The 53,080-nt window shown below is 66.0% G+C and carries 52 protein-coding genes and 2 pseudogenes; 25 read left to right on the top strand and 29 right to left on the bottom strand.

Going from position 1 to position 53,080, the window contains the following annotated elements:
• The 6 genes and pseudogenes from Q0964_RS01800 to Q0964_RS01825 all read right to left on the bottom strand — a co-directional run.
• Positions 1–589 (bottom strand): annotated as a pseudogene (locus tag Q0964_RS01800) (hydroxymethylglutaryl-CoA reductase); the annotation flags it as partial.
• A complete protein-coding gene (locus tag Q0964_RS01805; protein ID WP_299262825.1) occupies positions 474–1,151 on the bottom strand; it encodes a hypothetical protein in 678 nt (225 codons plus the stop codon). The pseudogene Q0964_RS01800 and the gene Q0964_RS01805, both read right to left, overlap by 116 nt.
• A gap of 176 nt (positions 1,152–1,327) precedes the next feature.
• Positions 1,328–2,464 (bottom strand): ORC1-type DNA replication protein, encoded by a 1,137-nt coding sequence (locus Q0964_RS01810; RefSeq protein WP_299262826.1) that lies wholly within the window; start codon positions 2,462–2,464, stop codon positions 1,328–1,330.
• 52 nt (positions 2,465–2,516) lie between these two features.
• The gene (locus Q0964_RS01815; protein WP_299262828.1) at positions 2,517–3,938 is read right to left on the bottom strand and encodes a PAS domain-containing sensor histidine kinase; all 1,422 of its coding nucleotides are present in this window, start codon (positions 3,936–3,938) and stop codon (positions 2,517–2,519) included.
• A gap of 537 nt (positions 3,939–4,475) precedes the next feature.
• Positions 4,476–6,497, bottom strand: a complete 2,022-nt coding sequence (locus Q0964_RS01820) for a helix-hairpin-helix domain-containing protein (RefSeq protein ID WP_299262830.1) — start codon at positions 6,495–6,497, stop codon at positions 4,476–4,478.
• Between the two features lie 62 nt (positions 6,498–6,559).
• Complete coding sequence (locus Q0964_RS01825) at positions 6,560–7,456, bottom strand: MinD/ParA family ATP-binding protein (protein WP_299262832.1); 897 nt, start codon at positions 7,454–7,456, stop codon at positions 6,560–6,562.
• Positions 7,457–7,579: 123 nt separating this feature from the next.
• Between Q0964_RS01825 and larE the strand changes: the two genes are divergently transcribed.
• Positions 7,580–8,473, top strand: a complete 894-nt coding sequence (larE, locus tag Q0964_RS01830) for an ATP-dependent sacrificial sulfur transferase LarE (protein WP_299262834.1) — start codon at positions 7,580–7,582, stop codon at positions 8,471–8,473.
• 18 nt (positions 8,474–8,491) lie between these two features.
• On the opposite strand, the gene Q0964_RS01835 is transcribed toward larE, so the two are convergent.
• A complete protein-coding gene (locus Q0964_RS01835) occupies positions 8,492–9,130 on the bottom strand; it encodes a histidine phosphatase family protein (protein WP_299262836.1) in 639 nt (212 codons plus the stop codon).
• 66 nt (positions 9,131–9,196) lie between these two features.
• A complete protein-coding gene (gene tatC, locus Q0964_RS01840; RefSeq protein ID WP_299262838.1) occupies positions 9,197–10,525 on the bottom strand; it encodes a twin-arginine translocase subunit TatC in 1,329 nt (442 codons plus the stop codon).
• A 108-nt stretch (positions 10,526–10,633) separates the two neighbouring features.
• Between tatC and Q0964_RS01845 the strand changes: the two genes are divergently transcribed.
• The 3 genes from Q0964_RS01845 (at position 10,634) to Q0964_RS01855 (ending at position 14,285) form a co-directional block, all read left to right on the top strand.
• Positions 10,634–12,853 carry a twin-arginine translocase subunit TatC gene (locus Q0964_RS01845; protein WP_299262840.1) on the top strand — a complete coding sequence of 740 codons (2,220 nt, stop codon included), beginning with the start codon at positions 10,634–10,636 and terminating at the stop codon, positions 12,851–12,853.
• Positions 12,854–13,390: 537 nt separating this feature from the next.
• On the top strand, positions 13,391–13,564 hold the full coding sequence (locus tag Q0964_RS01850; RefSeq protein ID WP_299262842.1) for a ribbon-helix-helix domain-containing protein: 174 nt from the start codon (positions 13,391–13,393) through the stop codon (positions 13,562–13,564).
• The gene (locus tag Q0964_RS01855; protein WP_299262844.1) at positions 13,554–14,285 is read left to right on the top strand and encodes a queuosine precursor transporter; all 732 of its coding nucleotides are present in this window, start codon (positions 13,554–13,556) and stop codon (positions 14,283–14,285) included. Before Q0964_RS01850 ends, Q0964_RS01855 begins: the two co-directional genes overlap by 11 nt.
• Position 14,286: 1 nt before the next feature.
• On the opposite strand, the gene Q0964_RS01860 is transcribed toward Q0964_RS01855, so the two are convergent.
• Positions 14,287–15,045 carry a 23S rRNA (uridine(2552)-2'-O)-methyltransferase gene (locus tag Q0964_RS01860; RefSeq protein ID WP_299262845.1) on the bottom strand — a complete coding sequence of 253 codons (759 nt, stop codon included), beginning with the start codon at positions 15,043–15,045 and terminating at the stop codon, positions 14,287–14,289.
• 383 nt (positions 15,046–15,428) lie between these two features.
• Here Q0964_RS01860 and Q0964_RS01865 point away from each other — a divergent pair, with 383 nt between their 5' ends.
• From Q0964_RS01865 to priL, 4 genes are all read left to right on the top strand, one after another.
• Complete coding sequence (locus tag Q0964_RS01865) at positions 15,429–16,172, top strand: DNA polymerase sliding clamp (protein ID WP_299262847.1); 744 nt, start codon at positions 15,429–15,431, stop codon at positions 16,170–16,172.
• Positions 16,173–16,237: 65 nt separating this feature from the next.
• Entirely contained in the window at positions 16,238–18,067 is a 1,830-nt protein-coding gene (locus Q0964_RS01870; protein ID WP_299262849.1) for a formate/nitrite transporter family protein, read from the top strand.
• Between the two features lie 58 nt (positions 18,068–18,125).
• Positions 18,126–18,734 (top strand): cell division protein CdpA domain-containing protein, encoded by a 609-nt coding sequence (locus Q0964_RS01875; protein ID WP_299262851.1) that lies wholly within the window; start codon positions 18,126–18,128, stop codon positions 18,732–18,734.
• 51 nt (positions 18,735–18,785) lie between these two features.
• Positions 18,786–19,886, top strand: a complete 1,101-nt coding sequence (gene priL / locus Q0964_RS01880) for a DNA primase regulatory subunit PriL (RefSeq protein ID WP_299262853.1) — start codon at positions 18,786–18,788, stop codon at positions 19,884–19,886.
• Between the two features lie 131 nt (positions 19,887–20,017).
• On the opposite strand, the gene Q0964_RS01885 is transcribed toward priL, so the two are convergent.
• A complete protein-coding gene (locus tag Q0964_RS01885; RefSeq protein WP_299262855.1) occupies positions 20,018–20,224 on the bottom strand; it encodes a DUF7472 family protein in 207 nt (68 codons plus the stop codon).
• Between the two features lie 200 nt (positions 20,225–20,424).
• Here Q0964_RS01885 and Q0964_RS01890 point away from each other — a divergent pair, with 200 nt between their 5' ends.
• Positions 20,425–21,027, top strand: coding sequence for an SWIM zinc finger family protein (locus tag Q0964_RS01890; protein ID WP_299262857.1), 603 nt, complete (start codon positions 20,425–20,427; stop codon positions 21,025–21,027).
• A gap of 61 nt (positions 21,028–21,088) precedes the next feature.
• On the opposite strand, the gene hjc is transcribed toward Q0964_RS01890, so the two are convergent.
• Positions 21,089–21,622 (bottom strand): Holliday junction resolvase Hjc, encoded by a 534-nt coding sequence (gene hjc, locus Q0964_RS01895; RefSeq protein WP_299262859.1) that lies wholly within the window; start codon positions 21,620–21,622, stop codon positions 21,089–21,091.
• A gap of 113 nt (positions 21,623–21,735) precedes the next feature.
• Here hjc and Q0964_RS01900 point away from each other — a divergent pair, with 113 nt between their 5' ends.
• Complete coding sequence (locus tag Q0964_RS01900; protein WP_299262861.1) at positions 21,736–22,632, top strand: EamA family transporter; 897 nt, start codon at positions 21,736–21,738, stop codon at positions 22,630–22,632.
• A gap of 109 nt (positions 22,633–22,741) precedes the next feature.
• Here the strand turns inward: Q0964_RS01900 and Q0964_RS18545 are convergent, their stop codons facing one another.
• The 3 genes from Q0964_RS18545 to Q0964_RS01910 all read right to left on the bottom strand — a co-directional run bounded on the left by Q0964_RS18545 (position 22,742) and on the right by Q0964_RS01910 (position 23,704).
• The gene (locus Q0964_RS18545; RefSeq protein WP_422653632.1) at positions 22,742–23,017 is read right to left on the bottom strand and encodes a DUF7351 domain-containing protein; all 276 of its coding nucleotides are present in this window, start codon (positions 23,015–23,017) and stop codon (positions 22,742–22,744) included.
• Between the two features lie 12 nt (positions 23,018–23,029).
• The gene (locus Q0964_RS01905) at positions 23,030–23,401 is read right to left on the bottom strand and encodes a DUF7347 domain-containing protein (protein ID WP_422653633.1); all 372 of its coding nucleotides are present in this window, start codon (positions 23,399–23,401) and stop codon (positions 23,030–23,032) included.
• A 120-nt stretch (positions 23,402–23,521) separates the two neighbouring features.
• Complete coding sequence (locus Q0964_RS01910; RefSeq protein WP_092688234.1) at positions 23,522–23,704, bottom strand: hypothetical protein; 183 nt, start codon at positions 23,702–23,704, stop codon at positions 23,522–23,524.
• 113 nt (positions 23,705–23,817) lie between these two features.
• Here Q0964_RS01910 and Q0964_RS01915 point away from each other — a divergent pair, with 113 nt between their 5' ends.
• Entirely contained in the window at positions 23,818–24,177 is a 360-nt protein-coding gene (locus Q0964_RS01915) for a DUF5658 family protein (protein ID WP_299262871.1), read from the top strand.
• On the opposite strand, the gene Q0964_RS01920 is transcribed toward Q0964_RS01915, so the two are convergent.
• Together Q0964_RS01920 and Q0964_RS01925 are read right to left on the bottom strand one after the other, a co-directional pair.
• Positions 24,169–24,957, bottom strand: a complete 789-nt coding sequence (locus Q0964_RS01920; RefSeq protein WP_299262873.1) for a class I SAM-dependent methyltransferase — start codon at positions 24,955–24,957, stop codon at positions 24,169–24,171. The two genes, Q0964_RS01915 and Q0964_RS01920, sit on opposite strands and share 9 nt — an antisense overlap.
• Positions 24,958–25,000: 43 nt before the next feature.
• Positions 25,001–26,278: an adenosylhomocysteinase gene (locus Q0964_RS01925; RefSeq protein ID WP_299262875.1), complete on the bottom strand. Its 1,278-nt coding sequence runs from the start codon at positions 26,276–26,278 to the stop codon at positions 25,001–25,003.
• A gap of 113 nt (positions 26,279–26,391) precedes the next feature.
• On the opposite strand from Q0964_RS01925, the gene Q0964_RS01930 reads away from it, so the two are divergent.
• Positions 26,392–27,324, top strand: coding sequence for a type IV pilin domain-containing protein (locus Q0964_RS01930; RefSeq protein WP_299262877.1), 933 nt, complete (start codon positions 26,392–26,394; stop codon positions 27,322–27,324).
• A gap of 48 nt (positions 27,325–27,372) precedes the next feature.
• Here the strand turns inward: Q0964_RS01930 and Q0964_RS01935 are convergent, their stop codons facing one another.
• Together Q0964_RS01935 and Q0964_RS01940 are read right to left on the bottom strand one after the other, a co-directional pair.
• Positions 27,373–28,008: a hypothetical protein gene (locus Q0964_RS01935; RefSeq protein ID WP_299262880.1), complete on the bottom strand. Its 636-nt coding sequence runs from the start codon at positions 28,006–28,008 to the stop codon at positions 27,373–27,375.
• A 579-nt stretch (positions 28,009–28,587) separates the two neighbouring features.
• Positions 28,588–29,892, bottom strand: a complete 1,305-nt coding sequence (locus tag Q0964_RS01940) for an amidohydrolase (RefSeq protein ID WP_299262882.1) — start codon at positions 29,890–29,892, stop codon at positions 28,588–28,590.
• A gap of 172 nt (positions 29,893–30,064) precedes the next feature.
• Between Q0964_RS01940 and hisG the strand changes: the two genes are divergently transcribed.
• Positions 30,065–30,913: an ATP phosphoribosyltransferase gene (gene hisG, locus Q0964_RS01945; RefSeq protein WP_299262884.1), complete on the top strand. Its 849-nt coding sequence runs from the start codon at positions 30,065–30,067 to the stop codon at positions 30,911–30,913.
• On the opposite strand, the gene Q0964_RS01950 is transcribed toward hisG, so the two are convergent.
• Positions 30,914–31,303, bottom strand: a complete 390-nt coding sequence (locus Q0964_RS01950; RefSeq protein WP_299262886.1) for a DUF7473 family protein — start codon at positions 31,301–31,303, stop codon at positions 30,914–30,916. It lies immediately after the preceding gene.
• Positions 31,304–31,339: 36 nt separating this feature from the next.
• A complete protein-coding gene (locus Q0964_RS01955; protein WP_092658697.1) occupies positions 31,340–31,903 on the bottom strand; it encodes a TATA-box-binding protein in 564 nt (187 codons plus the stop codon).
• A 154-nt stretch (positions 31,904–32,057) separates the two neighbouring features.
• Between Q0964_RS01955 and Q0964_RS01960 the strand changes: the two genes are divergently transcribed.
• Both Q0964_RS01960 and Q0964_RS01965 read left to right on the top strand, forming a co-directional pair.
• On the top strand, positions 32,058–33,065 hold the full coding sequence (locus tag Q0964_RS01960) for a methyltransferase domain-containing protein (protein WP_299262894.1): 1,008 nt from the start codon (positions 32,058–32,060) through the stop codon (positions 33,063–33,065).
• 45 nt (positions 33,066–33,110) lie between these two features.
• Positions 33,111–33,251 (top strand): rubrerythrin-like domain-containing protein, encoded by a 141-nt coding sequence (locus Q0964_RS01965; protein ID WP_299262896.1) that lies wholly within the window; start codon positions 33,111–33,113, stop codon positions 33,249–33,251.
• A gap of 89 nt (positions 33,252–33,340) precedes the next feature.
• Here Q0964_RS01965 and Q0964_RS01970 read toward each other — a convergent pair whose 3' ends face one another.
• Positions 33,341–34,345: an AAA family ATPase gene (locus tag Q0964_RS01970; RefSeq protein ID WP_299262898.1), complete on the bottom strand. Its 1,005-nt coding sequence runs from the start codon at positions 34,343–34,345 to the stop codon at positions 33,341–33,343.
• A gap of 128 nt (positions 34,346–34,473) precedes the next feature.
• On the opposite strand from Q0964_RS01970, the gene rnz reads away from it, so the two are divergent.
• Together rnz and Q0964_RS01980 are read left to right on the top strand one after the other, a co-directional pair.
• Positions 34,474–35,400 (top strand): ribonuclease Z, encoded by a 927-nt coding sequence (gene rnz / locus Q0964_RS01975; RefSeq protein WP_299262900.1) that lies wholly within the window; start codon positions 34,474–34,476, stop codon positions 35,398–35,400.
• A 363-nt stretch (positions 35,401–35,763) separates the two neighbouring features.
• Entirely contained in the window at positions 35,764–37,740 is a 1,977-nt protein-coding gene (locus Q0964_RS01980) for a DUF460 domain-containing protein (protein WP_299262902.1), read from the top strand.
• Here the strand turns inward: Q0964_RS01980 and Q0964_RS01985 are convergent.
• Positions 37,737–37,931 carry a DUF7470 family protein gene (locus Q0964_RS01985; RefSeq protein WP_299262904.1) on the bottom strand — a complete coding sequence of 65 codons (195 nt, stop codon included), beginning with the start codon at positions 37,929–37,931 and terminating at the stop codon, positions 37,737–37,739. The two genes, Q0964_RS01980 and Q0964_RS01985, sit on opposite strands and share 4 nt — an antisense overlap.
• Before the next feature lie 163 nt (positions 37,932–38,094).
• Here Q0964_RS01985 and Q0964_RS01990 point away from each other — a divergent pair, with 163 nt between their 5' ends.
• The gene (locus Q0964_RS01990; RefSeq protein ID WP_299262906.1) at positions 38,095–39,720 is read left to right on the top strand and encodes a carboxypeptidase-like regulatory domain-containing protein; all 1,626 of its coding nucleotides are present in this window, start codon (positions 38,095–38,097) and stop codon (positions 39,718–39,720) included.
• A gap of 43 nt (positions 39,721–39,763) precedes the next feature.
• Here Q0964_RS01990 and Q0964_RS01995 read toward each other — a convergent pair whose 3' ends face one another.
• Positions 39,764–40,831: a zinc-dependent alcohol dehydrogenase family protein gene (locus Q0964_RS01995; protein ID WP_299262908.1), complete on the bottom strand. Its 1,068-nt coding sequence runs from the start codon at positions 40,829–40,831 to the stop codon at positions 39,764–39,766.
• Positions 40,832–41,037: 206 nt separating this feature from the next.
• Between Q0964_RS01995 and eif1A the strand changes: the two genes are divergently transcribed.
• The 3 genes from eif1A (at position 41,038) to Q0964_RS02010 (ending at position 42,869) form a co-directional block, all read left to right on the top strand.
• Entirely contained in the window at positions 41,038–41,325 is a 288-nt protein-coding gene (gene eif1A, locus Q0964_RS02000) for a translation initiation factor eIF-1A (protein WP_299262910.1), read from the top strand.
• A gap of 61 nt (positions 41,326–41,386) precedes the next feature.
• On the top strand, positions 41,387–42,235 hold the full coding sequence (gene rio1 / locus Q0964_RS02005; RefSeq protein ID WP_299262913.1) for a serine/threonine-protein kinase Rio1: 849 nt from the start codon (positions 41,387–41,389) through the stop codon (positions 42,233–42,235).
• 85 nt (positions 42,236–42,320) lie between these two features.
• Complete coding sequence (locus Q0964_RS02010; RefSeq protein ID WP_299262915.1) at positions 42,321–42,869, top strand: KH domain-containing protein; 549 nt, start codon at positions 42,321–42,323, stop codon at positions 42,867–42,869.
• Between the two features lie 59 nt (positions 42,870–42,928).
• Here the strand turns inward: Q0964_RS02010 and Q0964_RS02015 are convergent, their stop codons facing one another.
• Entirely contained in the window at positions 42,929–43,543 is a 615-nt protein-coding gene (locus Q0964_RS02015; RefSeq protein WP_299262917.1) for a hypothetical protein, read from the bottom strand.
• A 109-nt stretch (positions 43,544–43,652) separates the two neighbouring features.
• On the opposite strand from Q0964_RS02015, the gene thsA reads away from it, so the two are divergent.
• Positions 43,653–45,335, top strand: coding sequence for a thermosome subunit alpha (gene thsA / locus Q0964_RS02020; protein ID WP_299262934.1), 1,683 nt, complete (start codon positions 43,653–43,655; stop codon positions 45,333–45,335).
• 254 nt (positions 45,336–45,589) lie between these two features.
• Here thsA and Q0964_RS02025 read toward each other — a convergent pair whose 3' ends face one another.
• The gene (locus Q0964_RS02025) at positions 45,590–46,411 is read right to left on the bottom strand and encodes a hypothetical protein (RefSeq protein ID WP_299262919.1); all 822 of its coding nucleotides are present in this window, start codon (positions 46,409–46,411) and stop codon (positions 45,590–45,592) included.
• Positions 46,412–46,696: 285 nt separating this feature from the next.
• Between Q0964_RS02025 and Q0964_RS02030 the strand changes: the two genes are divergently transcribed.
• Positions 46,697–47,026 carry a hypothetical protein gene (locus Q0964_RS02030; protein WP_299262922.1) on the top strand — a complete coding sequence of 110 codons (330 nt, stop codon included), beginning with the start codon at positions 46,697–46,699 and terminating at the stop codon, positions 47,024–47,026.
• Positions 47,027–47,332: 306 nt separating this feature from the next.
• The gene (locus tag Q0964_RS02035) at positions 47,333–48,325 is read left to right on the top strand and encodes an ornithine cyclodeaminase family protein (RefSeq protein ID WP_299262924.1); all 993 of its coding nucleotides are present in this window, start codon (positions 47,333–47,335) and stop codon (positions 48,323–48,325) included.
• Positions 48,326–48,385: 60 nt separating this feature from the next.
• On the opposite strand, the pseudogene Q0964_RS18550 reads toward Q0964_RS02035, so the two are convergent.
• Positions 48,386–48,499: pseudogene (locus Q0964_RS18550) on the bottom strand (DUF7535 family protein); the annotation flags it as partial.
• Between the two features lie 191 nt (positions 48,500–48,690).
• Between Q0964_RS18550 and Q0964_RS02040 the strand changes: the two are divergent.
• Complete coding sequence (locus tag Q0964_RS02040) at positions 48,691–48,852, top strand: hypothetical protein (protein ID WP_299262926.1); 162 nt, start codon at positions 48,691–48,693, stop codon at positions 48,850–48,852.
• Positions 48,853–49,028: 176 nt separating this feature from the next.
• Here the strand turns inward: Q0964_RS02040 and leuS are convergent, their stop codons facing one another.
• The 3 genes from leuS to Q0964_RS02055 form a co-directional block, all read right to left on the bottom strand.
• A complete protein-coding gene (gene leuS, locus Q0964_RS02045; RefSeq protein WP_299262928.1) occupies positions 49,029–51,953 on the bottom strand; it encodes a leucine--tRNA ligase in 2,925 nt (974 codons plus the stop codon).
• Positions 51,954–52,115: 162 nt separating this feature from the next.
• Positions 52,116–52,571 carry a peroxiredoxin gene (locus tag Q0964_RS02050; protein ID WP_299262930.1) on the bottom strand — a complete coding sequence of 152 codons (456 nt, stop codon included), beginning with the start codon at positions 52,569–52,571 and terminating at the stop codon, positions 52,116–52,118.
• Positions 52,572–52,608: 37 nt separating this feature from the next.
• Entirely contained in the window at positions 52,609–53,031 is a 423-nt protein-coding gene (locus tag Q0964_RS02055) for an Hsp20/alpha crystallin family protein (protein ID WP_299262932.1), read from the bottom strand.
• Between the last annotated feature and the right edge of the window lie 49 nt (positions 53,032–53,080).

The raw sequence follows: 53,080 nt of genomic DNA on the forward strand, positions 1-53,080 counted from the left end.
TGACGTTGCCCGCGCCGTCACAGTCCAGTATCGCCAGGGCCTCGTTCTGGGTCGGCAGGCCCGTCCCGCCCCCGTAGGTCGCGAGGATGAGTGACGGAATCGTCATCGAGACGTGGACCGAACTGTCCTCGAGTAGGGTGGCATTGACCAGCGCGGCGGAGGATTCGGCAACGTTTGCCTCGTCCTGCCCGGTCGGGACGAACAGCGCCGCCAGCCCGTTTGCCGGGTGTGCGCCGTTCGTGTTCGCTCCCGCCAGCATCGATCCGAGGCTGGCGACCTCGCCGTGGTGGACGAGACTCTCCGGGTCGGCCCCGAGGTGGTGAGTGAACACCCCCTCGGGGATGGTCGCCTCGGCGGTGACGCGCTTGCCCCGGGTCATCGTGTCGTTGACCTGGGAGTGTTTCTCGTCTGTGGCGAAGTTGCCCTCCAGGTAGAAGTTCTCGACGTCGCCGGGGAACTCGCTGAGGACCCAGTTACAGGCCGCGAAGGTGGCCTTCCCGACCGTGTTCTGGCCGGCGGCGGCCCCGGTTTCGAACTCGAGGCGGCGAAAGGCGAGGTCGTTGGTGAGGTAGTCTTCGATTTCGACCAGTTCGGCGACACTCGAGGTCTCCTCGGCCCTCCGTTTTGATAACGCCGTAGTAGTCGAAGACCCAGTCGCGGAAGTCCCGGGCGGTGCGGGCGTCCTCGAAGACGAACACCGGCGCGCGGCTCATCCGGTGGTCGACGACGGTGGCCGTGACGTCGCCGCTGAGGTTCAGGGTCTTCATGCCGCGGCCGTAGGAGGCGACGAGGGTGCCCCCGGTCGTGGCCAGCGGAATCGGGTACTGGCCGTCAGCGTGTTCGCCCTCGAGCTTGGGCGGACCCGCCAGTCCCATCGGCATCTGGGCGACGCCGACGTTTCGAGCGTCACGTCGCCGGGGAGCACCTCGCCACCGGTAATCTCGAGACGGTCGAATCCGCCGAATTCGGCGTCCTACAACCTGTCTTTCCACCTCGAACCGACCGCCGCCGTCGGTGTCCGTAAGACTCCCGTACGTGTGCAGTCGCTTCAACACTTTCTCGCGTACGTCGAGCGAGACGACTCCGTTCCCGCCGACGAGGTTCGCGTAGAGCCTGTCCAGTATCCCGGTGTCTGGCTTCGGAACGACCATTCTATCTTTTTCTCGCCGGAACATAAAATTAAATTTACCAGTTAAACCAAAATCGACCGAACAGACTCCCTCCGAGTGCCGAATAGCCGAATGTATCCGGTCACGTTTCCGTCGCGTCCCGCCGAGCGGTGCCATCGCCGGCCGAACCGTTCGAGACGGGACCTGCCGGACCCGGACTACGTTTCGAGACGGTCCAGGACGGCGTCGGCGTCATAGTTCAGCGTCAACTCTCGCGAGCGTCCGCGGCCATCCACGTCGGCGTAGGTGGCGTCGATGATTCCCAACCGGTCGAGTTTGTTGATGATCTCCGAATACCGGGTGTAGCCCAGGTCGGTGCGGTCGTGGAACGTCTCGTACACTTCGCCGGCCTGCTCGCCGGAGTGTTCGGCGATCACTGTCACCAGCGCGGCTTCGCTGTCCGAGAGGCCACGGAGCGCCCGCGAGAGGTGGACGAACTTCGATTTGTCGTAGGCCCCCTCGACGTCCTCGACGCTGATTTCTCTGGAGGCGCGCATCTCGGCGTTGAGTCCGGCCCGTCGGAGCAGGTCGATCCCGACCCGCAGGTCGCCGTTGGACTCGGCGGTGAGGTCTGCCACGCGGTCGAGTTCCGTCGGCGAGATCACACCGTCGTGAAAGCCCCGCTCGACCCGTTCGCTCAGGATGTCGACGATCTCGCTTTCGCCGTACTGTGGAAAGTACACCTCCTCGGGCCGGAACACCGACTGGACCCGGCCGTCGAGTTCCTCGATCACGTCCAGATCGAGGTCCGAGGAGATGCAGATGACGCCGATTTTCGCGCCGGCGTGTTCCTCGTGGGCGCGCAACAGCGAGTACAACGTGTCCGATGCCTCGTTCTCGTAGAAGAGGTAGTTCACGTCATCAAGCGCCACGACGAGAACTTCCCCGTCGTCGACCAGTCGGTCGGTCACCTGCTCGAACAATCGCTTGAACGAGATACCGGACGAGGGCGGCTCGTAGTCGAAGATACCCTCGAACAGCCTTGAGAAAACGGAGTAGCGGGTGCCGTTGACCTGGCAGTTGACCCGAACCGCTCGCACGTCGGTCGTCTCGGCCCGCAACTCGGTGAACAGCTTCTGGATAGCCGTCGTCTTCCCCGTCCCCGGCGGGCCTCGGGCGATGACGTTCAGCGGCCGCGAGCCTCGGACTGCCGGTCGGAGCGCGTACTTCAGGCTCTCCATCTGGGTGTCGCGGTGGTGGAACGTCTCGGGCAGGTAGTCGATCTCGAAGACGTGTTCGTCACGGAACACCGACTCGTCCCACGAGAGCATCCCCTCCTCGGGGTCGTCGGTCATCAGTTTCACCACGCTCCCCACAGGCCTTAATTGTTCGCCAGTGCTCACACGTTCAGGCGACCGGTAACTCGACGACGAACACGGCGCCCGACCCGTCGCCAGGCCGGTCCTCGACCCAGACCGACCCGCCGTAGCTTTCGACGAGGCTGTACACGAGGTAGAGCCCGATCCCGGACCCCGGACTGTCCAGTCCCTTCTCGCTCTTCCCGAAGATCGCCTTCTTCTGTGTGTCGGGAACACCGGGACCGTCGTCGGTCACGCGGACGCGCACCACGTCGCCGTCGCGGGCCGCCGAAACCGTCACCGTCGGCGACTGACCGTCGTTGTGCTGGACTGCGTTGTTCAGCAGATTCCGGAACACCGACGACAGCATACCGTCGGCCGCGACGCGAGCGTCGGGCAACTCCCCGTCGACCCTGAAGACCGCTTCCGGGTACGACTCGCGTCGCTTCGTGAACTGCGTCCGCAGTACGCCGCCGAGGTCGGTTGGTTCAGGCTCGATCTCGCTGTCGCCGACCACCACGTCGACGTGGTCTCGGACGATGTCTGTGAGTTCGACGACGTGTTCGCTGGCCCGCTCGATCCGGTCGAGAGCGTCGACTCCGTCCTCGTCGATGTGTGCTTCGAGCGCTTCTAACCACGCGAGTACGACGGTCATATCGTTGCGAATGTCGTGGCGAACAACGCGGTTGAGCACCTCCAGTTGCTCGGTCCGGTTGGCCAGCTGTCGCTGGTGCTCGACCCGTTCGGAAACGTCCCGGACCGTCGCGACCACCTTCCGTAACTCCCCGCCGAACCTGACCGCAGACAGCCGGATGTCGATGACGTCGAAGACACCGGTCTGTGACTCGATGTCGATCTGCGCCCGGTCGTCACCGCTCTCGACGAACGCCTCGAAGGCCCGCTCGAACTGCTCGACGGGCTCCGTCCGGGAGACGCCCTCCTCCGTGAAGACCCGCACCGTGTTCCCGACCCAGCGTTCCCGCTCGATACCACTCACCTCGACGATGCGCGGATTGACGTACTCGATGACGCCATCGGTATCGAAGACGTACACGCCGTCGTTCAGGTTCTCCGGGATGGTCTCGTGGACCGTGGCCTCCCGCTTCGAGTTTCTCAGTTCCGAGCTATCCCTGACCCTGGCACAGACCGCCTCGTCGTCGCCCGGGCCGACGACCCAGAGTCCGACTGGCGCCCAGAAACGCGTCCCGTCGCTGTGCTGGTGGTGCCACTCGACCGTCGTCGACCCGGGGTCGCGTGCCCGGTCGACGAGGTCGTCCGGATTCGCTGGCCCTCGCCAGTCTTCGGCCGTCACGTCCGACAGCGTGATCTCACAGACCTGCCCCGCACTGTAACCGAGTAACTCGCAGTATCGCTCGTTGGCGTCGAGAATCTCCCCGCTGTCAGGGTCGAAGACGACGAGCGCGTCGGCGGCGTGCTCGAACAGCGAACGGTAATCGACCTCTCCGGTCATCCGTATATTCTACGCCAATCGGGCATATGACGCTTTTCCCGACCAGAGGGCCCCCAGCGGGACTCGACCCGACGCCTCGCCGGTACCGCCGGTCCGTCACCCGCCTCGGGGCCAGCGACGACTGCCCTGCAGGCTCCAGTCGCAACCGCTCGGCCTCGTGGCTGTAGCGCAATGTCACAGAGAGCGTGCCGCAGTCGGTACGGAGTCGCCACCACGACGGCGAGAGAACCGCGTCACTATCGGCACGTCCGTGGGACGTCGGGGACCAGTACAGTGGGCACTCGTCGTTCCAGCCCTCGGCACCGGTACTGGCGTCACACCGTGAGTCCCCAGTCTCGACCGGGCGACCGCGGTTCCGCGAGCGGTCGCGCCGACCGCCGCCCCGCCGTTGGCGTGTCCGTCGGTGTCCCTGTGTCACCGGCCTGGAGCGCCGGCTGCGGGAGGACTCCTCGACCCCTCGCCGGTCGTACTGCTCTGCTCACCGTCCCCACCGGTCGTCGCTCGCGTTTCGGGGTCCCGCTTCGCTCGACTGCCCCGCTATCCGAACTTCGCCAACAACCGCCTGTAGAACGCCTTCGACCGGTCGTCCCCGTCCTCGGCCAGTTTCTCGACGATCAACTCCGGTGTCGAGCGCGCCAACTCGCCTTTGACTGGCGACCGGTTCACCCGGAGCGCCCCGTCTTCCAGCCCGACGGCCTGAATCCCGTCGACCTGCACGTCGAAATCGGCGGCCGCCCGAATCTCGCGGGCCAGGTGTGAGACGAACACGGCTGTCGCGCCCCGCTCGTCCAGCGCTTCGAGGATGCCGGCCATAATCTTCGCGCTCGCGCCCGGTTCGGTAATCGACTCCAGTTCGTCCACCAACACGAGCTTTCGGGCCGAAGCGGGCGCATCGCCGTTCTCGGCGTCGTCTCCCACGCCGGTCACCAGACCGCCGAACTCACGCAGCGTGGACTCGAACGCCCCCGCGTCGAGAGTGCCCTGTGTCTTCGCGTGGTAGTGTAATTCGGCCAGCCGCTCGACGCGAGCCTCGTCGGCCGGCACCGGCAATCCCATGTGCGCGAGGACGACGACCAGCGCCACCAGGTCGAGCGTCGAGGTCTTCCCACCGCTGTTGACGCCCGACAACAGCGTCACACCGCCGACGCCGTAATCGACCGGCTCGACGGCCTCGAACGGCACGTCCAGCAACGGCGAGCGCCCGCCGTCGATCTCGAACCCGGGTTCGCCGTCCCCGAGCGTCGGCATCGTGCAGTCGAAGTCGCGGGCGAAACGCGCGACCGCCAGCTCCACGTCCAGACTCAACGCGGCGTCGACCAGTTCCTCGGCGGCCGGGCGCACGTCGGCCAGTTCGCCCGCCAGCTCCCGTTTGCGCCGGGTCGCCCGGCGGTCCCGGGCCGCGGTCAACTCCTCGCGGAGTCGAGACACGACGGCCTCGTCGCGTTCGACCGGAAACGTGGGTTCGTCCGGGAACGTCTGGCGGGCGATGCTCTCGGTGTCGCGCAACTGGAGCGCGTCCACGAGGTGGTCGCGGGCGGCCGCTACTGCGTCGGCGTACTCGTCGGCCAACTCCCGGCCCAGAAGCGAGTCGACACCCGCGCCTCGCTCGACCAAGGTGAGCAGGTCCGCGCCTTCGATCGTCACGTCCCGCTCCTCGATAGCCTCACGAAGCTGGTCGTTGGCCACCGACTCTGCGGTCGAGACGGCGGCGTCGAGGTCGTCGACGGCTCTCGTCAGCCGGTCGAGTTCCTCGTCGCCCCGCACCTGGCCGTCGTCGTCGAGGTAGTCGAGAGCGTCGGCCAGAGCGTCCAGGTCGCAGTCGACGTCGAGACCGGTCGCGCGTGCTATGTCGGCCGCCGCTCGGAGACTGTCGCGGTTACGCGCGAAGAAAATCAACACACGCTCGGGCACGACCTCGGCCGGTTCGTCCAGCGCCGTCGGCTCGACGCGGACGTCACCGTCGACCTCCACTCTCGTGAAGTCCTCGTCGAGCGCGATCACGGTGGCGTAACCCCGCGCCAGTTCCGAGAGCTTCCGGGCGCCGTCGACGAGTTCGACGCTGACCTCCGGGATGGCGTCCTGTGCTCGGGCGTAGGTTTCGGCGTCGCCGGTCGCGAGACACCGGTCGCGAATCCGTACGTCACCGGGCGCGTCGAGCGGTTCTACGTCCGCGAGCGCCTCCCGGACGGTCGGGTCCGGGTCGCGCTCCATCGCCTCGACTGCGAACTCGCGGACCTCCTTGATTCGTGACTCGGTGGCGCTCGGATAGATCGTCTCCAGCCGTCGAGCGGCGTAGTCGGTGACCGTCCGCTCCTGAAGCAGGGAGAGCGCCTCGCGGTAACACTCCCTGGCGCGGTCGGTTCCGAGGAAGCCGCCGGGGTCGCCGTGGTCGCGTCTGATCGCACCGCGAGCGATGCGGGCCGCCCGCCCCTCGCTGATACCGGGTGCGCGGGCGATGGCGGCCACGTCCCCCTCCCGGAGCGCACGCTCGGGGTCGTCGAGTTCGGCCAGTCGGTCGGCCGTCTTCGCACCGACCCCGGGAATCGCTTCCAGGTCCATCGACCCCTCCTACCGAACCCGAAGACAAAAGCGTTCCCGGCGCGCGCAGTTGCGGTACACGCTCAGGAGTCGGAGCCGTCCGAGTTCTCCCGTTCGTCCCCGCCGGCCTCGCCGGCGACGGTCCTCGCCCGTGGAATCTCCGCCCCCAGTTGCATCTCCGCCTCCACATCGGCGTCGCTCGCCCCAGCGCCCGTCTGGGTCGCTCCGTCCGCTTCGGCGTCGTCGGTCCCACCTGGCGACGCGACAGTCTCGCTCGCGTCACCGTCGGGAACGACGGCCGTCGCGGTAACAGCGGGAAGGGCCGCGGCGACCTGTCGGTACGCGTCGGCTGCCGCATCGTCGGGTGTTTCGGCCGTGATCGGCCCGCCGGTGGAGTGGTGTGGAACCACCGCCAGCAGGTCGCCGTCCAGTTCGTCGGTGGCCAGTCTGGCCTGCTGTCCCTCGCCGTGAGTCACGACCGTGCCGAGCAGGTCGGCCCCCGCGTCGGCGGCGAGTCGGCCCGCCTTCTCCGTGTCCGCGACGGCGGTCGGTTCGGGTGTCGTCACCAGTGCGACGCCGTCGACCTCTCGGTACGTGATGGCGGACTCGTTCTGGAGGCCCGGAGCCGTATCGACCAGCACTACGTCGTAAGCGACTCTCAGCAGGTTGTACACTTTCGGGAGCCGTTCCGGGCTCGCGTCGGCGAACGACGCGAGGTCCCGGTCGCCCGGAAGTAACGCGAGGCCGCCTGGGCCGTCGACGACGGCCGCCCGGACCGTCGTCTCCCCGGCCAGCACGCTGTGCAGTCCCTGTCCGTGGTCGACGTTCAACCGCCGGCCGACGTCCGCCATCGCGAGGTCGGCATCGACGACGACCACGTCGTATCCGGCCTGTCCCAGAACGACGCCGAGATTGATCGCCGTCGTCGTTTTGCCGACGCCACCTTTGCCGCCGGCAATCGCGTATACTCCGTCCCCCATCGTCTCATGGAGGCGTTTCTCGGTTTATATAGTCGATGCCGCTGCCTGCCGGTGATTTAAACCACCGCACCGATGCCGGCGCGAGACAACGAGCTTTTGCGCCACGATGCTGAAATCGGGGCTATGGCAGCCGAGGACACCGGCGTCGATGCGGACGCGGTTTCTGACAAAACCGCGGCCGTCCGCGACGACCTGGCCGAGATGAACGCCGTATTGATCGCCTTCTCCGGCGGTGTCGATTCGAGCGTCGTCGCCGCCCTCGCCCACGACGCCCTGGGCGAGGACGCCGTCGCCTGTACGGCCAAAAGCGAGACCCTCCCCGCCGAGGAACTGGACGACGCCCACCGGGTGACCGACGAGATCGGCATCCGCCACGAAATCGTCGAGTTTTCCGAACTCGACAGTGCGGAGTTCGTCGAGAACGGCGAAGACCGCTGTTACCACTGCCGGTCGATGCGCCTCTCTGCGATGTACGACCACGCCCGCGAACTCGACATTGGGGTCGTCTGTGACGGCACCAACGCTTCCGACCCCGGCGAGGGCCACCGCCCCGGCCTCCAGGCCGTCGAGGAACTCGACGTCTACTCCCCGCTTCTGGAACACGGTCTCACCAAGCCCGAAGTCCGGGCCGCCGCCCGCGAGTACGAACTCTCCGTGGCCGACAAACCGTCGATGGCCTGCCTCTCCTCGCGGATTCCCACGGGACTCGAGGTAACGGAGGACCGTCTCTCCCGTATCGAGAAGGCCGAACGGCTCCTCCGGACGTGGGGTTTCGACCAATTCCGCGTGCGCGACCACGACGGCCTCGCCCGGATCGAGGTCGCGGAAGACGAACTCGACGTGGCGCTGGACCCGGAGTTCGTACGGGCCGCCCGCGACCACATCGGCGACCTGGGTTTCGACCACGTGACGCTCGACCTCCACGGCTACCAGACCGGCAGCGTGAGTCCCGACGAGACGGACGACGAGCCGCTCGTCGAGGACGTGTTCAGTACGGCGTATCCGAGCGGGGAGTGAACGACCTGCCCGGCCCGGTCACTCGACCAGTTCGGTCTCCTGATACCCCGCGTCGTTCTCCCGTCGAATCGCGGTCTCGCCGGTCTCCTGATCGTGTTCGAGTTCGTTGACCGCACAGTTCGACTGCGAGAAGCTCGTCAGCGCGCCCGGCAGGTCCACGCTTCGGAGGTGGGCAAGCAACACGTAAATCGGGCCGCCGTGCGTCACGACCAGGACCTCCTCGTCGGGGCCGGCCCGCTCCAGCAGGTCACCCCACGCCACGAGGACGCGCTCACGAGTCTGCAACAGGCTCTCGCCGCCCGTCGGTGTGGTTTCGAGCCCGACCATCCCCACCGAGGCCCGGTGTTCGGGGAACTCGCTGAACACCTGTTCGTAGTCGAGTCCCTGAAACGCGCCGAAGGAGCGTTCCCGCCACCCCTCGGTGAACTCGGGCTCGGGAAACGACTCCGCTGAACGGAGATGTGCAGTGGTCTCGCGGGTGCGTCGAAGGTCGGAGGCGACGACACTGTCGAAGTCGTAGGTCCCCGCCAGGTGGCGGCCGGCGGCACGGGCCTGGCGACGCCCCCGTTCGTTCAGCGGCGAGGCAGCCCAGCCTTGGACGCGTCCCGCTCGGTTCCACTCGGTTTCGCCGTGTCGGACAACTACCACCGTCGTCATCGGTGAACCGTTCGACGTGGGGCAAAAAGAGTGTGCAGGGTTTCTGCAGACGGCTCGAAACAGGTGTCACGGGGCCCGTTGCCAGCGCCACAGCACCAGACCGCCCTCGTAGAGGACGACAACCGCACCGACGACGACGGCCGCCTCGACCGTCGAGAGGACGGTCACGTCGACCTGCTGGAGCAGACCCGGGTCGGGACTGGCGAGATAGCCGACGACGACTGCGCCGAACCACACCGGAATACGGAGGCGGGACAGCAGTGTCCTGACCCGGTAATCGTAGGTAAGCCGTCGGACGAGGCGATTGATGCCCTCGAAGACACCGATAATGGCGACTCCGACGACGATCGGCGTGGCGGTGGTCAGCCCCAGAGCGGCGAGGCCGTCAGTCACGACCGGCGGGAACTGGCCGTAGTAGCCCGCCGGCAGCGGAGCCGGACCGAGGACGTAGGCGACGGCCGCAGTGAGCGTGTACACGAGTGGGCGCAACGACGCAACCTGCTTGACCGCCGAGGTGTGGGCGTCCGCCCCGGTCCACCGGAGCAAGCCCAGTGTCCCCTCGAACAGGATAACCATCGTCGCAGCCACCAGAATCGGTGCCATCCCGGTCGGGTCGGGGCTGAAAAAGAAGGCGATTGTGAGGAAGCCACCCCAGAAGTAGATCCGTCGAGCTTCGAGCCAGCGACGCGTCGTGATGCCCATCATGATAGCAAGCATCACGAACAACGGAATCTGGAAAATGAATGCAAACAGGCCGAGCATCATCACCATCAGATTGAACGTCTCGCTCAGGCCGAAAGCGATGACCGCGGCACTTTCCGAGTAGTAGAGAAAGTAGGTGAAAATAGCCGGGAGGACGAGGAAGAACGCGAAGGCGATGCCGACGCCCGCGAGGACCAGACTGGTCGGGACCGCCGCGAGGTAGTATTTCCGCTCGCGGGGGTAGAGTCCGGGACGCATGAACAGGTACGTCTCGTAGACGAACACCGGGAGCGCGACGATGAAGCCGGCCAGCGTCGAAACCTTCAATCGGGCGATCATCAGCGAGAGTGGGTGATACACGCGAGGGCAGGACGAGGCGGTCGCGCCGGCCGGCGGCGGGCACTGCGAGGCTACGCCCGGGAGAAACGAGAACCACAGGAACGTGATCAGACGGTCGGCGAACGGGAAGGCGACACCCCCGACGACGGCCATCGCAAGGACGACAACGCCCAGCCGACGGACCATCTCCTCGATGTGTTCCGTCAAGGGCATCTCCTCGTCGTCAGGCGCGCCTGGCGTCCCGGCTCCGGTGCCCGTGCCCGTGCCCGGTGGCTCGCCACCGGGTGTCGGGTCCGGACGGTCGGGACCCTCGATGTCCACCTCCGAGTAAAGTCCCGGTTCGCCGTCGCTCATGTAGCGGTCAGTAGCTGGTGGGGTGTTGTAAACTTTCTTTTCCCGGGTCCGGCTGACCACACGTATCGAAAAGGTTGATAATGGGGTGTCGGCAACGTTCGCACGACAATGTCCGGGGCGATCGACGAGGACACCCGCCGAGCCGTCAGCAGCGGTCGCCAGACGATTGGAGCGATGCTGTCGGCCGCACAATCACATCTCCAGAAGGTGTTCATTGTCGCCGTACTCGGCCTCATGGGGACCATCTACGCCCTCCGGGAGTTCGGCTGGACCGTCCTGAAACGGGACCTGTTCGCCCGACTGGCCGCGGAGCACCCGGAAGCGTTCGAGTCGACCGAAATTGTCGCCCGAACCCCTTTCGACGTCATTCTGTTACAGGTGAAAATCGGTCTTGTCGTCGGCCTCCTGCTCGCGGTGCCGTTCTTCCTGTGGTATTCGCGGGACGGGCTCAGGCAGCGCGGCCTCTGGCCCGGCGAGCGCGTCGCCCGCTGGAAGGTCGCCCTGACCATACTCATGGCCGTCGGGTTGTTCGCCGTCGGCGTCTCCTACGGCTACCTGATCTTTTTCCCCATTATGTTCGATTTCCTGGCGGCCAACGCCTACAACGTCGGGTTTCAGCCCACTTACTCCATCGTCAAGTGGGCCGAGTTCGTCTTCCTGCTGACGGTCTCGTTCGGGCTGGCAGCACAGCTACCTCTGGCGATGAGCGCGCTGGCATACTCGGGAATCGTGCCGTATGAGACGTTCCGGGACAGGTGGCGCTACGCCGTCCTCGCCATCTTCGTCTTCGGCGCCCTGTTCTCCCCGCCCGAACCGTTCACCCAGATCATGTGGGCGATCCCGCTGCTCGTCCTCTATGCCTTCTCGCTCCAGTTGACCAAGATCGTCGTCATCGCCAAACGGAGCGGGAGCGAGGTGGATGTCCCGGGAGTCGCCCGCGACCGCTGGAACGTTCTGGCGGGCGTGACGTTCCTCGCTGGCGTCGGTGTCTACGCCTTCTTCACCCGTGGCGGCGTCGCCGCGTCCAACCGCGCGGTCGCCGCGCTGCCGTTCGAGACCTCGTTCCGCGTGGCCCGGGCCGGCCAGGTGCTCGGACTCCCGGACGACATCGCGGCGGCGCTGTTCGGGGCCGTCGCTGGCCTGTTCGTGGCCGGCGTCGCGTTGTTCGTCTTCCTCGGACGGGCCCTCGATGCGGCCGACCAGGCGAAGGTCACCGGCCCGGCACCGGCCAGCACCGGCGCGCCTGCGGACATCTCCCTCGAGGCGCTCGATGCAGGCGGCGTCCGGGCGGCCCCGCCGGAAGCCTTCGCCGACCTCTCGGAGGACGACGCCGTCGTCAAAGCTCGCGCCGCCATGGACGCAGACGAGACCGAGAAGGCACAGGCCATCCTCGACCGGTACGACGAGGTACAGGCCCAACTCGAAGCCCGCGAACAATCGACAGAGAGCAACGAAGACGACCCGGCGGACGACGAGTCCGGGACGGCCACGGCGACCGCCGCAGGCATGGTCGACGCCTTCACCGAGGAGGAGACGACAGAGGAGGACCTCGGCGGCTACTACTACGACGCCGCCTTCATTCTGGAGTCGCTGACCTCCAAGGCATTCCGGCTGGTGGGCCTGTTCATGATCGTGTTGGCCGGTTCCTTCGTCTGGCTCTATCGGGGCGGAATCCGTGAGGTGAAAAACACGTTCTTCAGCCAGGTGCCCGCCAGCGTCGGCGGAAGCATCGACATCGTCACGCTCCATCCCGTCGAGGCGCTCATCTTCCAGATCAAGTTCTCGACGCTGCTGGCCGTCGTCACGACGCTGCCACTCCTGCTGTACTACGCCTGGCCGTCGATGAAAGAACGAGGCTGGGTTCGGGGCGACTCCCGCGTGATGCTCGTCTGGGGCGGGTCGCTGGTCGTCGGTCTGGTACTCGGGAGCGTTCTCGGTTTTCTCTACATCGCGCCCGCCATTATCTCCTGGTTGGCCGCCGACACCATCGGCGCGAACATGGTGATCGCCTACCGGATCAACAACTTCGGCTGGCTCGTCATCTACACGACCGTCGGAATCGGCCTCCTGCTGGAGGTCCCCGTCTCGATGGCGCTGTTCCACGTCGGCGGGGTGGCCCCCTACCGCACTCAGCGCAAATACTGGCGGGAGGTCGTCGTCGCGATATTCGGTCTCGCGGCGTTCGTCTCGCCTCGTGGCATGTTCACGATGCTGTTGATGGCGGTCCCCGCCGCACTGGCGTATCTCGCCGGTCTGGGCCTGCTGTGGCTGATTACATTCGGCGGCCGAGGTGGCCGGCCACAGCCGCAGGAACCGCGCGTGGAGTGACCCGCAGGTGAACTCCCCTGCCCTACCGCGCTCGGGACTCCCCGCCCCTCGCTTGTGAGGACAGGGCCTCCTGGTTCTGTGTCGGAATTTATCCCCGACGTGGGCACATTGACTCCGGACTCCGCAGGCGACGTTCCGTCACAGGTGGTTCGGAGTGTCCCACTCATACCGAATGGACACTCGACGACAACCGACAGTTCGCGCTTCTTCTCGCGCTTGAACACCATCGGAGGCGTGACGAGCATCGTCCCAGTCCCACCAACGTCGGCCAGAGGGGTAGTACGGCCATGCCGTGCAGTGAAACTACAACGATGACAGCGCTGTATCCCCGCCCTACTCACTCGCTCCGCTCGTTCCGTGCGGACGGGGGCTTAGTGCCTATAATCAGCTAGCTCCGGACTACCCGGCTGCGCACCGGGACCGGCCACTGACTCGCTCCGTCTGTCGGCGTGCAGTCCACACCCCATAGGAACCGATAGCCCGGTACCGTGAGCACCGGGGAAAACGATTAACCCGTGCTTCCGGTATTATTCCGGTATGCCCAAGATAAGCGTCGAAGTGCCTCAAGAGTTGCTGGCGGACCTGGACGACCACGTCGGAAAAGAGGGGAAGTTCGTCAACCGGAGCGAGGCGATTCGGGCGTCGATCCGGAAGACGCTGGACATGCTCGACGAGATCGACCAGCGACAGGGCCGGCTCGATGACGAGTGAGCGACCACGGCTGGCGGTCCCGCAGGTCGCCCTGCTCGCGCTGTTCGTCACGGCGCTCGTCACCGCACAGGTGACAGCTGCGAAGATACTCGCGTTCTCGCTTCCAGTGTCGTTGCCGGTGACCGGAGCCACGCTCTCCCTGCCGGGGGCGGCGTTGGCCTACGCGCTCACCTTCTTCGCCTCGGACTGTTACGCCGAACTGTACGGCAAACGGGCCGCGCAGGTGATGGTCAACGTCGCCTTCCTCATGAACTTCATCCTGCTCGCGCTGGTCTGGAGCACCATCCTCGCGCCGGCCGCGGCGACCAGCGTTGACCCCACGCAGTTCCGGCAGGTACTGGGTGCGAGCACGAACATCGTGATCGCGAGCCTGGCGGCGTACATCGTGAGTCAGAACTGGGACGTGATCGTCTTCCACCGGCTCCGCGAAGCCACCGACGGCGAACAGTTGTGGCTCCGCAACGTCGCCTCGACGGCCTCCAGCCAGCTGCTCGATACGGTGATATTCGTCGCACTCGGGTTCCTGCTCGTCCCCTCTGTGCTGGGTATCGGCGTCGCGGCCCCCCTGCCAGTGGTCGCCAGTCTGATCGTCGGCCAGTATCTGCTGAAACTCCTGATTGCACTGGTCGACACGCCGTTCGTCTACGCCGTCGTCGCGTTCGTCCGGTTGCGCGAACGGCCGGCCGACCCGGCCCCTGCACCCGACCGCGAGGCACCGTAGCTCACTCGACGGACCGTGCGAAGGCGTACGTCGGTTTGACCTCCTCGACCTGCACGTCGACGGTCGCACCTTCCTCCGCGCCGGAGACGAACAGCGTGTAGCCTTCGATCTTGGCGATGCCGTCGCCCTCGTGGCCCGTATCGACGATGTCGACGGTCACCGTGTCGCCCTCGGCGACGGGCGCGGTGAGTCGCCCCTTTGCCACCAGAAACAACTCCGACGACGCCTCTCGGGAGGCGTCGGGACGGACCTCGCGGACGTACTCGAACTCGGGTTCGATGTCCGCCTGCAGGTCGGCCAGGTCCTGCCCGTCGAACACCTTGGCCACGAAGTCTCCGCCCGGCCCGAGCAGGTCCAGGGCGACTTCGAGCGCCTGCCGGACGAGGTGGACCGACCGGGCGTGGTCAAGGTCGTACTCGCCGGTCATGTTCGGCGCCATGTCCGAACAGACCACGTCGGCCTCCCCGACCATCTCGCGTACCTCGTCTTTGGTCGAGTCCTCCGTGATATCGCCCCGGACAGTTTCGACCCCGTCGAGGGCGTCGATCCGCTGGCGGTCGACGCCGACCACGGTACCGGTGTCGCCGACCGCCTGCTGGGCAACCTGGAGCCACCCACCGGGAGCGGCCCCCAGGTCCACGACCGTTGCGCCCTCGTCGAGCAGGGTCGCCGTCGCGTCGAGTTGCGTGAGCTTGTAGGCCGACCGGGAGCGGTACCCCTCTTGTTTGGCACGGTTGAAATACTCGTCTTTGTGTGTCATCTGATTGTCCGGTGTAACCCATCGAGCGGTTTACGCGTATCGTTCGCCCCGCCCGGTCCGTCGGTCAGGTCCAGGTCGGCGGGCAGGGCCGGTCGGTCCGCAGTCACCCCTCGAAAATACCGAGGCCAGCCGCCCGCACCAGCACCCGCCAGCGACTCGGTACCGACTCGACGAAGCCGACCGGCGTCGATTTCAATCCGCTCGACGGTCTCCGACGGACCGGCGCGACCAGCACCGCTTGATCGGCGGGACGCAAGCGGGTTGGACTGCCGTGGAGCCCGGGCGTACCCTGGTTTCGGGGGCTGAGCTGGGTTACGCTCTGTCCCAGACCGGGAACGGAAAGACGGGACTTTTTAACAAATGGGGGCGTAGCCGGGAGCAAGATGTTCAACGCTATCGTGAGTGCAGACACACTCGGGGCGACGCTCGACTCCGTGAGCGTCCTGGTGGACGAGTGCAAGATCCACCTCACGGACGAGGGGATCGAGATCCGGGCGGTCGACCCGGCCAACGTCGGGATGGTCGACCTCCGGCTCGACGCCACGACCTTCGAGTCCTACGAAACCGACGGCGGGATCATCGGTGTCAATCTCTCGCGGCTCGAGGAGTTCGCCGGCATGGCCGACTCGGGACAGCTGGTCCGGCTGGAACTCGACGAGGAGACCCGGAAACTGCACGTCCAGATCGACGGGCTGGAAGGGACGCTGGCACTGATCGACCCCGACTCGATCCGACAGGAGCCCGACCTTCCCGACCTGGACCTGCCCGCGAGAATCGTGCTCGAAGGCAGGGACATCGACCGCGCGGTCACCGCTGCCGACATGGTCTCCGACCACATCGCACTCGGTGTCGAAACCGACGACGAGGTGTTCTACGTCGACGCCGAGGGCGACACCGACGACGTGCACTTCGAGCTCGGCCGGGACGACCTCATCGACCTCGTATCGGGTGACGCTCACTCGCTGTTCTCGCTCGACTACCTCAAAGACATGGACAAGGCCATTCCGAAGAACGCCGAAATCGAGATGGAACTCGGCGAGGAGTTCCCTGTCAAGATGCACTTCGACATCGCGGAAGGCGACGGTAACGTAACGTACATGCTCGCCCCGCGCATACAAAGCGACTGAACAGGCAACCGACCGGAGTTACCCTCTCAGCTTCCGTCTCTCTCCTCTCCAACTTCTGATCAATCATGGTTACACCCGACGACAGGCCGCCAGAGCACGACCCCGAGACCGAGGAAACAGTTCGCGAGGCCGTCGAGAGCTCCCGGAGCGGCGCGCCGGCGGTCGGCCGGGTCGTCCGCGACCGGTTCTCGACAGACGAGGTGTTTCAGCGCATCATTGCCGCAGCCGACGAGGAGATCACCTCCGGCAGCCGGGAGCTCTTTTTCAGCGGCCTCGCCGCGGGGTTCGCCATCACCATCACCTTCCTGCTCTACGCCTCGCTGACAGCCTCGACCGGTGGGGACACGATACTGAGCGTGATGCTCTATCCACTCGGGTTCATTTATATTATCATCGGCGGGTACCAGCTGTTCACCGAGAACACGCTGCCGCCGGTGGCGCTGACACTGGAGCGGCTGGCGTCAATCCCGGCGCTGTTACGCAACTGGGCCGTCGTGCTGACGGGTAATTTCGCCGGGGGCGCGCTGGGCGCGATTGCGCTGGTGTTCGGCGGTGTCCTCTCGCCCGAGGCGGCGACAGCGGCGACGTCGCTGGCCCAAAAGGGTGTCACGACGGCGTGGTGGCCGCTGTTCACCAAGGCCGCGTTCGCCGGGCTGATCGTTGCCGGGGTCGTCTGGGTGGAGTACGCCGCTCGCGATACGGTCTCACGACTGGTGGTGATCTACCTGGCGTTCCTGGCGATCCCGCTCGGTGGGCTCTATCACTCCGTGGTCTCGTTCACCGAGATGGTGTATCTGGTGGTACGCGGCGACCTCGCCTTCCTGACCGGACTGGTCGACTTCGTCCTCCCGGTCCTCTTGGGCAACACCGTCGGCGGGGTCGTGTTGGTGACGGTCGTCAACTACTTCCAGACGACCGAGACCCGGCTCGAATCGGCCCGGTTCGAGGGCGCGACGCGGCAGCTCTCGGTCCGAGAGTGGCTACTCGGCGGCTCCGTCGGCCGTTCGTACGTCCCCCTGATAGACACAGTCGAACCCGCCACGGAGAACGGCGATCGCCACCGTGTCATCGTACCAATCGCCAACCCTCGGACGGAGCAACACCTCGTCGAACTGGCCTGTATGCTCGCCCGCGGCTACGACGGGGCGACCGTCCAAGTCGTTCACGTCGTGCAGAAACCTGACCAGAGCGTACAGGGGTACGGGGGCTCGAACAGCCGGCAGATTATCGGCGAGTCCGAACAGCTTCTCGACCCACTCCACGAAATCGCGGCGGACTACGACGTCAGGTTCGAGACTTCGACGGTCGTCTCACACCGCTCGTTCGAGGAGCTTTTCGACATCGTCCGGCGCAAGGACGCCGACACCGTGGTGATGGGGTGGAGCGAAGACCGTCTCTGGACGGCGGCCCGGTCGGACCGGTCGCTGAGCGACCTCACGCGCCGACTCCCCAGTGACTTCCTGGTGCTCAAAGACCGCGGGCTGAACACGTCTCGGGTTCTCCTGCCGACCGACGGCGGACAGAACTGTGAGCTGAGCGCGTCGGTGGCGCGCACACTCCGGACTGTCCCGGGGGTGTCGGTGGAGCTGCTCAACGTCGTCGACGGGCCCGAGGAGCGCGAGGCCGGCGAACGGTTCCTCGCCGACTGGGCCGTCGAGCAGGACCTCGCCGGGGCGATGATGACCGTCGACGAGTCCGGCGACGTGGAGACGGCCATCGAGAGCGCGGCCGAGGACGCGTCGCTCGTGATCATGGGCGCGACCGAACGCGGCCTGCTCTCGCGGCTGGTCGCGGACTCCCTGCACATGGACGTGGTCGACGAGGTGGACGTGTCGGTGCTCCTGACCGAGCGCGAGGGTGGCGGGCTCCGTGAGCGGCTGTTCGGCCGTCGGTAACGCCCGTCACACGCGCGTCTGACGCATGGTTTTGTACGAGGAGCGACCACACTGGAGCATGCCGAGTCTCTCGGAGGCCTACACCGACCGACGGAACCGCGGGACGCGTGATCCACGCCGGATCGCACTCGGTGCGGCGGTGTCGTTGTCGGGTGCGGTCGCACTCGTCGTCGCCTTGCTCGTGGTGACGACCCCGCTCGGAGACCTCCTTGGGGCCACCGACTCGGTCGCCGCCAAACACATCGGGGGTGTTCTGGCTGGGCTGGGCGGGCCGGCCGTCCTGCTCGGGGTCGTCGCCGTCCTGCCGTCGAAGCGCCGCCAGCAGATCGGCGTCGTCGCCGGGTCGCTCGTGGCGGTCGCTGGCGTCACCCTCTTTTCGGTCGCCTATCCCGAGCGCTGGGTCTACGCCGCCGACCCGCTGGTCTTCGAGACGGCGGTCGTCTACTTCGTCGGAGGCTTTGCCGCCCTCTGGTACGTCTTCGTCGCCGTCGTGAACGTCCGACGACGCAACGACCCCCACGGTACCGTCACCCTCGAGATCGAGACGGGCGGCGAGACCCGTCGTGTCGAGGTGACGCCCGGCGAACTGCAGGCGTACCGGTCGGAACTCGCTGACCGCGGTTCCGAGGATGTCGTGACCGAAATCGAGCGCCGTGACGAGCGCTGACGCTGCCCGGACCGTCGGTTTTATTCGGACCCGGCGGGAATCAAATGGTCGATGAAGACGCTCCACGCCCGTTACCCGTTTCTATCGGCCGCCCGTGAGGCGGTCGAAACCGCCGGCGTCGACCTGGCCGAACTGGTTGCCAGTGACTCGGCCGCGGTCGAACGCGGCCTGGAGCGCGTCGAGTGGGCGGTCACGGAGGGGTCCGTCGGCGAGCCACACCGCCGTACCCGTGCCGAGTTGCTCTCCTACCCTGTCGCCCGGGTGCTGGTCTCTCTGGTCGACGAACACATCCTGTTGCGCCGGTACGCCCGCGCGGAGGCGGCGACCGCATACGAACGGTTCTCCGCGGAACTGGCTGCGACGGCGGAGTTCCAGAGTACCCGCACCGAGCGGCTGGACCTGCAGGACCTGCTCGTCGAATTCGACCTGACCGGGCACGTCCACGCGACTGTGGGCGACGACGGTGACTATCGCGTGGACGTGGGGACGTACCTCGAGCACACGGCCGGCCAGTGGAGCGACGAGTGGCGGTTGGTCAATCGCCCGCTGGCCGACGGTCAAGTCCCGCTCGACGAGAACGAACTCCTGCTCGTAGTCAGGCAGGCCGTCCGCCGTCGCGTCGCGGACGGACTCCCGCTCTCGGTACCGGAACCCATCGCCACCGAACTCGACGAGGAGGCCGAGCGGATTCGTGAGGTGCTCGCAGACCTCGACCTGACCCGTGACATCGACACGGTCGTCCCGGACCTGTTCCCTCCCTGTATGCGCCACCTGCTCGACAGGGTCCAGAAGGGCGACCACCTCGAACACCACTCTCGCTTTGCGATCGCCGCGTTCCTGACGAGCATCGGGATGAGTACCGACGAGATCGTCGAACTATTCCAGGTCAACCCCGGCTTCGGCGAGGAGGCGACGCGCTACCAGGTCGACCACATCCGCGGGGACACCAGCCCGACAGAGTACTCTGCGCCTGCCTGTGCGACGATGCAGTCCTACGGCGACTGCGTGAACAAAGACGACATCTGTGAGGACGTAATCAACGAGTCACATCCGCTGAACTACTACGAACACCGGCTGGAGGCGGCAGACGAGGGGGAACTGGTAGACTGGCGAGAAGCCGAGAGCGAGGGCGAAGGCGAGGAGGCGGAGTAATCGGGGCCTTGCGAGACGGCGGCGCCGTCTCCGAGTCCCGAACGTCTCCGACTTTCGTGAACCTCGTGGCGCGGCGGTGGCCGGCAGGATGCCCCGAACCGAGCGGAAGACGGGTGCTGACGGGCTCTCACCTACTCTCGGAAGGAGAGCCAGTAGCCCACGAGAGTCATAACGAAGACGAACAGCGTGACCGCACCGAGGACGGCGAGGCCGCCGGTCCCGGAGAGGCCACCGTCGCCTCCGAAGGCCATCCCGACGCCCGCGACGGCCGCGATGAAGACGAGTACCGCCACGAACGAGACGCTCGCTTCGACGACCGTCTCCCGCTCGATATCCATGTGCGCGGCTTTCACCGGCCTGTGCAAAAGGGCTTCGATGCCGCCGCAGCCCCCCGAATTGCGGACTCTCGAAACCGTCGTAAAATGGCTTCTGAGGTCGTCTATGGGCAGTCTGCCGCACAATCCGGCCGTGTCACTTAGGTAGCTCGGGTCCCTTTTTTTCCTGGACGCACCGGAAACTAGCAGCGTCCTGATCGCCGATGCCACGAGCCTCCAAGACCCCGCTCGCGCCCGACCTCCGGGACTGTGACGAGCGGACCGTCCGCGCATGGACCGAACCGATGGCCGTCACGCCGCTTGGCGGCGGTTGTTACCGCGTCGAGACCGACGACGACACATACACGGTCGACGCGTCCGGCCACCGTTGTACCTGCCCGGATTACCGTTTCCGGGGCACGAACTGCAAACACCGCCGACGGGTCGCTATCGAAATCACACGGGAGCGCGTCCCCGCACCCGGCCAGTGCCGCGCCGACTGTGCTCGCTGTGGCCACGAGTCGTTCGTCCCGGCGACCGACGACGTGGCGCTGTGTGGTGACTGCCGTCTCGACGACGGCGAGGTGGCCGTCGACCGTGAGACCGCCGATACGCTCGTCGTTCGGCAGGTTCGGCCCGACCGCGCCGACGAGTACGTCGTCGAGGCCACGAGGCAGACCGTGGCTGCCCACGACACGAACGAGGGGTATCCGCCCGACGACCTCGTGGTCGACGCCGTCTACCTCGGCGATCAGTTGCGCACCGACGACCCCCGCGTGTACGCGTTCCCGTACTCGCGACTCCGGCAGGTCGAAGACGCCGATTGACCCGTCGACCGCCCCGGTCGAGCCATCTGCCGCTCCGTTCCCGGGGACCGGTGGAGGTCGACTAGAGCATCTCCACGGCGTCCTCGACCGCGATATCGCCCCGTTTCAGCGCCGACAGAACCTCGCGGACGGCCTCGTCGTCGGTGTCGTCGTCCCCGCCTTCGGCGGCCTCGGCGGCTTCGGCGAGCGTAATCTTCCGCGTGTCGCCGACGAACTCCGGGAAGTCGGTGCCGTCGGCGAGTGCCGTCTCCTTTTTGACGCGGTAGTTGCCGCCGTCTGTCGTGTAGAGGTCGCCAGGGTGGAAAAAGTACCAGTCCTCGCGGTCGAACCGGACGCCGACGCGCGGTTTCGCGCCGAAGTTCTGAGCGAAGTACAGTAGCGCCTCGATCTCCGCGCCATCGAGATAGATCGGGTCGCCGGATGAAGACTTCGCCTCGATAGCGTGGAACTGCTCCCCGTCGCCGGCCAGCACGTCCGGAAGTTCGCGCTCGGTGGCGCTCCCGCTGGCCGGGGCACGCATCACCGCGAAGCCGGCCTCGTCGAGGGCGTTGACGAGTTCTCGTTCCCTCCTGTCGCCCTTCCGGTTCGAGGACATACCCCTGGGTTGGCCGGGTGGGTGCAAAAGAGACACGGGAACGGGGCAGAACTGAACGGAACCCACTTGAATACCCCACTCGGATGGAGGGGCGTGACTGGAGTGAGTCGTCAGTGACCGGAACGCCGCCCGTCGTGTACGCACTGGCGCTCTTGCCGGCCGTCCTCTGGGGACTCGGGCCGATTTTCGACAAGCGTGGGATGGCCGCCGGCGGGAGCGCGACACAGGCCGCCATCGTCGTCGTCGTCATCGACACCGGACTGTACTGGCTGGCGCTTCTGGCGACGTCCTGGCCGAATCCTCTCTCGGGGCTGACGCTCGACCTCGTCGTCGTCTTCACCGTTGCCGGCCTGTTCGGCACCGCGATAGGTCGAATCCTCGTGTTCGCCGGCGTTGAGCGGGTTGGCGCGAGCATCAACAGCGCCGGTATCAGCACGCGTCCACTCTTCGCCACGCTACTCGCGCTCGGCTTTCTCGGTGAACCCCTCGGTCCGCTCACGGGGGTCGGGGTCGTCGTCCTCGTCTGCGGGCTAATCGTCCTGACGTACTCGAAAGGCGGCGACGTCTCGGGGTGGCGACCCCGGGACGTCCTTCTGCCGGTGAGCGCGGCGGCGGTGTTCGGGACCGGGAACGTCCTGCGTCGCTTCGGCTTCGGCGACACCACGGCGACAGCTCTGCAGGCGGTCACTATCAACGAGACTGCCGCCCTCGTCGCTCTGGCCGCATACGTCGTGGCGACCCGGAAGACGGACGTGCTCAGCGCGCCACGTGCGTCTTACACGCAGTTCGCGGGAAGTGGCCTCGTTACCGCGGTCGCGCTTCTCTCTTTTTTTACAGCGCTCTCGATGGAGGCCGGGCGAGTCGCTATCGTCGACTCACTGGCGGCGACGGCACCCCTGTTCACCACGATTTTTGCTGCTGCCCTGCTCCGGGACGTGGAACGCGTGACCCGCAGTGTGGTTCTCGGGGCACTCCTGGTCGTCGTCGGTGCCGTCCTCGTGACGGTCTGAATCTCAGGATAACATCAAAATCGACTTTGCTAATCGGTTTTACGATGACGTACCGTAGTTCTTCGCTGGCGAGCGCGACGCGGTCGGTCTCGACGACGAACAACAGCGTCTAGAGTCGCTCGTCGCGCACGTCGACGCCGCGGTCGTACAGCGCGCCGACGACGGCAGGGTGAGCGAGTCGGCCGACGTCGCTGGGGATGCCGCTGTAGAAACCCCCAGTGCTGGCAGTCGGTCGTAACGAGGTGGGTTGCTCGCTCCCAAACTGTCTGTCGTAGCGGTCGAGTGCCTGTAACGTCGTGGCGTCCGAGACGAGTCGCGCGTCGGTGGGGCCGGCACAGACCGGGCAGACACCGTCGGTCGCAGAGAGCCAGTAACGGCGCGTCAGGCGGTCGAACGCTCAGACGACGGCGGCGTCACCGCGCCGCTCGAACCCGCCCGGGTCGAAGGGATGGCCGAGGACCGCCTCCTCGCAGCCCAGACACTCGGTGCGGCCGATGAATTCGGCGTACGTGAGCGCGAGCGACCCCGCACAGTCGGGGCAGGCCCCCGACACGTCGATCTCGCTCCCAGAGAGACTCCGGTGGAAGATGGCGCTCTGGACCGCGCCGACGACCCGGTGGCCCGGGTAGAGCAGTTCGTAGCGGTCCTCGACGAGGGCGACGACCCGTCCGGTCAACTGCGAGAGGTGGTAGTTGAACTGTCCGGCGTCGTGAACGCCAACGGCGGTCGCAGCGCTGAGAAGAATAGCGAGTGGCCGTTGGCCGCCCAGAGTGCCCGGAGTGTCTCCAGACTGCGTCCGTGCGCCACCATTGAGAGGGCGCCGGGGGCGTCGGTTCCGGTGTCGCCGTCGTCACGCCCGGGCATCGCCCGGACGCAGGCCCCGTACACATCAGTCCCACTCCTCGACCACGACGGCCTCGGAGCTACAGAGGATACAGGAACCGCCGTGGCGGATGGCCACGACCTGCCCGCCACAGTCGAGACAGTGGAGCAACCGGCGGTGGTCTTTCGACATCTCGGCGCGAATCTCGTCGGTTTGCGGTGGAATCAGCGGCATAGTCGGTGCCGTCACCTAATCTAAGGGCCACACGACTAAGAATTGTCTGCCGACTCGGTGCCCCGAGCGGTTCACGCGTTGATACTCTGGGGACGATTATCTGTTGGCCCCGCCTCTCCACCGACAGGATGGGGTCGGAATCGGGGCCGCCGGACGAGGAGCGCGACGCGCTCGAACGCTTCGAGCGGGACCTGCCCGAGTCCCACGCCGTGCTGTGGACGGTCATCATCGTCGCGGCGGCGTTCGACGTGGTGACGACGCTCGCGGGCCTCTCCGCCGGGTTCGAGGAGGGCAACCGGGTTGCCCGCGCGTTCATAGCGACATACGGCGAGGCCGGCATCGGCCTGCTGAAGTTCGTCGCACTGGTCGTGCTCGTCGTCACGTGGCACTCCCTCCCGGACCGCGCGGCGGAACTGGTCCTGACTGGCTTCGCCACCATCTCGGTGTTCACGGTCGGGCTCAATGCCCTGACGCTCCTGTCACTCTGACCGGACCGCGAGAAATCGAAGCCGCCGGTAGTCCGCTGTCCACGTCTCGCCGTCGAACAGGTCCGGTTGGAGTCGGTTTTCAACGGCTCCGACGACGGCTGCACGCTCGCTGTCGGGCACGCCCGAGAGAAGACCGTCGCCGAACATCCCGAGCCAACTGGCGAGGCCGTCCGCACCGCCGTCCAGCTCCGTCGGCCGGTCGAACAGCCTCGCACGGCGGACCTCGAACCCGTGGGTCTCCAGCCGCGGGGTGTACTCGCCGACGCTCGGGAAGTACCACGGGTGGGTCGCGTCGTAGCCGCGCGCGTCGAGCTCATCGAGCGTCGCGGTGACGATCCGGTCGACGTTGCCGGTCCCGCCCATCTCGACGACGAACCGGCCGCCCGGGCGGAGCGCGTCGGCCATGCCGGCCAGTACCCGGTTCTGGTCAACGTCGGAAATCCAGTGGAACGCGGCGTTCGAGAAGACGGCGTCGAACGGTTCGCGTGCGCTGAACGAACGTGCGTCGGCCTGCTGGACGGACAGGTCGGGGTAGGTCTCGCGCGCCTCCCGGACCATCTCGGCCGACCGGTCGATTCCGACGACGTCGCCCGCCTCGTCCACGGCGGCCGCGATTTCGGCGGTCAGATGCCCCGTCCCACAGCCGATATCGAGGACGCGTTCTCCGGGTTTCGGGTCGAGCAGGTCGACCACGGCCTCGCCGTACTCGGTGACGTAGCCGTGGCCGTCGTCGTAGACAGCTGGGGTCCAGTGGTTCCGCGTCCCGTCGTCCTCTGGCATGTGTTCCGATTTACCGGGCGACACAAAAAATCGACCGGCCGTCCTACGTTCCGTGCTGCCACGAGCCCATATACTCCGTCTGGGTCTCGCTCAGGCCGTCGAAGGCGACGCCCTCGGCGTCGAGTTTGATCTCTGCGACCTCCTTGTCGAGGTCGTCGGGCACGTCGTGGACGCCTGCCTCGTACTCGTCGCCGGACTCGACGAGTTCGCGAACACAGACGGCCTGCACGCCGAAGCTCTGGTCCATGACCTCGACGGGATGGCCCAGCGCCACGGGGGTCGCGAGGTTGACCAGTCTGCCCTCCGCCAGCACGTTCAATTCGCGGCCGTCGGGCATGACGTACGCCTCGATACCGTCGCGGGGCTGGGTGACCTCCGCGGCCAGTTCCTCCAACGCGACGAGATCGATCTCCACGTCGAAGTGGCCGGCGTTGGTGAGCAGTACGCCGTCCTGCATGTTCTCGAAGTCCTCGGCGGTGATCACGTCACGGTTGCCCGTCGTCGTGACGAACACGTCGCCCTCCGCCGCGGCTTCCCGCATCGGCATGACTTCGTAGCCTTCCATGTGGGCCTCCAGTGCGCGACGGGCGTCGACCTCGGTGACGATGACGCGGGCGTTCTGTCCGGCGGCTTTCTTCGCGACGCCGCGACCACAGTCTCCGTACCCGCCGACGACGACGGTCTTCCCGGCGTACGAGAGGTTCGTCGTCATGGCGATGGACGCCAACACGGACTCGCCGGTGCCGTGGACGTTGTCGAACAGACGCTTCATGGGCGTGTCGTTGACGGCGAAGACGGGGTACTCCAGCGCGTCGTCGTCGTCCATCGCGCGCAGGCGGTGAACGCCCGTCGTGGTCTCCTCACAGCCACCGACGATGGTGTCGATGAGCTCCGGATACTCCTCGTGGATGGCGGCGATGAGGTCCATCCCGTCGTCGACGGTGATGGTCGGCTCGTGAGCGATGACGGACTCCATGGCGCCGTAGTAGGCCTCGTCGTCGACGCCACGCTCGGCGTAGGAGGTGACGTTCTCGTGGGCGTTCAGTGCCGCCGATACGTCGTCGTGGGTACTGAGCGGGTTACAGCCGGTGATGGCCACCTCGGCACCGCCCTCTGCCAGCAGTTCCGCCAGCACCGCCGTCTTGGCCTCGACGTGCATCGCCATTCCGATGACCTCGCCCGCGAAGGGCTGGTTGGCATCGAACGTCTCACGGAGTGAGGCGAGAATCGGCATGTGTTCGCGCGCCCAGTCCATCTTCCGGCGGCCTTCCTCGCGTGCTGTCTCGGGGTTATCGAGCCGCTCGCCAATCGACGCGTTCATTACTATATACTAGGTCAGCATCGTGAAAACGCTGCCGGAGCGCGGCGCCACCGGTGTGGGTCGACGACCGAAACGGATGAAAACGACTATCGAGACGAACCTAACAGTCGGTCATGCGAAATATCGGCCGTGACCGGGCACAGTCGGAGGTGATCGGCAGTCTTCTGCTCGTCGCGGTCGGTGTGCTCCTGGTCGGTGTCGTCGCTGTTCTCGGGTTCTCACTCGTCGAAGACACGAACCGTGACCCCACGACGGCGTCGCCCTCCTCGTCTGTCTCCGGGGCGACCCTCACGCTCGGCCACACCGCCGGCAACGCACTGCCGGCTGCCGAGACGGTGATGATTCTGCGCGGCGGCGAGGACACCCGACGCGTCAGGCTCTCGTCGCTCTCGCCCGTCGCCGGTAGCGCCGGCGACGGCGTCTCCGCCGGCGACCGATATCGCCTCCCGCACGACGTAATCCAGGGTGAACTACGCGTTACGGTCGTGGACGAGGAAGGCGGTGCGGTGTTACACGACCAGCAGTTCTGGATCACCGACGGCATCGCCGGCGAACTGATTACCGCCGACGCCGGGACACTCAGTGACTTCGGCGGCAACTACAACGACCCCTCGGCGACGACGACGGTTTCGGACGACGGGCGAACTGTCACGGTGACCGGCAACAAGTGGCAGCTAATCGATAAGAACTACACGGTTACCGAAGACACGGTGTTGACATTCGAGTTCAGAAGCTCGAAAGAGGGCGCCATCCACGGCATCGGATTAGAGAACGCCGGGACTGGCCAGAACAGCGGCCGAGTCGTTCGCCTCTCGGGCGTGCAAAACTGGGGCGTCAACGTCAGCGACTACGGCGGTTCGTACTACCAGACGGGCGACGACTGGACCCGCTACGAGGTTCCCATCGGTGAGGTGTACCGGGACACCAACAACCTCGGCGACGCCGACTCGCTCGTGGTCGTGAACGACTACGACGGGGACGAGGGCGTCAGTTGCGGGTCCCACGATTCGGAGTACTGGAACGTCGTCGGCTCCGAATCCGACTGAGCGGTCCGTACCGTCGTGCGGAATCGTAGCGCCGGGAACGGTCCTACCTCAGCGGCCGGCGTCTGCAGGCGGACCGCCGCCCTTGCCGCCAGCGTTCGCGGGCGGGCCGCCGTCGTCGTCAGTGTCCGTTGGCGGGCTGTCGCCGCCACTGTTCTCGGTCTCCGTCTCGTCGTCACGAACCGGGCCGCGGTCCTCCGGGGGGCCCTGCTGCCGGTTCTCGGGCGGGCCGCGGTTGGTCCCGTTCGTCTCGTTCCCCGGACCGGCGTGTGCGGGTGGGCCCGCGTGCTCGGGCGCGTCTCCGTGGTTGCTCTCCGTGACGAACGCCGCGACCAGGAGTCCGAGCGGCGTGTCGCCGACGTTCGTGCTGTTCGTACCGTTCGTCCTGACTTTGGCGTCCTCGACGAACGCGGACACGAGCCGTCCGAACACGGACTCGGTCTCGTTGTTGTCCGATTCGTCGGTCTCTGTCTCGTTCGTGGCCGCGTCGCCCTGTGTCACGGTTGTTCCCTTTTCTACTGCGGTCGGGGAGCCGGTGGCCACGGCCGGGCCCAACGCCGCGACGACGAGCAGTGCCACAGAGACGAGTGCGAACGCCCTGGCTTTCGATTGCATCTCACTCGGTTCGAGGCGGGTACAGTGATTGACATCCTCCTCCGCGTGAACACGGAGGAATCCCGACCGCATTTGGGAGTTTCAGGTTGGCAGTCTAGCCGAGCATCACCACGGTACGAATCCAGTGGGATGCTCGTGGTCTAAGCGGGGTGGACTGCTGGCGGTGCCAAGCCGCCGTTACATGTATCCTCGACCAGTGTTCGGACGCCGAGTGTTGTTTTGGCCACGAGGCGTCCGGCAGGCGTCAGTGGAGTCCATGGTAGCGGAAGTTCCGCAAGCGCAGTCACCACGTGCCGGATGTTTCGAGCATCAGGTGTTTTGTGACTGCGTTCCAGATATTGCTTGGTTGCTGTGGGCAGGGGCAGGCCGCCTCTGTAGGACGGGACGGAATCCGCTCCGTTCCGACCGATTCCTATCATACTGTTGCTTACCTGTCATTTAAACGTTTCCGTTGGAAACTCACGACAAGCGTCTGAGCGTGGTCTGTTTCTCGGAGTGACGGCGCGTATCCACGGCCTGAAGGCCGTGGTATTTGCCCCTGTTCAACATATAAACCCGGACCCCTGTTCAGGTAATTTATCGCCGTCCAAAATCGCGACAGAGTCCGCTAGAACGTTCAAAAACAGCCGTGGTCGTTTACTTCGCGCCGAGCTACGATTCGGCGCGGTCGACCAGGGCCGTCGCGTGCTCGCGAGCGTCCGCGAGTACCGCCTGTTCGTCCAGGGTCTGTACCTCCCGGTCCCGCATGAGGACCCGCCCGTCACAGACGGTGTGGCGCACGTCGGACCCGCTGGCGGCGTAGGCGAGGTGGCTCACGAGGCCGTGTGCCGGCGTCAGGTGGGGTCGATCCAGGTCCAGTACGGCGAGGTCGGCGTTCGCGCCCGCCTCGATTCGGCCCGATGCCATTCCGAGGGCGTCCGCGCTACCCTGCGTGGCCATCTCGACGACCGTGTCGGCGTTGACGGCGCCGGCGTCGTCGGCCGCGAGCTTGCCGACCATTGCGGCGTCACGCATCTCGTCGAACAGCGAGAGGTCGTTGTTCGAGGCCGCCCCGTCGGTGCCGAGTCCGACGGTCACGCCCCGGTCCCGCATCGCCTGGACGGGCGCTATCCCGCTGGCGAGTTTCATGTTCGAGGCCGGGCAGTGAACCACGGCCGTGCCCCGCTCGGCAAGCAACTCGTGTTCGTCCCGGTCGGTGTGAACGCCGTGAGCGAGAAAGTCGGTGCCGTCGAGCAACCCGACGTCGTCCGCGTATTCCAGCGGTCGCTCGCCGTGTTCGTCGACCAGCGGCTCGACTTCGCCTTCTGTCTCGTTGGCGTGGAAGTGGACCGGAACCCCGGCCTCGCGTGCCTCGGGCACGTACTCCCGGAGATACGCCGCACCGACCGTAGTGAGGCTGTGAGGCATGAACGCCGTGGAGATGCGGCCGTCGGCCGCGCCGTCGTACCCCTCCGCGAAGTCCAGGCCGTCCCGCATCTCCTGGTGTGCGGCTTCGTCGTCGTTGCCGACGGTGATCGAACCGTAGCCCAGCAACGCCCGCATCCCCGATTCCTCGACGGCGGCGACGACCTCCGGCATGAAGAAGTACATGTCCGCGAACGCCGTCGTGCCCGAGCGGATCATCTCTAGCATCCCTAAACGCGTGCCGGCGCGCACGTCTTCGGCGGTGAGTTCGGCCTCGACGGGCCAGATGTTCTCCTGGAGCCAGACGTCGAGCGGTTCGTCGTCGGCGTAGCCCCGTAACAGCGTCATTGCGACGTGGGTGTGGGCGTTGACCAGCCCCGGAATCACCAGTCCGCCCTCGGCGTCGAGGGTGTCGTCGGCGCTCGCGCGCCCCTCGCCTTCGGGTTCGACTGCCAGAATTTCGCCACCCGTCCGGTCGACGAGAACGTCCGCCCGCTCGACGGTGTGGTCGGGTCGGAGAACACGACCGTCTGTGACTTTGAGCGTCGTCATGTCCGGGCGTCCGCGGCCGGGCGATATAAAGACGGGGTCTCGAAGTCGCCGGTCACCCGCGAGCGTCGCGCGCCCGATACCGGTCCCGAGGAACGTAGCCGGACAGGTCGCCCATCCTTTCTGTCCGGCCGGGGTGCGAAAAGCAATTGCCCGCGGGTCTGGAAGTGTCGGTATGCGAATCGCCGTGCCCAACAAGGGACGTCTGCACGATCCGTCGGTCGATCTGCTCGAACGGGCCGGACTCCACGTCGTCGACGGCGCGGACCGGAAACTCTACGCCGACACCGTCGACCCTGACGTGACGATTCTCTACGCTCGAGCAGCCGACATTCCCGAGTACGTCAGCGACGGCGCCGCCGACGTGGGAATCACCGGCCTCGATCAGGTCCGGGAGTCCGCGACGGACGGCCTCGTCGACCTGCTGGACCTGGAGTTCGGGGCCTGCCGACTCGTGCTGGCGGCTCCCGAAGACGGTTCCGTCGAGTCCGTGACCGACCTGCACGGTGGGACCGTCGCCACCGAGTTCCCCAACGTCACCCGTGCGTACCTCGACGAACAGGGCGTCGACGCCGAGGTCGCGGAGGTCTCGGGCGCGACCGAACTGACGCCACACGTCGACATCGCCGACGCCATCGTCGACATCACGAGTACGGGAACGACGCTCCGAATGAACCGCCTGGCCGTGATCGATGACGTGCTTTCGAGTTCCGTGCGACTGTTCGCCCGCGAGGACGTAGTCGACGACCCGAAAGTCCAGCAGGTGCAGACGGCACTCTCCTCTGTCAAAACCGCCGAGGGAAAGCGCTACCTGATGATGAACGTTCCCGAGTCGAACCTCGACGAAGTCAGGGACGTCATCCCCGGGATGGGCGGCCCGACCGTGATGAATATCGCGGGTGAGGACCTGGTGGCGGTCCACGCGGTCGTCGATGAGCGGTCGGTGTTCGAGACGATCAGCAACCTCAAAACAAAGGGTGCGACAGACGTGTTGGTGACCGAAATCGAGCGGCTGGTGGAGTGATCAGAGCAGACCGAAGATGTTGTTCAGGGCCACGCCGAGAACCGCGGCGAACCCGAAGTGAAGCAGCGTGAGCGGAAGCGCCGACGACCACTGCAGCCGGTAGATATAGCTAATCGCGATGGCGTCGGCGGCCAGAATCGCCAGGATGGCGACGCCGGCCGCGAGACTCGGTGAGAAGGGACCGAACCCACGCACGCCCCACTGCTGGAGCAACAGCGAGGCCAGCGCCGGGGCGGGGGCGACGTAGGCGGCCCGCTGGCTCTGTACGTCACCAATAAAGAAGGTCGCAGCCAGATGGAGGGTGGCGGCGTAGAAGGCGGCGACGAGCAGGAAGGTGACGACGATCGCCAGGGGTCCGCCGCCCGTCGCGTCGATCTGAAGCGGGAGCATGACCGCGCTTCGTGTGGGGCCGGTATGTAGCCTGTGTTATCCGTCGAGCAGACCGAGTTCCTCGAGTCGGGAGACGATCCGGTCGACGGCTTCCTCGGCATCCTCGGGTTGTTTACCGCCCGTAATCACGAGCTTGCCCGAGCCAAAGAGGAGCGCGACCACGTCGGGGTCGTCCAGCCGGTAGACCAGGCCGGGGAACTGCTCCGGTTCGTACTCGATGTTCTCCAGACCGAGTCCGATTGCGATGGCGTTGAGATTGAGATTCCGACCGAGGTCGGCCGAGGTAACGATGTTCTGCACGACGATTTCGGGGTCCTCGTCCACCTGAATGTTCAGATCACGCAGTTTGTCGAAGACGATCCGCAGGCTCTCGTGCACGTCGTCCGTGCTTTTTGCGCCCGTACAGACGATCTTTCCCGACCGGAAGATGAGGGCCGCCGACTTGGGTTCCTGCGTCCGGTAGACCAGACCGGGGAACTGCTCGGGGTCGTAATCCGCCCCCTCGAGGTCCATTGCCACGCTCTGGAGGTCCAACTCCTGCCCGATGCCGGTCGAGGCGACGACGTTCTCAATATTGATTGTTTCCTTGGGGTCAACCATGTCTCGACTTAAAACACGTATTTAAGATTTATAAAGTTTGGTACCCGTCGATGATAGGTCACTCCGCTTACCACTCACGGCTGGGTCGCTCTGCGGGCCGGTCCAACCCCGCCCGACCGGAAGGTGTATAGGCCACAGGACGCCACCTGCGGGCGTGTACCTGCTGGAACTGGCCGGCGAGGACGACGCGTTCGCCGCCCGGGAGGCCGCGGCTGTCGCCACCGACGTGACGCGGTTGGCGCCGGGCCTGGCGACTGCGCGTGGCGTCGACACTGGCACCCGCGGCCTCGCGTACACCCATCGCGTCAGCGAGTACGTCGGCCGCGCCGACCCCGCCGTCGAGAGCGCTCGGGCGTTGCTGAAGGCGGCCTCCGTCGAGCGGTCGGGAACGGTCGCTGTCCGGGCTCGCGACGTACGCGGCCTGGCCGGCGTCGACACCCGGGCGGCAGAGCGCGACCTGGGTTCGGTGCTGGTCGACCGCGGGTTCGCCGTCGACCTCGACGACCCGGACCACGAACTCCGGGCCGTGTTCGCGGCCGACGTGTGTGTGCTCGGCTGGCTCGACGCGGAGAGCGTCCGGAATTTCGGCGACCGCCAGCCGACCGACCGCCCCTTCTTCCAGCCCGGGAGCATGGACCCGCTCCTGGCCCGCGGGCTGGCGAACATCGCGGGCGCTGGCCCCGGAGCGACGATTCTGGACCCGATGTGTGGCACTGGCGGCGTGTTGATTGAGGCCGGGTTGGTCGGGGCCGACGTCCTCGGCGTCGACGCCCAGCCGAAGATGGTCCAGGGTGCGGCCGAGAACCTCAAGCGATTCCTCACGCCCGCACAGTCGTCCGCCGACCTGCCCGACTCGGGAACTTGGCACACACTCCGCGGGGACGCGACGGCGCTGTCCCTCCCCGACGACGCAGTGGACGGCACCGTCTTTGACGCGCCCTACGGCCGACAGTCGAAAATCGCCAACCAGCCGCTCGACGACCTCGTGGCCGGCGCGCTCGCCGAAGCTCACCGGGTCGCGCCCCGGGCCGTCGTGGTCGCCGACCGCTCCTGGGACGACGCCGCCCGCGAGGCTGGCTGGCGAGTGACCGACCGGTTCGAGCGTCGCGTCCATCGCTCGCTGACTCGCCACGTCCTCGTGCTCGCTCGCGCCAACGGCTGAACTGTGCGAAGAATTAACAAGGGCGTGTGACTTCGAAGCACAGTGATGCCGCTAACAGAACCAACGCCGGACACCGACCCCTATTACGAGTGTCTGGACTGCAATCAGCGTATTACCGAGGAGGTAGACGACCGGCTCTGTCCCGACTGCGGCGGGTATCTCGAAGATTTGACCGTGCCGCGTTGACGCCCGTGGCAGTCGCGTGGTCGTCGGTGACAGCCACTGCACTGCCGTGGCTGCCGTCGAACAGCCGTCGGCTCACCGTCACGGCGATGTCACTCCGCGAGCTTCGACAGCAGGTGAGAGACGTGTAGACGGTCGTTGGTCCCTTCTTTCAGGTCGACGTCGATTTCGCCAGCCAACCGGTGCAGTCGCGCCAACCGGTCGGCCTCGTACCGCGAGCGCGCGACCCGTAACAGGTCCGCCATGACCTCTTCACCGCTGTAGCCCTCGTCGACCAGCAGGTCGTCCAGTGTCTTCCGGGCGTCGGTGAAGTCGCCACTCTCTGCGTCGTCGAGCATCTCCTCGATGCGGTCGTCGGTACCGACATCACCCAGCGCCTCGTAGGCGGCTTCCATCGTGACCGCGTCCTCGGCCTCGGCGGTGGTCTGAGCACCGAGCAGGGCCTTCCGGAGGTCGCCGTCGGCGTAGCCGGCGACGTACTCTAGGCCCTCCTCGCCGTAGTCGGCGGCCGCCGCTTCGACGACCGACCGGAGGACGGCGACGGTCTCGTCGTGGGTCGGTTCGCGCACGGGAACCGGGAAACACCGTGAGCGAATCGGCGGAATCAGCACCGATGGCTGTCGGGTCGCGATGACGAACTGGGTCGCCTCGTAATACTGTTCCATCACGCGGCGCAGTGCCTGCTGAAAGTCCTCGCGGATCGACTCGGCGTTGTCCAGGAGGATGGTCTTGTACTCCCCCGACACCGGTGCGTAACTTGCCGACTCCTTGAGGACGTGATTGATGAGGTCGGCCTTCGAGGAGTTACGGCGGCGCTTTGCGGTGATGAACGAGCTAAAGCGTGGGTCCTCGCTCAACTCTTTTTTTGTCATTCCGAAGAAGTCGTCGACGTTGATCTCTACGAAGTCGTTGTCGGGGTCGGCGTGGGTCTCGCGGGCTAGCGCGCGCACCGCGGCGGTCTTTCCGCTTCCCTTCGGGCCGTGGACGATCAGGTTCAGCGGTTCGTCGACTGCTCGCCACAGCGACTCACGGACCCCGGACTGTGGGAGACCGTCGATCTCCGGCGCGTGTGCCTCGGTCCACAGGGGGGCAAGCATCGATGTTGGGTAGGGGAACCGACGGTAAGAATCGGTCGGTCGCCGTTCCCAGCGACGGGGACGACCCGGACGACACTCCCACGGTCCCTTTCGAAGCGGGTTTACCGCCGCCTGCCGACCGAACGGATATGCATGTGACCTTTCTCGGGACTAGCGGGGCCGTTCCGACGACGATGCGCAACCCGAGTGGGGTGATGGTCCGACGAGAGGGGGAACGCTACCTCTTCGACGCCGGCGAGGGGACACAGCGCCAGATGATGCGCTTCGGGACGGGGTTCGCCGTCTCGCACGTCTTTGTCTCCCACCTCCACGGTGACCACGTTCTGGGCCTGCCGGGCCTGATTCAGACCTGGGACTTCAACGACCGCGAAAACCCCGTGGCGATCCACACCCCGGCGGGTACTCGCCGACGAATCCGTGACCTGATCACGGTACTCGGCGCCGGTCCCTCGTTTCCGGTCCGCATCAACGAGGTCAAACCTGGCGACGTGGCGCTGGACGGCGGAGATTTCGAGGTCCGAGCGTTCGAGACCGACCACCGGACCACGTCGGTCGGCTACGCGATCCGCGAAGACGACCGCAAGGGCCGGTTCGACCGCGAGAGAGCAGAGGAGGAACTCGGCATCGAACCCGGCCCGGAGTACAGCAGGCTCCACAACGGCGAGCCAGTCGAACTCGACGACGGGACCGTCGTCCAGCCCGAACAGGTCGTCGGCCCGCCACGCCCGGGTCGACGACTGGTCTACACCGGCGACACCGCTCCCGCCGAGAGCGTCGTCGAGGCCGCCGCCGACGCTGACCTGCTTATCCACGACGCCACCTTCGCCGAGGACCGACGGGAACGGGCGCGCCAGACAGGCCATTCGACGGTGAAACAGGCCGCCGAAATCGCCAACCGTGCGGCAGCGAAACGACTGGCGTTGACCCACGTCTCGACACGCTACGCCGGCCAGTCCGACCGGCTGGAGGACGAGGCCCGCGAGGTGTTCGACGGCGAGGCCTTCCTTCCCGACGACGGGGACGAACGCGACGTGCCCTTCCCGGACGCGGAGTGACTCGCGCCCAGGGGTCGAGTTCCTCGCATCCGCAAACGGACTCGCGGCTCGAATCGGCCCAGACTAACGCGAGACCCCCCGACGTAGCCTCGTACGCGGGCGTCGCCTCGTCGCCGCCGATCGCGGAGAATCGAGAGGAAAACCCCGCGCTTCAGTTCGGGGAGGATGTCAACACGTCGGCGTGTGCGCTCGCGTCCAGCAAACGTCTCAGGTCACCGGCCAGGCCGGACGACTCGCGATATCCCCGCAGATAACTCATGACTAACGTGTCACCACCCAGAGGAGTACCGGTCCGTCACGCCCTGTCGAGTGGGTCGCTCGGCACGAAGTTTATGCCGCACAGGCTCTTACACTGTGGTAGTTGTGAACGCTCGTACGAGCGCGCTCGACGCAGTCGTCTTCGGCGTGGACGTCCAGAGCGGTGACGTGAGAGGGTCCGCTCCGTCGTACGCCCTCGTTGCCTTCGACGGCGAGTCCGTCGACCGGGACGTGGTCTCCCGGCGGAAACTCCGCCGGTTGATCGCGGACGAGGAGCCCGCAATCGTCGCGACGGACAATATGTACGAACTCGCCGAGGACAAGGACGCGCTGATCCACTTCCTCGGGCAGTTGCCCGACGAGACGAAACTCGTCCAGGTGACGGGCGCGGAGCGGCCGGAACCGCTCTCGCGGGTTGCCGGCCGGCACAACGTCCCCTACGGTAAGGACCCGATGAAAGAGGCCGAGGCGGCCGCGCGACTGGCCGCGATGAACGTCGGGCAGGAAGTGTCCGCCTTCACCAACACCACCCAAATAAAAGTCGCCCGCGGGCGCTCGACCGGCAAGGGTGGCTGGTCGGAGGACCGCTACACCCGTCGGATTCACGGGGCGGTCAAAAAACGCACTCGCGAGGTCGAGTCCGAACTGGACGACGCCGGTCTCGAATACGAACGGGACGCGACCGAGAAGTACGGCGGGTTCTCGAACGCGATTTTCGAGGTCGAAGGCCGGCCGGCGGACATTCCGGTTTCTGCGCACCGTTCCGGCGACGTGCGCGTCGAAATCGAGCGTGAACGTCGTGACGGTATCGAGTTTCAGCCGCTGGTCAAACGCCGGGACCACGTCATCGTCGGCATCGATCCGGGGACGACCACCGCGGCGGCCGTCGTCGACGTTCATGGGGAAGTGCTTGACGTACTCAGCACGCGAACCGCAGACACTGCCGACGTGATCGAGTGGGTCATCGAACGAGGGCGACCCATCGTCGTCGCCGCAGACGTCGAACCGATGCCCGAAACCGTCGAGAAGATCCGGCGGAGCTTCGAGGCCGCCGCGTGGGAACCACACCGTGACCTCCCGGTCGACGAGAAGAAACACCGGACTCGCGAGGAGGGGTACGACGACGACCACCAGCGCGACGCCCTGGCGGCGGCACTGTCGGCGTTCGACGACCACGAGGACCAGTTCGAGCGAATCGCGGAGAAGGTGCCCCCACAGTTCGACCTCGGCGAGGTGCTGGCCCGCGTCGTCGCCGGCGAAGAGTCCGTTGAGGCGGTAATCTCGGACTTGGAGCGTGACCCCGACGAGGACGAAGAGACTACCGAGCACACGCCCCGGGAACTCACCGAGGAAGAAAAGAAGATCAAACGGCTCGAAGCGCGGGTCGAGCGACTGGAGTCCCACGCCGACGACCTGAAAGACACCATCGCGCGCAAGGACGACCGAATCGAGGAGTACGAACAGGAACTCTCGGACGCCCGCCGCGAGGAGCGCCGCGAGGCCCGTGAGCGCCGCGAAATAACCCGTCTGGAGCGAGAGAGCGAACGGCTAGAGCGGGAACTCGACGAGGAGCGCGAGCGGGTCGGCGATCTTGAGGACAAGCTCGAACGACTCAAATCGTTGTGGAAACTCGACCACTCGAACTTCGCGGACGTATCAGAGAAACAGCAGGACCTCGTCCCGGTGAAGGTGATTGAGGAGTTCACCAGGGACGCCATCGAGCGGGCCGACGAGGCCTACGGACTCGCCGAGGGCGACGTGATCTATCTACGGGACGGGAGCGGAGCCGGGCGGTCGACCGCCAAGCGACTCGCGGACGTGAATCCGCACGTGGTCCTGCGGGACGGCGGGCGTCTGTCCGACGTTGCCGACGACCTGCTCTTTGAGCACGACGTGCCGGTCGGCCCCGCCGAAGACGTGAAAATTCAGGAGGTCGACGAACTCGCGGTCGCTCGCGAGAGCGAGGTCGAGGCCGTAATCGACGACTGGGCGGCCCGGGCTGAAGAACGCGAGAAACAGAACAACGAGCAGATGGTCGACCGACTGATCAGCGAACACCGGGCCGACCGCCCGGAGAGCTAAGTCACGTCACCCAACCCCATCCCGAGCGCGCCCAGAATCGTCGTCACGAACCCGTACGCGACGAGCATCAACCCCGCGAACGCGAACCCGACACCGGCCGCTACGTACACGCTCTCTATCGCGACGACGCTGATTCCACCCACTAGAAACACTAACCCCAGAACCCCCGCCGCCCCGATCTTGTCCAGCATACACGCATCTCCCATCTCGGGTAGCTTAAAAACCGTGACTCGGCACGACAGCGCCTGTGCCGGCGGTAACGGGTCCGGCCCAGACGACTGGAACAGAACACGGGTTTGTAATTAAACCAAACGAAAAATTTTAAGATGAAAATAGAGAAATTAATGCGACACCATGGGGGAGATACGGATAGCAGCAGTCGTTGCCGTCGTCACACTCGGACTCGCGGCTGTGGGGACGGTGGGGGCAGTCGACGGAAGCGTCGCGATAGGCGTCGATGCGGCGGACGCGTCGCTCGGGGCGGTGCAGACGAACACTACTGACGGAACGAACACGACGAATACGACCGATACGACCGACGCGAATGCCACGGGGACCGTCGCGGGGACGGTGACGGACGGCGGTGGCTCGGCGGTGGCGGACGCGACCGTCACGGTTGGCTCGGCGACGACGGCGACGGATGCGACGGGTGGGTACGCGGTCACGGTGCCGACCGGCGTGTACACGCTCACGGTGTCGGTCGCCGGCGAGCAGGTCGCCACGCAGTCGGTGAACGTGACGGCCAACGAGACGACCGTCGCCGACGTGAGCGTCGCCGTGACGACGACGATTAGCGGGACGGTGACCGACAGCGATGGGCAACCGGTCAGTTCGGTGATCATCGACCTGCGACAGCCGGGTGGGTTCGAGGACACGGCCGGGTTCCCCGACGAGTACGTGGCACGCACGCAGCCAGTCGCCAACGGAAGCTACCAACTCTCCGTCGGCCCGGGCGACTACGACATCGGGGCCGGAAGCGTCGAGTACGGCCTCGAAGTAGCGAACGTCTCGCTCTCGCTGGGTGAAACGCTGACCCGGAACTTCACGCTCGACCGGGCCGACGGGGGAATCACCGGCACCGTCACCGGCGAGAGCGGAGCGCCAGTACAGAACGCCACCGTGACGACGCTGAACGACACGGCGTCCGCGACGAGCAACGCCGACGGCGGCTTCACACTCACGCTGGCCGAGGGCACGTACTCGGTCGTCGTCGACGCTGACGGCTACCAGCCGACCACCAGCGACGTCTCCGTGCAGGCGGGCCAAACCACGGCGATCGACTTTTTGCTCACGACGCGCGACGCAACGTCGCCGCTCGACGTCGCAATCAGCGGCACGTCGAGCCCGGTCGCACCGGGCGACACACTCGCCGTCGATGCGGCGCTGACCAACCGCCGCGACGTGACGGTCAGCCAGACGGTCTCACTCGTCGTCGACGGGACGACCGTCGACGACACGTTCGTCTCGGTGGCCGCCGGTGCCAGCCGGTCGGTCACGCTCGTGTGGACGTCGAGTTCCGATGCCAGCGGGAGTTACACCGCAGTCGTCCGGAGCGGCGACGCAGCCGCTTCGACCGCCATCGCCGTCGACCCGTCGCTGAACGACTCCAACGCCAGTGGGACCGACGGCGGCGACACCGGTGACGGAACCGGAGAGAACGAGACCGGTGACTCCGACCCGTTGTTCGGGACCGGCGACGACTCGACCGACTCCGGTCCGATGTTCGGGACCGATAACACCTCCAGCGGCGACCTGTTCGGTGGAATCGGGAACGACACCAGCCAGCCGTTCGGCGGGTTCAACACGTCCAGTCCGGGCGGGGCGACGTTCGAGTTCGGCACCGACACCGGTGGCTCCGGGTTCGAGTTCGAGACCGGCTCCGACGCGCCAGCGTTCGAGTTCGGCACCGAGACCGGCGGCACGGACTTCGAGTTCGGCACCGATTCGGACACGCCGACGTTCGACTTCTCCCCGGACTAGCTGGGCACCGTTTCTTTCCGACGGGCGGTGAGGAAAGGGACCGCTAGAACTCGTCGCAGACGGGGATACCGACGGTTTCGTAGTTCCCCATGTTGCTGATCATGTCCGGGACCTCTTCGAGGGAGACGGTCTCGGTGACGATCTGGCCGGGGTCGATCTTGCCGCGGGACATCATGCGGAAGATCTGGTCGTACTCGTTCGGTGGCATCCCGAAGGAGCCGTAGAACTCGCGTTCGTCCATCACCATATTGTCGACCGGCAGTTCGACGTTCCCGTCGTTTTCGCCGGTCGTGAGACCGATCTGGAGATGCTGTCCGGCCTTGCCCAGTGAGTTGACCGCGTTCTTGCAGGTCTGAGCGACGCCCAGTGCGTCGACGGCCACGTCGACGCCGTGGGACCCCTCGGTGTGGGCCTTGACGGCCTGTGCGGCGTCTTTCACGTCGGTGGCGTTGATGATTTCGTCGGCGCCGAGTTCCTCGGCGGCCCGGAGCTGCTCGTCTTTGATATCGACGGCGATGACGTTGGCACCGAGCGCGTCGGCGATGTGGACAGCCGAGAGACCGACGCCACCACAGCCGTGGATAGCCACCCAGTCGCCGGGCGTGACGTCGACACGGCTGATCAAACCGTGGAACGCAGTCGCGAACCGACAGCCCAACCCGGCGACGTCGACGGGGTCGACGCCGTCGGGGAGCTTCACGACGTTGTGGTCGGCTTCTCGGACGGGGAAGCGCTCGGCGAAGGCCCCGGGGGCCATCTGCAGGAAGCCGAGCGGTACCATCCGGTCACAGATGTTTCCGCGGCCGTCTCGGCAGTGTTGACAGGTGCCGTCCGAGAGGTTGAATGGGACGGTCACCATGTCGCCCTCCCGGAACCGTTCGACGTTGTCCCCGACCTCGACGACATGGCCGGCCGGCTCGTGACCAAAAATCAACCCTTCGGTCGGGACGACGCCGATGTGACCCCAATCCCCCTGCCAGGCGTGCCAGTCGCTCCGGCAGATCCCGCAGGCCTCCGTCTCGACGACCACCTGGTCCTCGTCCGCTGTCGGCTCCTCGACGTCTTGAATTTCGAGGGGCTCCTCTACGCCCTGGAAGACTGCTGCTTTCATACAACCCATATCAGCAGAGACACCCTAATAAAACATTGGTAAGCCTTTTCATACCCCACAGTTTTCAGGCGTAACCGGTTATATATACCCGTATCTTGTGAGGCGTGTTATCACGCGCTCGTGGCCGGTGTCGGCGACGCCGGGGGTGTCGCGGCTATCTCACGTTCTTGAAAAACTTAAACCGTCTGCCCGCCGAAGATGCGATTATGAGTGACAACGAGGGACGCAAAGATCTTCGCATGCCCGACGAAGAGGAAGTCTTTGCGGTCGTCACGAACATGCTCGGTGCGAACCGGGTACGCGTAAGGTGTATGGACGGTGTCGAACGCACAGCCCGCATCCCTGGGAAGATGCAAAAACGCATCTGGATCCGCGAAGACGACGTAGTACTGGTCGAACCGTGGGACTGGCAGGACGAGAAAGCCGATATAAGTTGGCGCTACGAGAAACAGGAGGCAGACCAACTGCGACAGGAGGGTCACATTCAAAAGTGACGTGTCCTACTACGGGGCGTGCCGACGGGACCGACTCGTGGTCGCGTTCTGAGGGAACCAGATGACCACCGAGTTCGACCTCGTCGACACCGACGACGTCGACTCGCCCGGCGACGAGTGGGAAGAAATCGACGTCGCCGACACCGAGGCCGACCGCATTGCCCGCAGCCGCGACCGAGAGTTCAGCCAGTTCCGCGACCGGATCAAGGACGCGGACCAGTTCAAGGTCGAAGCGTCCGTTTTCGACGACGCTACGTACGGCGCTCTCTACAAACTCGTCCAGGACGGGTACATCGACGCCTTCGGCGGACCGATCTCGACGGGCAAAGAGGCGAATGTTTACTCGGCACTGGGCGACGACGAGGAAGTTGCGGTCAAAGTGTACCGGATCAACGCCTCCGACTTCCGGGACATGCGGGGATACCTCGACGGCGACCCCCGGTTCGAGGGCATCGGCTCGAACAAAAGCGATATTGTCAAAGCCTGGGTCCGAAAGGAGTACGCGAATCTCGAACGCGCGCGTGCGGCCGGTGTCCGCGTCCCAAACCCCCTTGCGGTCGAGCGTAACGTGCTGGTGATGGAACTGCTGGGCATCGACGAGGGCCGGGCCAAGCGACTGTCGGAGGTTCACATCGAGAACCCCGAAACCGCCTTCGAGGTGGTGCGAGAGTACATGCGCCGTCTCAACAGTGCCGGTCTGGTCCATGGCGACCTCTCGGAGTACAACGTCATCCTCCACGGCGAGGAACTCGTCGTCATCGACCTGGGGCAGGCGGTCACGGTCCATCATCAGAACAGCCGCGAGTTCCTCGAACGGGACTGTCACAACGTCGCCGCGTTCTTCCGCCGGCAGGGACTGGACGTCAAGGACGACGACCTGCTGAAATTCGTGACGGCTGCGGACGAGTGACCGCCATCGAGGGTGGCTCCCGCTGGCCGGTGCGGCCGTTGTGCGAAGGCTTAAAACCGCGCGGTGCCGTACTTGTCGCCATATTATGCAGCACGTGAAGATACCGCAGGACCGCATCGGCGTGCTCATCGGCGAAGGTGGGGAGACGATGCGAGAGATCGAAGAGCGCGCAGAGGTGCGACTCGACATCGACTCGGAAAGCGGGTCGGTCCGTATCGAGAAAGTCGGCGACCCCATCGTGGGGTTGAACGGCCCGGACATCGTGAAAGCAATCGGCCGCGGGTTCGCCCCCGAGGACGCGCTGGAACTCCTCGCGGACGACCTGATGATGTTCGACGTGGTCGACCTGAAGGCTGCCGCCCGGAACAAGAAAGATATGCGACGAAAGAAAGGGCGGCTCATCGGCGAAAACGGCCGGACGCGGGAGTTGATGGAGGAACTGTCCGGTGCGGCCGTCGTTATTTACGGTTCGACGCTGTCGATGGTCGGCGAACCCGAACAGGTCGACACCGTTCGGGAGGCGACCGAGATGATTCTCGACGGCGCGCCACACGGCTCGGTCTACTCGTTCCTGGAGCGACGCCACAACGAGATGAAACAGAAGGGCATCGAGTACCACCAGTTCACCGGCTGAGCCGCCACGTGCACTGACTGGACGCCGACCCGCAGGACGAACGGTTCCGATTCGTCCGGCTATTCGTCGCCGCTCTCATCTTCCTCGTCCAGCGACACGCCTCCGATGGCCTCCGCGATATCGTCGTCGGCGGCCGCCCCCTCGCCCTCGTCCATATCTTCGTCCTCGCTGTCCGGGCCCATCGTCTCCTGGTCGGGTTCGATGTCGCTATCGAGGCTCGCCGACTCGCCGGCGGCGTCCGACTCGCTCGCGGCGCGAGATTCCAAACCCGTCTCGCCGGTGTTGGCGGTCGCAGTTTCCGTCTCGGCCACAGTTCCGGTCCCCCCGGGCTGTCCGAGGTCGGCGTCGGGGTCAGCCGGGTCGTCGAAGTCGTGCTGGCGTTCGAGCAGCTTGACACGCTCTTCCAGCTCCGAGACGCGACTCGCGACCGCCGGCGCCTGTGTGGTCGCCAGGTCCGACATCGGGCGGTTGGCGACGATCCACCGGAGGTACGCGCCCCGGTCATCGAACCCTTGGAGCCGAGCCTCCTCGTCCAGTTGCGCACCCAACTCGTCGTCTAAACGTAAGCGAATCTCCATCGCCCGAACGTACGCCAACGGCTCACCTAAATCCCGGTGCTGGCCGGCGACGACTTGGACGGTCGCCGTCCCGTTGTTTAAACCCTCTCGTGGCATCTGATGACACGCACACTGGATGGACCGCCCGTTGGCGGTTTCGGCTACGGGTAACACAACGTTTATATAGAATGGCAATACTATCTTTTGCTTGACTATGGCTCAGCAGATGGGTAACCAGCCCCTCATCGTACTCTCCGAGGAGAGTCAGCGGACATCAGGGAAAGACGCACAGTCGATGAACATCACGGCCGGGAAGGCCGTCGCCGAGTCCGTTCGGACCACACTCGGTCCGAAGGGAATGGACAAGATGCTCGTGGGCGACACGGGCAGCGTCGTCGTCACGAACGACGGCGTCACCATTCTCGACGAGATGGACATCGAGCACCCCGCGGCCAACATGATCGTCGAGGTCGCCCAGACCCAGGAGGACGAGGTCGGCGACGGCACGACGACCGCCGTCGTCATTTCCGGGGAACTCCTCGCCAAGGCCGAGGACCTGCTGGACCAGGACATCCACGCCACCATCCTGGCCCAGGGGTACCGACAGGCCGCTGAGAAGGCAAAAGAGATCCTCGAGGACATGGCCATCGAAGTCGACGAGGACGACACCGACATCCTCGAACAGATCGCTGCGACCGCGATGACCGGCAAGGGCGCCGAAAACGCCAAAGATACGCTGGCCTCGCTCGTCGTCGACGCCGTGCGCGCCGTCGCCGACGACGAGGGCATCGACACGGACAACATCAAAGTCGAGAAGGTCGTCGGCGGCTCTATCGACGAGTCCGAACTCGTCGAGGGCGTCATCGTCGACAAGGAGCGCGTCCACGACAACATGCCCTACGCCGTCGAGGACGCCGACGTGGCCCTGCTCGACACGGCCATCGAGGTCCCCGAGACGGAACTGGACACCGAAGTCAACGTCACCGACCCCGACCAACTTCAGCAGTTCCTCGACCAGGAGGAAAAACAGCTCCAAGAGATGGTCGACAACCTGAACGATGCCGGCGCCGACGTCGTCTTCTGTCAGAAGGGCATCGACGACATGGCCCAGCACTACCTGGCTCAGGAAGGCATCCTGGCCGTTCGTCGAGCCAAAAAGTCCGACGTCAAGGCGCTCGCCCGCTCGACGGGCGCTCGGATCGTCTCCAACATCGACGACGTCACCGAGGACGACCTCGGCTTCGCCGGTTCCGTCGCCGAGAAAGACATCGGCGGCGACCAGCGCATCTTCGTCGAGGATGTCGACGACGCCAGGGCCGTCACGCTGATTCTGCGCGGCGGGACCGACCACGTCGTCGACGAGGTCGAACGCGCAATCGAGGACTCACTGGGCGTCGTGTCCGTCACTCTCGAAGACGGGCAGGTCCTCCCCGGCGGTGGGGCCCCCGAAACCCAGCTCGCGCTCGGTCTGCGTGACTACGCCGACTCCGTCGGCGGCCGCGAGCAGCTGGCTGTCGAGGCCTTCGCCGACGCTATCGACGTCGTTCCGCGGACGCTCGCCGAGAACGCCGGCCTCGACCCCATCGACTCGCTGGTCGAACTCCGCAGTCAGCACGACGGCGGTTCCACCACGTCCGGGCTGGACGCTTACACCGGTGAAGTCGTCGACATGGAGGACGACGGTGTCGTCGAGCCCCTCCGCGTCAAAACACAGGCCGTCGAGAGCGCCACGGAAGCCGCAGTCATGATCCTGCGAATCGACGACGTCATTGCGGCCGGCGATCTCAAGGGCGGCGGCTCCGACGACGACGGCGACGAAGGGCCACCCGCAGGCGGCCCCGGCGGCGCGCCCGGCGGCATGGGCGGCATGGGCGGCGGTATGGGCGGCGGCATGGGCGGGATGATGTAGGAGAGGCGAGCGTAGCGAGTCTCTCCGAACTGCCGAGCGGGGAACGAAGTGACCCGCGAGGCAAACCCACGTTTCGCACCTCGCTTGGGCGCTTCGTGCCCCCTCGGGGCGCGGTGCTCGCTCGTCGGCGTTCCGCGCGCTCACGGGGTTTCGCCACGTTCGCGTGCGGTACTGCAACTCGCCCACACCGCACCCGCATCGCTCCGTCGAACGCAACTCCGTTTCTTTCGTGACCGCTCGCCAGCAACGGCTCCTCAGTCGCTCCCGAACCAGACTGCGCCGTAACGCAGTCGCTCGGTCACCTGCTCACCGGTCCGGACGCGTTCGTAGCGCACCTCGTAGGACATGACGACGGTACTCGGCTCGACCTCCAGTAGGACCGAGAGGTTCCGAACCCGCTCGCCGAACAGCGTCGCCGTCGTTGCGTTGGCCCGGTAGTAGTACGTCGTCGTCCGCAGCGGGACTCCGTTCGGGTTGTCGGTCCGGACCAACTCGGCCGTCGAGAGAATCGGTTCCAACCGGTCCCGGAACGACGGCGCAGGCACCCGGTCTTCGGTCCGGGTCGCCGCGACCGAGCCGAACGGGTCGTCGGTGGTCACGACCGTCCAGGCCTGCGAGGAGTCGCCTGTGTCGGTGCCAGAGAGCGGGCGGCCGTTCCGGCGTTCTAAGCGACCGTCGGTGATGCGATAGCCGGTCTCCGTCTGCTCGCCGTCGACCACCTGCAGGTCGGTCGCGCGGTAGCTAGGCGACCCGGATTCGGCGCGGCCGTCGACCACCCGCCGCCGAACCGTCCCGTTCCGGTCGGTGACCGCTCGCTCGTATGTGAACACGACGGACGCCTCGTTGAGGGTCCCGACGTGGGCGGTCAACAACGCGTCGGGGTCGACGACCTGCCGGCGGGTCACGCCGACAGCGATCCGTGGACGGGCGGTCACGGTCGGCGTCGCCTCGGGTGTCGGGACGGTGACCTCTGGCACGGAGACGGGGTCGGGCGTCTCCGTGTCGTCGGCAGTGAGCCCGGCACAACCGGCCGCGAGAACGGCACAGCACAGGAGGACCGGCGCGAGGCGGGGCATAGCCACTTCTGGGGCTGTCTCGACTTAAGCGCCCGGGCGGCGCGTTTCTGGACGACGGGCGCGTCCGACGATATCCTCCTCTACCGGAGTACTGCGTCTCGCCCGGCGCTGGAGATTGCATACCGCTGTCGTGCTCGACCTCGGTGAGACCCTCTCGGTCGGCTTCGCTCTCGACACCACGGAGGCCGACTCCGCCGCGCCGCTACAACTATTCTTCCACGTCTCGGACACGTCTCGGGGTTCGGTGGTCGCCCCGTCGACAACGTCGACGGCGACAGGACGAACGTGAGTGCCGTCAACCTGGACACCGGGAACCAGTTCCGTATCGACGGCAACAACACCGGGCACGACCCGCTCGGGGCTGTCACGGTGACCCGGCAGGAACCGCCCGGTGGCGTCGAGGGGAGCGACTCCCGAACCACGGTCGACGCGGACGCCGCCAATTCCGAGAACGTTCGGTTCTCTCGGGTCGCAAACGGGACGCTGCCGCTCACGGACCCACTCTCCCTCTGCCGTGAGGACGGCGAACACGTCGTTACCTTCCGCTCGGAGGGCCCGACGCGACTGCTCGTCGCCGTCGACCGCCAATCGACTACGTCGACCGAGCGGGCCTGAACCGGACGACCGAGCCCACGACGGTGCCTCCCACCCAGGCGCCCGCGACGCGGCCCGACGAGTCCGGCATCTTCGACCTCTCTGATGTCGACGGCCCGGCCGCACTCGCGCTCTCGGGAACAATCGTCTTCGTCGTTCTCGGCATTCTCTACTCCGTTCGCCCTGGCTCCGAGACGACGAAGACGAGAACAGGGGAGACGACCCCTCACCGAGGACGACGAGCCGACGGCCGGGGACGGCGGTCGCAGACGGGACCGGTGAGGGTGACGCCTGAGGCTTAAGTCCCGCGACCGACCAGATGTTGGTATGGAGACGCTGCTGTTGAACCCGGCTGCCGTCGAGGAGAGCGCACAGCTGCCGGCAGTCGTCGACGCCGTCGAGGGGGCTTTCGCCGCGTACGCCCGCGGGGACGCCCGAATGCCTGCCAAATCCTACATCGACCTCCCGCAGTACGACGGGGATTTCCGGTCGATGCCCGCCTATCTGGGCACCGACGACTGGGACGGCGCTGGTATCAAGTGGGTCAACTCCCACCCGTCCAATCCCGAGGAACACGGCCTGCCGACGGTGATGGGGACGATGATCTACTCCGACCCCGAGACCGCCGCGCCGCTGGCGATTATCGACGGGACGACCCTCACCCGCAAACGGACCGGCGCGGCCGCCGCCGTCGCCACTGACCACCTCGCCGTCGACGACGCCACCTCGCTCGGCCTCGTCGGCGCGGGCGTCCAGGCCCGCGCACAACTGGAGGCCATCGCCGCGGTCAGAGACATCGAAACCGTCGTCGTCGCCGACAAGGACCCCGACGCCGTCGACACGTTCCGGGCGGCGATCGCCGACACCTACGACGTTCGGGACGGCACCATCGCCGACGCCGCCGCCTGTGACGTGGTTTCGACGACGACGCCGGTCCGGGACCCAATCGTCCCCCGCGATGCCGTCGGTGAGCACACTCACATCAACGCGATGGGGGCCGACGCCGAGGGGAAACACGAACTCGCCGACCAGATTTTGCTCGACGCGAAACTGGTCATCGACGACCACGCACAGTGTACCCACTCCGGCGAGATCAACGTCCCGTACGCCGCCGGGACCCTCGACGACGAGGACATTCACGCCGAACTCGGTGTGGTCGTCGTCGAGGAAAAAAGCGGTCGGAGCGCCGACGACGGCGTCACCGTCTTCGACTCCACGGGACTGGCCATCCAGGACGTGGCCAGCGCACACGTCGTCTACGAGTACGCCAGCGAACACGACGTGGGCGAGTCGATGGAACTGGTCGGGTCGGACCTCTAGATCCGACCTGCCGACCGTTGAACCGCGAACTCTGCGTCGCGGGCACAGCACCGAGACGAACGGCAGGTGTGACAGGACGACCACGGCCAACACGAACGCCAGGTCACAGTCTATCAGGTCCATCTCCGTGCCGGGCCGTCCGCTGCAGGGCGGTGTGACTGTCCGAAACGACACGGGCAGTGCGAACCGTCGCCTCGTTCGCCCACACCTGTCCGCTCCACGGGCCGGTGGACAGACCGGCGCGGTCGGTTTCGGACCGCCGCCGTCGTGGTGAGCCGGTTCTCCTTCCGGGCCGCCGAGTGCTGGCGTTTCCTCGGCTCGAAGCCGACGGTACTGTTTTTAATCTTCTGGCCATACCCATGGATATGCCTTACATGTCGGGTGACGACTTCAGTGTTCACGCCGACGAGTGCGCGAAACAGGATTCGGGGTGGATGCCCCTGTCGGATCTGCCCGACGAGGTGAATTCGATCGAGGACCTCGAGTGTGAATGCTGGGACGAGTACGAATCGCTCGCGGAGGTGTAGCGGTTCCACAGACCGGCGTCCGAACGGCCCGACAGGGCTCGCCGGCCGACCGTCGTTCTGGGTGTCCGAACCGGAGACCGACCGCGCGCCGAGGGCGTGTCGGCACACTCGTTTCGGCCGCCTGCTAGCTCGTCTCTACCGGATGTCAGCCGGCGGCTAGCCCTCGTTTGACTGTGTTACTCCAGGTGGATGGCTGGCCGGAACGGGACGGCGCTGTCAGCCGTGCCGTCCGGGTCGACGGCGTCGGGGTCAGCCTCGTCGTAGACCTCGACGGTCGCGTCGAACTCGGACTCGAGGAAGCCCCCAGCGTCCGCGTAGACGGCCCGTTCGTCGACGTCGGCCATCGCGGCGAGTTCGTCCGCGTCGCGTTCGCGGACCAATTCCACGAGGTCTTGCACGAGGTCGTTGACCGCGTCCCCTCTCTCCCGGAGGTCGGGGTCCTCCATGACCTGACCCATGACCGCGCCGACGTCGGTTCCGGTTTCCCGCACAGTCTCGAACACGTCGCGCTTCCAGTTGGCCGCGACGTACACCCGCACCGTGTCGGGGTCGGTCCCGGTCACGTCCACGATGTCGTGGATGTCGTCGGTGACGGCCTCGACCAACCGCTCTCGGCGCTCGACGGTCTCGTCCTCGAACTCCGGGATGGGTTCGGGCCAGTCGGCATCCTCAGCGGGCTCGCCGGTCAACTGCTCGTGGAGTTCGTTCGCCATGAACGGGACGAAGGGTGCGAGCAGGCGCAGTCGCGTCCGCAACACCTCACGGAGCGTCCACTGTGCGCCGGTCCGGTCGAGGTCGGCCCGCCGCCGGTACCACTTCAGATGCTCCTCGAAACTGTAGAAGACGGCCTGACTCGCCGTCCGGGTCTCGAACCCGTCCATGGCCTCTGTGGCCGCCCGGATCGTCCCCTGGAGCTTCGAGAGGAGCCAGCGGTCGATATGTTCGAGGTCGGGCCGCACGTCCTCGTCGCCGTCCACGTCCGCCGTCTCCTCGCCGTCGATTTCGAGGGTGATCTCGACCATCTCGTCGACGTCGTAGCCGATGACCGCTTGGGCTCGCGACCAGAACCGGTCGAGCTGGGCGCGCGTACTGCCCACGAGGTCGTCTCGCCAGTCGTAGTCCTGCCACGGCTCCGCGGAGTTCAGTAGGAAGAATCGGACGGTGTCGGCCCCGTACTCGTCGATTGCCTTCGAGGGAAGGACAACGTGTCCCTTCGAGGAGGACATCGCTTCACCTTCCAACAGACCCATCCCCATGATAGTGATGCCCTGGGGCCACTTCTCCTCGGAGAACAGTTCACCGTGGTGGAACTGGAAGAACGTGAGGTGGTTGTTGATGAGGTCGTTCCCGGAACACCGCCAGTCGACTGGGTACCAGTGTTCCCACTCCTCGCGGAGTTCCAGCGCGCGCTCGTCGGGGTCTGCCACCGCATCGGCGCCGTAAAACAGGGCGTCGAAGAAGTCGTGGTCGAGGTCCTCGACCGGGATGTTCTCGAGCCGGTGAGCGATGGTGTAGTAAGACATGTACACCGTCGAGTCTGACAGGGGCTCGATCACGAAGTCCTCGTCCCACGGCAGACGGGTGCCCAGCCCGTAGTTGCGGATGCAGGGCCACTCGTTGAGCCAGTCGATGGTGTGATCGTACTGATCCCGGGTGTTCTCGGGAATCGTCTCCATCCCGTCCAGAACCGCGTGGGCCTTTCCCGTCCACTCGGCGTCGTTGTACCGCAAAAACCAGGTGTCCTGTTTGGCGACCTCCACGTCGCCGCCACAGCGACAGACGACTTCCTCGGTGAACTCGTACATCTCGTCGAACGCGCCCGTCTCTTGGTAGTGTGTGCGGAACTCCTCGCGGACGTTCTCGACGGTCATGCCCGCGAACTCGCCGTAGTCGTCGTGCATGACGCCCTGATGGAACTCGGCCTGGTAGAGGTCGGCCGTCACGTCCTCCAGTTCCGGGGCGTCCGAGGACTCGATGCCGGCCGCCTCGACGGCCGTCCGCGCCGGAATCTCGCCGTACTCCTCGATGTCCAGAATTGGAACCGGCTCGACGTCGGCCACGTCCTCGGGGTCGATCCCGTACTCGCGCATGCGGTCGTCGTCGTCTTTGGCCTCCTGCAGTGCCAGATAGTCGTCGGGCGAGTGGGCCGGCACGGACATGACGACGCCGGTCGCGTTGTCGGTGTCGACGAAGGTCGCCGGCAGGATCAGTACCTCGTCACCGGTGATAGGGTTGGTGACCGTCTCGCCGATCAGGTCTTCGCCGGTGAGTTCGTCTTCGATGTCTATCTCCCGCTCCTGGAGTCGCAGTTTTTCGACGGCCTCGCTGGAGACGACCCAGGTTTCCTGATCGACAGTCGCCCGCACGTACTTCCCGTCGGGGTGGGCGTAGGCGTTCGTGACGCCCCGGACGGTCTCGGGTCGGAGGGTGGCCATCGGGGCGGTCACGTCCTCGCCGTCGAACTCCATCCCGAACTTTACGAGGGTGTACTCCTGGAACTCGGCCTCTTCGCCCTCGAGCAGGTCGTGTGTCGTAACCGGGTTCTCCTCGTCCGTACAGAACTTCACCGGGTGGAGTCCCTTCTCCAGCAGCCCCCGATCTTTGAGGGTCTCGTACTGCCAGGTGATGAACTGCGAGTACCGCTCGTCGTTGGTGGTGAACTCCCGTCGCCAGTCGACGGAGAGTCCGAGTTGCCTCATACCCGACTTGTAGTGATTCTCGATGAAGTAGCGGGCAAAGCCCATCGGCGTCTCCAACTCCTCGAGAGTGTCTTCCGGGACGTTGTAGGTGTCTCGCAGCACCGACAGCTGATCTGCCTCGCCTTTTTTCAGACGCTCGACGGCGCCAATGATCGGCGTGCCGGTGACGTGCCAGGCGATCGGAAAGAGGACTTCGTCGCCCTGGAGCCGGCGGTAGCGGGCGTACACGTCGGGCACGGTGTAGGTTCGGCAGTGGCCGATGTGCATCCCCCCGCTCGGATAGGGGTAGGGGACGGTAATGAAGGTCGGATCGGCCTCGCCGTCGGGATCGGCCTCGTACCGTCCCGTCTCGGCCCAGCGCTCGCGCCACTCCGCCTCCAGCCGTTGTGGCTCGTAATCCATACCTACCGGTTCCCGCTGCCAGAGTAAAAAGAACTCCCTATCGACGCCCGCCCGCGTCCAGTCACCCCGCAGGTCGGCGGGACTCCTCCCGAGTGCCGTCCGCAGTCTCGCGCCCGGCGTCGTCGGCTGGACGGCGTCCTGCCGGCCGCCGGTCAGCATCGGTCAGCCGAGCGTGACGACCCCGTCGTCGAGCAGTTCCAGTAGGAGGTCGCGGGCGTGCCCGTCCGGATTCACACCGGTCTGGACGCGTTCGACTGCCCCGTCGGCGAGGACGAACGTCGTTCGGGGCGTCGAGCCGCCGGGTGCGTCGCGTGGGACGCCGAACGCCGCCGCCACCTCGCCATCGGGGTCGGCCAGCAGGTCGAATTCGACACCGGCCTCGTCGGCGAATTCGCGGTGTGACTCGGCGTCGTCGGTCGAGACGCCGTACACCGTGACGCCAGCGTCGTCGTACGTCTCACGCTCGCGTGCGAACTGTTCGGCCTCTGTTGTACAGCCCGGCGTCCCGTCTTCGGGATAAAAGTAGACGACCGTGGGGTCGGTGAACGTCGGCGAGACCGTCTCGCCGTGCTGGTTCTGTGCCGTCACCTCGGGTGCCGGATCGCCAGCGTCGAGCATGTCCGGCGGTTCGGCGGCCGACGGGAAGGCCGTTGTGCTAGCGCACCGGGATGTCCGTCGCGTCACCGGCCTCCTGTTTCGGGAGTCGGACCGTCAGCACGCCGTTGTCGTGGCTCGCCTCGGTAGACTCCTTTTGAACTCGGTTCGGGAGCGGTACCGTTCGACTCTTTGAGCGGTGGGTCCGTTCCTGCCGGAGGTACTGACGGTCGTCGTCTTCGGTCTCGGCGGTCGTCCCCTGAGTGGCGTCGATCCGCACCGTCTGCGGGTCAGGCAGGGTCACGTCGATGTCGTCGCTGGCGTAGCCGGGTAGGTCGGCGGTCACCTCGAAGGCATCGCCCGTGTCGGCCACGTCGACGGCGACGCTCCCGCTGACTCCCGTCACCGGCTCGAACTCGGTGAACTCGCTGCTGATCCGGTCGAACAGGCGGTCGATCTCCTCGAATGGGTTCTGTCGGTCCATGGGATCTCCCCATCGAGAGTACGATAGCCTGGTAAAACTGTCTGTCGCC

Origin of the sequence: Halorientalis sp., from assembly GCF_028275115.1 — an archaeon.
Classification (GTDB): Archaea; Halobacteriota; Halobacteria; order Halobacteriales; family Haloarculaceae; genus Halorientalis.

Excerpts from the sequence above, each read along its gene's own strand:
- Q0964_RS01805 (WP_299262825.1), bottom strand. The coding sequence starts at position 1,151 with ATGGTCGTTCCGAAGCCAGACACCGGGATACTGGACAGGCTCTACGCG.
- Q0964_RS01810 (WP_299262826.1), bottom strand. The coding sequence starts at position 2,464 with ATGACCGACGACCCCGAGGAGGGGATGCTCTCGTGGGACGAGTCGGTG.
- Q0964_RS01815 (WP_299262828.1), bottom strand. The coding sequence starts at position 3,938 with ATGACCGGAGAGGTCGATTACCGTTCGCTGTTCGAGCACGCCGCCGAC.
- Q0964_RS01820 (WP_299262830.1), bottom strand. The coding sequence starts at position 6,497 with ATGGACCTGGAAGCGATTCCCGGGGTCGGTGCGAAGACGGCCGACCGA.
- Q0964_RS01825 (WP_299262832.1), bottom strand. The coding sequence starts at position 7,456 with ATGGGGGACGGAGTATACGCGATTGCCGGCGGCAAAGGTGGCGTCGGC.
- larE (WP_299262834.1), top strand. The coding sequence starts at position 7,580 with ATGGCAGCCGAGGACACCGGCGTCGATGCGGACGCGGTTTCTGACAAA.
- Q0964_RS01835 (WP_299262836.1), bottom strand. The coding sequence starts at position 9,130 with ATGACGACGGTGGTAGTTGTCCGACACGGCGAAACCGAGTGGAACCGA.
- tatC (WP_299262838.1), bottom strand. The coding sequence starts at position 10,525 with ATGAGCGACGGCGAACCGGGACTTTACTCGGAGGTGGACATCGAGGGT.
- Q0964_RS01845 (WP_299262840.1), top strand. The coding sequence starts at position 10,634 with ATGTCCGGGGCGATCGACGAGGACACCCGCCGAGCCGTCAGCAGCGGT.
- Q0964_RS01850 (WP_299262842.1), top strand. The coding sequence starts at position 13,391 with ATGCCCAAGATAAGCGTCGAAGTGCCTCAAGAGTTGCTGGCGGACCTG.
- Q0964_RS01855 (WP_299262844.1), top strand. The coding sequence starts at position 13,554 with ATGACGAGTGAGCGACCACGGCTGGCGGTCCCGCAGGTCGCCCTGCTC.
- Q0964_RS01860 (WP_299262845.1), bottom strand. The coding sequence starts at position 15,045 with ATGACACACAAAGACGAGTATTTCAACCGTGCCAAACAAGAGGGGTAC.
- Q0964_RS01865 (WP_299262847.1), top strand. The coding sequence starts at position 15,429 with ATGTTCAACGCTATCGTGAGTGCAGACACACTCGGGGCGACGCTCGAC.
- Q0964_RS01870 (WP_299262849.1), top strand. The coding sequence starts at position 16,238 with ATGGTTACACCCGACGACAGGCCGCCAGAGCACGACCCCGAGACCGAG.
- Q0964_RS01875 (WP_299262851.1), top strand. The coding sequence starts at position 18,126 with ATGCCGAGTCTCTCGGAGGCCTACACCGACCGACGGAACCGCGGGACG.
- priL (WP_299262853.1), top strand. The coding sequence starts at position 18,786 with ATGAAGACGCTCCACGCCCGTTACCCGTTTCTATCGGCCGCCCGTGAG.
- Q0964_RS01885 (WP_299262855.1), bottom strand. The coding sequence starts at position 20,224 with ATGGATATCGAGCGGGAGACGGTCGTCGAAGCGAGCGTCTCGTTCGTG.
- Q0964_RS01890 (WP_299262857.1), top strand. The coding sequence starts at position 20,425 with ATGCCACGAGCCTCCAAGACCCCGCTCGCGCCCGACCTCCGGGACTGT.
- hjc (WP_299262859.1), bottom strand. The coding sequence starts at position 21,622 with ATGTCCTCGAACCGGAAGGGCGACAGGAGGGAACGAGAACTCGTCAAC.
- Q0964_RS01915 (WP_299262871.1), top strand. The coding sequence starts at position 23,818 with ATGGGGTCGGAATCGGGGCCGCCGGACGAGGAGCGCGACGCGCTCGAA.
- Q0964_RS01920 (WP_299262873.1), bottom strand. The coding sequence starts at position 24,957 with ATGCCAGAGGACGACGGGACGCGGAACCACTGGACCCCAGCTGTCTAC.
- Q0964_RS01925 (WP_299262875.1), bottom strand. The coding sequence starts at position 26,278 with ATGAACGCGTCGATTGGCGAGCGGCTCGATAACCCCGAGACAGCACGC.
- Q0964_RS01930 (WP_299262877.1), top strand. The coding sequence starts at position 26,392 with ATGCGAAATATCGGCCGTGACCGGGCACAGTCGGAGGTGATCGGCAGT.
- Q0964_RS01935 (WP_299262880.1), bottom strand. The coding sequence starts at position 28,008 with ATGCGGTCGGGATTCCTCCGTGTTCACGCGGAGGAGGATGTCAATCAC.
- Q0964_RS01940 (WP_299262882.1), bottom strand. The coding sequence starts at position 29,892 with ATGACGACGCTCAAAGTCACAGACGGTCGTGTTCTCCGACCCGACCAC.
- hisG (WP_299262884.1), top strand. The coding sequence starts at position 30,065 with ATGCGAATCGCCGTGCCCAACAAGGGACGTCTGCACGATCCGTCGGTC.
- Q0964_RS01950 (WP_299262886.1), bottom strand. The coding sequence starts at position 31,303 with ATGCTCCCGCTTCAGATCGACGCGACGGGCGGCGGACCCCTGGCGATC.
- Q0964_RS01955 (WP_092658697.1), bottom strand. The coding sequence starts at position 31,903 with ATGGTTGACCCCAAGGAAACAATCAATATTGAGAACGTCGTCGCCTCG.
- Q0964_RS01965 (WP_299262896.1), top strand. The coding sequence starts at position 33,111 with ATGCCGCTAACAGAACCAACGCCGGACACCGACCCCTATTACGAGTGT.
- Q0964_RS01970 (WP_299262898.1), bottom strand. The coding sequence starts at position 34,345 with ATGCTTGCCCCCCTGTGGACCGAGGCACACGCGCCGGAGATCGACGGT.
- rnz (WP_299262900.1), top strand. The coding sequence starts at position 34,474 with ATGCATGTGACCTTTCTCGGGACTAGCGGGGCCGTTCCGACGACGATG.
- Q0964_RS01985 (WP_299262904.1), bottom strand. The coding sequence starts at position 37,931 with ATGCTGGACAAGATCGGGGCGGCGGGGGTTCTGGGGTTAGTGTTTCTA.
- Q0964_RS01990 (WP_299262906.1), top strand. The coding sequence starts at position 38,095 with ATGGGGGAGATACGGATAGCAGCAGTCGTTGCCGTCGTCACACTCGGA.
- Q0964_RS01995 (WP_299262908.1), bottom strand. The coding sequence starts at position 40,831 with ATGAAAGCAGCAGTCTTCCAGGGCGTAGAGGAGCCCCTCGAAATTCAA.
- eif1A (WP_299262910.1), top strand. The coding sequence starts at position 41,038 with ATGAGTGACAACGAGGGACGCAAAGATCTTCGCATGCCCGACGAAGAG.
- rio1 (WP_299262913.1), top strand. The coding sequence starts at position 41,387 with ATGACCACCGAGTTCGACCTCGTCGACACCGACGACGTCGACTCGCCC.
- Q0964_RS02010 (WP_299262915.1), top strand. The coding sequence starts at position 42,321 with ATGCAGCACGTGAAGATACCGCAGGACCGCATCGGCGTGCTCATCGGC.
- Q0964_RS02015 (WP_299262917.1), bottom strand. The coding sequence starts at position 43,543 with ATGCCACGAGAGGGTTTAAACAACGGGACGGCGACCGTCCAAGTCGTC.
- thsA (WP_299262934.1), top strand. The coding sequence starts at position 43,653 with ATGGGTAACCAGCCCCTCATCGTACTCTCCGAGGAGAGTCAGCGGACA.
- Q0964_RS02025 (WP_299262919.1), bottom strand. The coding sequence starts at position 46,411 with ATGCCCCGCCTCGCGCCGGTCCTCCTGTGCTGTGCCGTTCTCGCGGCC.
- Q0964_RS02035 (WP_299262924.1), top strand. The coding sequence starts at position 47,333 with ATGGAGACGCTGCTGTTGAACCCGGCTGCCGTCGAGGAGAGCGCACAG.
- Q0964_RS02040 (WP_299262926.1), top strand. The coding sequence starts at position 48,691 with ATGCCTTACATGTCGGGTGACGACTTCAGTGTTCACGCCGACGAGTGC.
- leuS (WP_299262928.1), bottom strand. The coding sequence starts at position 51,953 with ATGGATTACGAGCCACAACGGCTGGAGGCGGAGTGGCGCGAGCGCTGG.
- Q0964_RS02050 (WP_299262930.1), bottom strand. The coding sequence starts at position 52,571 with ATGCTCGACGCTGGCGATCCGGCACCCGAGGTGACGGCACAGAACCAG.
- Q0964_RS02055 (WP_299262932.1), bottom strand. The coding sequence starts at position 53,031 with ATGGACCGACAGAACCCATTCGAGGAGATCGACCGCCTGTTCGACCGG.